This window comes from Paraburkholderia sartisoli (assembly GCF_900107685.1).
GTDB lineage: Bacteria > Pseudomonadota > Gammaproteobacteria > Burkholderiales > Burkholderiaceae > Paraburkholderia > Paraburkholderia sartisoli.
Genome location: NZ_FNRQ01000011.1, coordinates 57672 through 115342, shown reverse-complemented (window position 1 = coordinate 115342; position 57671 = coordinate 57672). Strand labels below are relative to the sequence as shown.

General features: G+C 63.4%; 57 protein-coding genes (2 of these 57 cut by a window edge). 23 read left to right on the top strand and 34 right to left on the bottom strand.

The features are described 5' to 3' along the window. From BLV45_RS24880 to BLV45_RS27670, 6 genes are all read left to right on the top strand, one after another. Positions 1–85 carry the 3' end of a hypothetical protein gene (locus tag BLV45_RS24880; RefSeq protein WP_090537629.1) on the top strand. Its footprint begins 116 nt before the window's first position, so only the last 85 of its 201 coding nucleotides appear in the window; the start codon falls outside the window, past its left edge; the stop codon is at positions 83–85. A gap of 66 nt (positions 86–151) precedes the next feature. Further along, positions 152–799 carry a uracil-DNA glycosylase family protein gene (locus BLV45_RS24875; RefSeq protein ID WP_090537627.1) on the top strand — a complete coding sequence of 216 codons (648 nt, stop codon included), beginning with the start codon at positions 152–154 and terminating at the stop codon, positions 797–799. 12 nt (positions 800–811) lie between these two features. Then, positions 812–1198: a DUF488 domain-containing protein gene (locus tag BLV45_RS24870; protein ID WP_090537625.1), complete on the top strand. Its 387-nt coding sequence runs from the start codon at positions 812–814 to the stop codon at positions 1196–1198. Positions 1199–1419: 221 nt separating this feature from the next. Further along, positions 1420–1605, top strand: coding sequence for a hypothetical protein (locus BLV45_RS24865; RefSeq protein ID WP_090537624.1), 186 nt, complete (start codon positions 1420–1422; stop codon positions 1603–1605). 71 nt (positions 1606–1676) lie between these two features. Next, positions 1677–2111, top strand: coding sequence for a universal stress protein (locus BLV45_RS24860; RefSeq protein ID WP_090537623.1), 435 nt, complete (start codon positions 1677–1679; stop codon positions 2109–2111). A gap of 39 nt (positions 2112–2150) precedes the next feature. Further along, complete coding sequence (locus tag BLV45_RS27670; RefSeq protein ID WP_176954244.1) at positions 2151–2309, top strand: hypothetical protein; 159 nt, start codon at positions 2151–2153, stop codon at positions 2307–2309. A gap of 110 nt (positions 2310–2419) precedes the next feature. Here the strand turns inward: BLV45_RS27670 and BLV45_RS24855 are convergent, their stop codons facing one another. Next, positions 2420–2737 carry a DUF1840 domain-containing protein gene (locus BLV45_RS24855; protein WP_090537619.1) on the bottom strand — a complete coding sequence of 106 codons (318 nt, stop codon included), beginning with the start codon at positions 2735–2737 and terminating at the stop codon, positions 2420–2422. 585 nt (positions 2738–3322) lie between these two features. Here BLV45_RS24855 and BLV45_RS24850 point away from each other — a divergent pair. The 4 genes from BLV45_RS24850 to cysM all read left to right on the top strand — a co-directional run bounded on the left by BLV45_RS24850 (position 3323) and on the right by cysM (position 7840). After that, complete coding sequence (locus tag BLV45_RS24850) at positions 3323–3736, top strand: MarR family winged helix-turn-helix transcriptional regulator (protein WP_090537617.1); 414 nt, start codon at positions 3323–3325, stop codon at positions 3734–3736. Between the two features lie 6 nt (positions 3737–3742). Continuing rightward, positions 3743–5533, top strand: coding sequence for a chloride channel protein (locus BLV45_RS24845; RefSeq protein WP_090537615.1), 1791 nt, complete (start codon positions 3743–3745; stop codon positions 5531–5533). A gap of 850 nt (positions 5534–6383) precedes the next feature. Continuing rightward, positions 6384–6866 carry a universal stress protein gene (locus tag BLV45_RS24835; RefSeq protein ID WP_090537614.1) on the top strand — a complete coding sequence of 161 codons (483 nt, stop codon included), beginning with the start codon at positions 6384–6386 and terminating at the stop codon, positions 6864–6866. 71 nt (positions 6867–6937) lie between these two features. Next, positions 6938–7840, top strand: a complete 903-nt coding sequence (cysM, locus tag BLV45_RS24830; RefSeq protein ID WP_090537613.1) for a cysteine synthase CysM — start codon at positions 6938–6940, stop codon at positions 7838–7840. Between the two features lie 34 nt (positions 7841–7874). Here the strand turns inward: cysM and BLV45_RS27310 are convergent, their stop codons facing one another. Further along, positions 7875–8228: a hypothetical protein gene (locus BLV45_RS27310; protein ID WP_143130472.1), complete on the bottom strand. Its 354-nt coding sequence runs from the start codon at positions 8226–8228 to the stop codon at positions 7875–7877. 78 nt (positions 8229–8306) lie between these two features. Here BLV45_RS27310 and BLV45_RS27665 point away from each other — a divergent pair, with 78 nt between their 5' ends. Then, the gene (locus tag BLV45_RS27665; RefSeq protein ID WP_176954243.1) at positions 8307–8585 is read left to right on the top strand and encodes a hypothetical protein; all 279 of its coding nucleotides are present in this window, start codon (positions 8307–8309) and stop codon (positions 8583–8585) included. A 222-nt stretch (positions 8586–8807) separates the two neighbouring features. Here the strand turns inward: BLV45_RS27665 and BLV45_RS24820 are convergent, their stop codons facing one another. The 4 genes from BLV45_RS24820 to BLV45_RS24805 form a co-directional block, all read right to left on the bottom strand. Then, positions 8808–9035: a hypothetical protein gene (locus BLV45_RS24820; protein ID WP_090537611.1), complete on the bottom strand. Its 228-nt coding sequence runs from the start codon at positions 9033–9035 to the stop codon at positions 8808–8810. 254 nt (positions 9036–9289) lie between these two features. Continuing rightward, a complete protein-coding gene (locus tag BLV45_RS24815) occupies positions 9290–9493 on the bottom strand; it encodes a cold-shock protein (protein WP_090537609.1) in 204 nt (67 codons plus the stop codon). Positions 9494–9849: 356 nt separating this feature from the next. Further along, positions 9850–10335, bottom strand: a complete 486-nt coding sequence (locus BLV45_RS24810; RefSeq protein WP_090537607.1) for an SRPBCC family protein — start codon at positions 10333–10335, stop codon at positions 9850–9852. Positions 10336–10450: 115 nt separating this feature from the next. Next, the gene (locus BLV45_RS24805; protein ID WP_090537605.1) at positions 10451–11332 is read right to left on the bottom strand and encodes an NAD(P)H-binding protein; all 882 of its coding nucleotides are present in this window, start codon (positions 11330–11332) and stop codon (positions 10451–10453) included. Positions 11333–11764: 432 nt separating this feature from the next. Between BLV45_RS24805 and BLV45_RS24800 the strand changes: the two genes are divergently transcribed. Beyond that, a complete protein-coding gene (locus BLV45_RS24800) occupies positions 11765–12712 on the top strand; it encodes a glycosyltransferase family 2 protein (RefSeq protein WP_090537604.1) in 948 nt (315 codons plus the stop codon). A 65-nt stretch (positions 12713–12777) separates the two neighbouring features. Here the strand turns inward: BLV45_RS24800 and BLV45_RS24795 are convergent, their stop codons facing one another. The 17 genes from BLV45_RS24795 to BLV45_RS24710 form a co-directional block, all read right to left on the bottom strand. Beyond that, the gene (locus tag BLV45_RS24795; protein WP_090537602.1) at positions 12778–13665 is read right to left on the bottom strand and encodes an ABC transporter permease; all 888 of its coding nucleotides are present in this window, start codon (positions 13663–13665) and stop codon (positions 12778–12780) included. Beyond that, the gene (locus BLV45_RS24790; RefSeq protein WP_090537600.1) at positions 13662–14489 is read right to left on the bottom strand and encodes an ABC transporter ATP-binding protein; all 828 of its coding nucleotides are present in this window, start codon (positions 14487–14489) and stop codon (positions 13662–13664) included. The genes BLV45_RS24795 and BLV45_RS24790 overlap by 4 nt, the downstream gene beginning before the upstream one ends. Positions 14490–14678: 189 nt before the next feature. Further along, positions 14679–15752 carry an ABC transporter substrate-binding protein gene (locus BLV45_RS24785; protein WP_090537598.1) on the bottom strand — a complete coding sequence of 358 codons (1074 nt, stop codon included), beginning with the start codon at positions 15750–15752 and terminating at the stop codon, positions 14679–14681. A 52-nt stretch (positions 15753–15804) separates the two neighbouring features. Continuing rightward, positions 15805–16695 carry a TauD/TfdA dioxygenase family protein gene (locus tag BLV45_RS24780; protein WP_090537669.1) on the bottom strand — a complete coding sequence of 297 codons (891 nt, stop codon included), beginning with the start codon at positions 16693–16695 and terminating at the stop codon, positions 15805–15807. A gap of 319 nt (positions 16696–17014) precedes the next feature. Beyond that, positions 17015–18310: an MFS family transporter gene (locus BLV45_RS24775; RefSeq protein WP_090537596.1), complete on the bottom strand. Its 1296-nt coding sequence runs from the start codon at positions 18308–18310 to the stop codon at positions 17015–17017. A gap of 923 nt (positions 18311–19233) precedes the next feature. After that, on the bottom strand, positions 19234–20913 hold the full coding sequence (locus BLV45_RS24770; protein WP_090537594.1) for a SpoVR family protein: 1680 nt from the start codon (positions 20911–20913) through the stop codon (positions 19234–19236). Next, complete coding sequence (locus BLV45_RS24765; RefSeq protein WP_090537592.1) at positions 20910–22181, bottom strand: YeaH/YhbH family protein; 1272 nt, start codon at positions 22179–22181, stop codon at positions 20910–20912. Before BLV45_RS24765 ends, BLV45_RS24770 begins: the two co-directional genes overlap by 4 nt. Positions 22182–22307: 126 nt before the next feature. After that, positions 22308–24230 (bottom strand): PrkA family serine protein kinase, encoded by a 1923-nt coding sequence (locus tag BLV45_RS24760; RefSeq protein WP_090537590.1) that lies wholly within the window; start codon positions 24228–24230, stop codon positions 22308–22310. A gap of 632 nt (positions 24231–24862) precedes the next feature. After that, positions 24863–25624: a 2-keto-4-pentenoate hydratase gene (locus BLV45_RS24750; RefSeq protein WP_090537589.1), complete on the bottom strand. Its 762-nt coding sequence runs from the start codon at positions 25622–25624 to the stop codon at positions 24863–24865. A 273-nt stretch (positions 25625–25897) separates the two neighbouring features. Then, positions 25898–27667, bottom strand: coding sequence for a methyl-accepting chemotaxis protein (locus tag BLV45_RS24745; protein WP_090537588.1), 1770 nt, complete (start codon positions 27665–27667; stop codon positions 25898–25900). A gap of 254 nt (positions 27668–27921) precedes the next feature. After that, positions 27922–28848 carry a ribokinase gene (gene rbsK / locus BLV45_RS24740; RefSeq protein WP_090537586.1) on the bottom strand — a complete coding sequence of 309 codons (927 nt, stop codon included), beginning with the start codon at positions 28846–28848 and terminating at the stop codon, positions 27922–27924. A gap of 53 nt (positions 28849–28901) precedes the next feature. Then, positions 28902–29951, bottom strand: a complete 1050-nt coding sequence (locus tag BLV45_RS24735) for a LacI family DNA-binding transcriptional regulator (protein ID WP_090537584.1) — start codon at positions 29949–29951, stop codon at positions 28902–28904. 167 nt (positions 29952–30118) lie between these two features. Then, positions 30119–31138: an ABC transporter permease gene (locus BLV45_RS24730; RefSeq protein ID WP_090537582.1), complete on the bottom strand. Its 1020-nt coding sequence runs from the start codon at positions 31136–31138 to the stop codon at positions 30119–30121. Continuing rightward, complete coding sequence (locus BLV45_RS24725) at positions 31138–32730, bottom strand: sugar ABC transporter ATP-binding protein (RefSeq protein ID WP_090537579.1); 1593 nt, start codon at positions 32728–32730, stop codon at positions 31138–31140. The genes BLV45_RS24730 and BLV45_RS24725 overlap by 1 nt, the downstream gene beginning before the upstream one ends. Before the next feature lie 344 nt (positions 32731–33074). Next, on the bottom strand, positions 33075–34031 hold the full coding sequence (locus BLV45_RS24720; RefSeq protein ID WP_090537577.1) for a sugar ABC transporter substrate-binding protein: 957 nt from the start codon (positions 34029–34031) through the stop codon (positions 33075–33077). A 332-nt stretch (positions 34032–34363) separates the two neighbouring features. Further along, a complete protein-coding gene (gene corA, locus BLV45_RS24715) occupies positions 34364–35341 on the bottom strand; it encodes a magnesium/cobalt transporter CorA (protein WP_090537575.1) in 978 nt (325 codons plus the stop codon). 163 nt (positions 35342–35504) lie between these two features. Beyond that, the gene (locus BLV45_RS24710; protein WP_090537573.1) at positions 35505–35948 is read right to left on the bottom strand and encodes a hypothetical protein; all 444 of its coding nucleotides are present in this window, start codon (positions 35946–35948) and stop codon (positions 35505–35507) included. A gap of 412 nt (positions 35949–36360) precedes the next feature. Here BLV45_RS24710 and BLV45_RS24705 point away from each other — a divergent pair, with 412 nt between their 5' ends. Further along, positions 36361–36990, top strand: a complete 630-nt coding sequence (locus BLV45_RS24705; RefSeq protein WP_090537571.1) for an AAA family ATPase — start codon at positions 36361–36363, stop codon at positions 36988–36990. Between the two features lie 58 nt (positions 36991–37048). Here BLV45_RS24705 and BLV45_RS24700 read toward each other — a convergent pair whose 3' ends face one another. Both BLV45_RS24700 and BLV45_RS24695 read right to left on the bottom strand, forming a co-directional pair. Continuing rightward, the gene (locus tag BLV45_RS24700; protein ID WP_090537569.1) at positions 37049–38149 is read right to left on the bottom strand and encodes a saccharopine dehydrogenase family protein; all 1101 of its coding nucleotides are present in this window, start codon (positions 38147–38149) and stop codon (positions 37049–37051) included. A 227-nt stretch (positions 38150–38376) separates the two neighbouring features. Beyond that, positions 38377–38841, bottom strand: a complete 465-nt coding sequence (locus BLV45_RS24695) for an Lrp/AsnC family transcriptional regulator (RefSeq protein ID WP_090537667.1) — start codon at positions 38839–38841, stop codon at positions 38377–38379. 297 nt (positions 38842–39138) lie between these two features. Here BLV45_RS24695 and BLV45_RS24690 point away from each other — a divergent pair, with 297 nt between their 5' ends. Then, complete coding sequence (locus tag BLV45_RS24690; RefSeq protein ID WP_090537568.1) at positions 39139–39660, top strand: Spy/CpxP family protein refolding chaperone; 522 nt, start codon at positions 39139–39141, stop codon at positions 39658–39660. 200 nt (positions 39661–39860) lie between these two features. Next, positions 39861–40298, top strand: a complete 438-nt coding sequence (locus BLV45_RS24685; protein ID WP_090537566.1) for a PGDYG domain-containing protein — start codon at positions 39861–39863, stop codon at positions 40296–40298. A gap of 35 nt (positions 40299–40333) precedes the next feature. Here the strand turns inward: BLV45_RS24685 and BLV45_RS24680 are convergent, their stop codons facing one another. The 8 genes from BLV45_RS24680 to BLV45_RS24645 all read right to left on the bottom strand — a co-directional run bounded on the left by BLV45_RS24680 (position 40334) and on the right by BLV45_RS24645 (position 47899). Then, a complete protein-coding gene (locus tag BLV45_RS24680) occupies positions 40334–40699 on the bottom strand; it encodes a DUF3022 domain-containing protein (protein ID WP_090537564.1) in 366 nt (121 codons plus the stop codon). Between the two features lie 2 nt (positions 40700–40701). Beyond that, complete coding sequence (locus BLV45_RS24675; protein ID WP_090537562.1) at positions 40702–41532, bottom strand: YhfC family intramembrane metalloprotease; 831 nt, start codon at positions 41530–41532, stop codon at positions 40702–40704. Positions 41533–41592: 60 nt separating this feature from the next. Further along, positions 41593–42639 (bottom strand): LacI family DNA-binding transcriptional regulator, encoded by a 1047-nt coding sequence (locus tag BLV45_RS24670; protein ID WP_090537560.1) that lies wholly within the window; start codon positions 42637–42639, stop codon positions 41593–41595. After that, entirely contained in the window at positions 42636–43613 is a 978-nt protein-coding gene (locus BLV45_RS24665; RefSeq protein ID WP_090537558.1) for a 2-hydroxyacid dehydrogenase, read from the bottom strand. Before BLV45_RS24665 ends, BLV45_RS24670 begins: the two co-directional genes overlap by 4 nt. A gap of 4 nt (positions 43614–43617) precedes the next feature. Beyond that, positions 43618–44904 (bottom strand): MFS transporter, encoded by a 1287-nt coding sequence (locus tag BLV45_RS24660; protein WP_090537556.1) that lies wholly within the window; start codon positions 44902–44904, stop codon positions 43618–43620. Between the two features lie 57 nt (positions 44905–44961). Continuing rightward, entirely contained in the window at positions 44962–45963 is a 1002-nt protein-coding gene (locus BLV45_RS24655) for a sugar kinase (protein ID WP_090537554.1), read from the bottom strand. 104 nt (positions 45964–46067) lie between these two features. Beyond that, positions 46068–46832: a sugar phosphate isomerase/epimerase family protein gene (locus BLV45_RS24650; protein WP_090537552.1), complete on the bottom strand. Its 765-nt coding sequence runs from the start codon at positions 46830–46832 to the stop codon at positions 46068–46070. A 161-nt stretch (positions 46833–46993) separates the two neighbouring features. Continuing rightward, positions 46994–47899: a LysR family transcriptional regulator gene (locus BLV45_RS24645; protein ID WP_090537550.1), complete on the bottom strand. Its 906-nt coding sequence runs from the start codon at positions 47897–47899 to the stop codon at positions 46994–46996. 117 nt (positions 47900–48016) lie between these two features. On the opposite strand from BLV45_RS24645, the gene BLV45_RS24640 reads away from it, so the two are divergent. The 6 genes from BLV45_RS24640 (at position 48017) to BLV45_RS24615 (ending at position 54334) form a co-directional block, all read left to right on the top strand. After that, entirely contained in the window at positions 48017–49108 is a 1092-nt protein-coding gene (locus BLV45_RS24640) for a YeiH family protein (protein ID WP_090537548.1), read from the top strand. A gap of 240 nt (positions 49109–49348) precedes the next feature. Then, positions 49349–50086, top strand: a complete 738-nt coding sequence (locus tag BLV45_RS24635; protein WP_090537546.1) for a glutathione S-transferase — start codon at positions 49349–49351, stop codon at positions 50084–50086. 76 nt (positions 50087–50162) lie between these two features. After that, on the top strand, positions 50163–51896 hold the full coding sequence (locus tag BLV45_RS24630; protein ID WP_090537544.1) for a ClcB-like voltage-gated chloride channel protein: 1734 nt from the start codon (positions 50163–50165) through the stop codon (positions 51894–51896). A gap of 171 nt (positions 51897–52067) precedes the next feature. After that, positions 52068–53405 (top strand): C45 family autoproteolytic acyltransferase/hydolase, encoded by a 1338-nt coding sequence (locus BLV45_RS24625; RefSeq protein ID WP_090537542.1) that lies wholly within the window; start codon positions 52068–52070, stop codon positions 53403–53405. A gap of 309 nt (positions 53406–53714) precedes the next feature. Further along, a complete protein-coding gene (locus BLV45_RS24620) occupies positions 53715–53987 on the top strand; it encodes a hypothetical protein (RefSeq protein ID WP_090537540.1) in 273 nt (90 codons plus the stop codon). 116 nt (positions 53988–54103) lie between these two features. Beyond that, positions 54104–54334, top strand: a complete 231-nt coding sequence (locus tag BLV45_RS24615; protein ID WP_090537538.1) for a DUF2795 domain-containing protein — start codon at positions 54104–54106, stop codon at positions 54332–54334. Between the two features lie 70 nt (positions 54335–54404). Here the strand turns inward: BLV45_RS24615 and BLV45_RS24610 are convergent, their stop codons facing one another. Next, complete coding sequence (locus BLV45_RS24610) at positions 54405–55034, bottom strand: TetR/AcrR family transcriptional regulator (protein ID WP_090537536.1); 630 nt, start codon at positions 55032–55034, stop codon at positions 54405–54407. Between the two features lie 260 nt (positions 55035–55294). Here BLV45_RS24610 and BLV45_RS24605 point away from each other — a divergent pair, with 260 nt between their 5' ends. Then, entirely contained in the window at positions 55295–56401 is a 1107-nt protein-coding gene (locus BLV45_RS24605) for an efflux RND transporter periplasmic adaptor subunit (RefSeq protein ID WP_245753536.1), read from the top strand. Next, a protein-coding gene (locus BLV45_RS24600) for an efflux RND transporter permease subunit (RefSeq protein WP_245753525.1) crosses the window boundary here: on the top strand, positions 56398–57671 show its 5' end (the start). 1897 nt of this gene lie beyond the right edge of the window; the window shows 1274 of its 3171 coding nt (coding positions 1–1274); its start codon is at positions 56398–56400; the stop codon falls past the right edge of the window. The genes BLV45_RS24605 and BLV45_RS24600 overlap by 4 nt, the downstream gene beginning before the upstream one ends.

Below are 57671 nucleotides of genomic sequence, written 5' to 3'. Positions count from 1 at the left end.
GACAGTGGACTCATGGCTGCTGGCGGAAGAATTCCTGATCGCATTCGAAGAAGCTGGGTACGATGTGCGGATAACCGAAGGCTAGCGGTGTCGGGAATTGCTGGTCGGCGGAGCAAACATCACGACGACCTGAACATAAAGTGACCGGAAAGTGGCCAGACATAAGCGTTCCTCTTCTTCCCTCGAAACCCTTCTGACCGAGGTGCGGGCCTGTCGGGTATGTGCGCCCTACCTGCCGCTCGGCCCTCGTCCTATCGTCCGCGCCGGAGCAGACGCACGTATCCTCATCGTCGGTCAGGCGCCGGGCGCCCGCGTGCATGAATCGGGGATTCCATGGGACGATGCAAGCGGCAATCGCCTGCGTAAATGGCTCGGCGTCGACGTCGCCACATTCCTCGACGAGTCCCAGTTCGCCATTATTCCGATGGGATTCTGCTATCCAGGGCGAGGCAATGGCGGCGATAAACCACCGCGCCGCGAATGTGCGCAATTGTGGCTCGACAGCCTGCTTGAAGAGCTGCCTGAGATCCAGCTAACCTTGCTGATCGGGCAGTATTCTCAACGTCATTTTCTGGGCAACAACCGCAAGCCGTCGCTCACCGAGACAGTCAGGGCCTGGCGAGAATACGCACCCGCCTTCATCCCGTTGCCACACCCGTCGCCGCGCAACCAGGCGTGGTTTCAACGACACCCCTGGTTCGAAAGCGAGGTGCTTCCGATGCTGCGTGAACGGGTCGGGCAGCTCGTGACGCATACCCCTGAGGCGGGACGGGTAACACGCATCGAAACGCTTTCCTGAACGGAGCAAGGCATGCCGCACGCGAATCGGAAAAAGTCGAAAATCTTCGTCAAACGGGCCTATGAAAATGCCACGCCCGAAGACGGCTATCGTGTACTCGTCGACCGCCTCTGGCCTCGGGGGCTTAGCAAGACGACGCTTGAACTCGATCAGTGGGAGCGCGACCTCGCGCCAAGCACGGAACTGCGCACATGGTTTGGGCACGATCCAACGCGATGGGACGTCTTTCAGCAACGCTACCGAAGCGAACTTGCGAGTGAAGAAATGCAGGAACGCATGCGGCACCTCCTGGCTGAAGCGAACGGCCGGACAATCACGCTCGTTTATGGCGCGAAGGACGAGGAGCATAACCAGGCAATCGTTCTTCAGGGGGTGTTGTCGGGGCTGATTGGGGGATGACCCTGGCGAAGCCCTCGTAAAAGCCCAACGGGTGAGGCGCGCCTCGCCTCCCGCCCGCCGTTTCCGCGCCCCGTCCTTGTGTCACCCATCCACGTCTTTCGCGTTGACTACTCCTGATCCACCTGCCCACATATATCACATTACGATATATAATCAAATACAAGCCCTCGCCGTTTCGCGCGCGTGAGGCACCCAGTTCGTTACGACACGAGGGAGGCATCGTGATCATTAACAACGACTTTGAAATCGGCTATCTGCTGGTTGCATTCGCACTGCTGGGCATCATTCTCACCTGCAGCCTGTTTAGTGTGCTGCATCTCGACCGGTGGCATCCCAGACTCATCGGCGCGACGCTCGGCGCACTGCTCGGCTTCGTCCTGATCGAAGCGGTGCCGATGTTTACCTGAACCGGTCGACGGCAAAAACCATTCGAGCGCGCAATCCAGAAGGCGCCGCGAAACCTGGCAAAGGACTGACGATGGCCCCGTTCAACCGGATCCTGCTCTGCTACGACGGCACGCCGGAAGGGCAGCGTGCGCTGCGCTGCGGTGCAGCACTCGCGCAGCAGCTCAAGGCTGAAACCCATCTGCTGTCGATTCTCGATTGCTCATACTGGTCGAGCGGATTCGACGTTCTGTCCGCGATGAAATTCGAAGTCGATGAGCAGGCGGCGCGCGAGACGCTGGACGAGGGCATCGACCGTCTGCATGCATGGGGCGTCGTCGCAACGGGCCACTATTCGACAGGAAACGCGGTCGACCAGATTTCCCGCCTGGCCAATTCATTGAAGGTCGACCTGATCGTCATTGGACATCACCCGCATGGTTTTTTTGCGCGCTGGTGGACGGGAGAAAACCACGCGCTGCTGCTTGACCGCGTGTCGTGTGGTGTCCTGTTCGAGGTCACCGGATGAAGCCATGCGCGATCGAAGCAGAACTGAACGGAGGCTACGATGATGGATCTTCTGGTGCAGGTGGTTGTTGCGGCAGCCATACTCGTGATGGTGGTGCTGGCGGTCATCGCGCAGGATCGCAGAACCAGTGTGCGTGAGCGGAATCTGCCAGGTGCGTCCCACCATCACTGGTGGAACCGGACCCGTAACGGACATTGATGTGGACGATGCCCCGGCATGTTGCCGACAACGGCGAGGGAGCGTAGCGATCTGATATTCCGCGACGTGCCGGGTTCGCCACGGCATCCACTCATGCTGCAACGCGACGTCTACAGCGTCCAGACGATGTTGGCATTGTGTTCGCGGGCTTCACGCATCATGTCGAGAAACGGCCACGCAGGCTGCGAAAATCCACTGCCGGATTCCTGACCGCGCTCATGACAGAACTGCAGCGATTCGAGGGCAAGCTCCGCTTTATTGTCATCCGAGATAGCCGATTCAAGACGCCTGATTGCACGAGGCAGTTCGTCATACAGAATGACGCCACGCGAATCGAGCCGTTTGCCAACGAGACCCAGCAGATACTGGGCGAGCTCCCTGAGCATCACGACATCCGGCGTGACGGGCGATTGGAACGTGATCAGCATGATGCCTCCTCGATTTGATCTTATTCACGATCGCACCAGAAAGCCGTTGGGCAAAGCGGGCGAGGCACGTCTCAATGATGCAGACGGAAAGTCCTCGGGCTCTACCCACGGCGATGCCGTCGTGGAAGTGAAGCCACACATCTTTCACGCTGTGATGCGTCACGCTCCGGGCCGACAGATAGCGGTCCGTAGTGACGACAGTCAGGGCCTTCACGATGACCGGCTTTGCGCATTGGAGCGGAGCACGGCTTCCCCATGGGCACGCGCGATCCGGGCAAATCATCCTTGTAGTTTCACCCGGACTGCTCCTGCTCAAGGTTCAGTCATGAGAAGGCCTGCTTTCATTTTATATCACAGCGTGATCTATTTTGGCTAAAAAGAGCCTCTGTCCAAGCTCCTTGCAACAGCCGCGGAACCGTTCTGACTTCGTGATCAGTCCGGTTCTGCTGTGCCGCGACAGCCCAGGCCACGTTTTATATCACGACGAAATTGACCTGACCACCGCCTCCGCCGCAGGTTGAATACAGGCGTAAATATCATAACGTGATATAATTCAGGTTTCACCTGTTTCCCGACGGAGCTCCGATGAAAACCCTCGCTCGCAGCTTGACCAAGGCAGACTTCGAGCAACTGTCCGAGTTTCGCTACCAGATGCGGCGCTTCGAGCGGTTTTCTGAGCAGGCCACACAGAACGAGAACATCACGCCGTTGCAGTATCTGCTGCTCCTGCACATCAAGGGCTATCCGGAGCGCGACTGGGCGACCGTCGGCGAGCTTGCGGAACGGTTCCAGACGCAGCATCACGGCGTGGTCGCGCTTGTGTCCCGCTGTGAGGCGCTCGATCTCGTCCGCCGGAAGACCAGTGAGACAGACCGTCGGCAAGTCGAGGTTCATTTGCTGAAAGCGGGCGAGCAGGTGCTTGCCCGTCTAGCCGAGATGCACCGTGTCGAACTGAAGTCGCTAGACGGTGCCTTTAACGTCCCCCAGATCAATTTTTGAATCACCATGAGTCTTGACACCCATAAGCGCGATTTTTCCATCAATGCGCGGCTTCCCGGTATTTCCACGCTGGCAGCGGGCATCGGCGCGCTCAGCACGTTCGCGGCGTTCTTGCTGCTGGGCCTGATTCACCTGTTCACCAACCTGTTTTTCTTCCAGGAATTTTCGTTTGCGGACCGCTCTCCGGCCCTCAACACGCTCGGTGCATGGGTCATCGTGATTCCGGCGGTGGGCGGCCTGATCGTCGGCTTGATGGCGCGCTACGGCTCCGACAAAATCCGCGGCCACGGCATTCCCGAAGCCATCGAGGCGATCCTGTTCGGCAAGAGCCGCATGTCGCCGAAAGTCGCGATCCTGAAGCCCCTGTCGTCCGGCATCGTGATCGGCAGCGGCGGGCCGTTCGGCGCGGAAGGCCCGATCATCATGACCGGTGGCGCGCTGGGCTCGCTGATCGCGCAGTGCGTGAAGGTCACGTCCGCTGAACGCAAGACGCTGCTGGTCGCCGGCGCCGCAGCTGGCATGACGGCAGTCTTCGGCACGCCGCTGGCCGCGGTATTGCTGGCGGTCGAACTGCTGCTGTTCGAATGGCGCCCGCGCAGTTTTTTGCCAGTCGCCCTTGCGTGCGCAGTCGCAGGTTTCGCGCGTGCGGCATTCTTCGGCACGGGAGCGCTGTTTCCGCTTGAGACCGCGTCTCCCGGCGCGCTGTCACTGCTGTCCTGCATCATCGCGGGTCTGGTGTCGGGCGCGCTGGCGACCGGTCTTTCCACGGCGCTGTACAAGACCGAAGACCTGTTCGGCAAGCTGCCCGTTCACTGGATGTGGTGGCCCGCGCTCGGCGGTATCGTCATTGGTATCGGCGGCTTTCTCGAACCTCGCGCGCTGGGCGTCGGCTATGACGTGATCGGCGACCTGCTGCACCAGCACATTGCCATCCAGATCGCGCTGGCGATCCTGATCGTGAAGGCGGTCATCTGGGTCGTGGCGCTGGGCTCGGGCACCTCGGGCGGCGTCCTGGCTCCCCTGCTCATGCTGGGCGCCGGACTCGGCGTCGTACTTGCCCACGTGCTGCCGGGAGGCGAACCGGCGCTGTGGCCGCTCGTGTGCATGGCAGCCACGCTCGGCGCCACCCTTGGCGCACCGCTGACGGCGATTGCGTTCGCATTCGGTCTCACGCACGATAGCAACGCCCTTTTGCCATTGCTCGCCGCGACGCTGATCGCGCACGGGTTTGCCACGGTCGTCATGAAGCGCTCCATCATGACCGAGAAAATCGCGCGTCGCGGATATCACATCTATCGGGAGTACGGCGTCGATCCGCTCGAGCGTCAACATGTCGACGAGGTGATGTCACGTGCGGTCGAGACAATCGATGGTGATATGTCCGTGCGTGAAGCGCTCGCAACGTACTTCGGCACGACGCAGAAGCATCGCGCCTATCCGGTCGTGCGCGAGGGCGTGCTGGCCGGTGTGGCTGATCGCGCGGCACTGGAAAAGATTCGCGACGCTCAGACCGACGCGACGCTCGACCTGCGTCTCGCCGACGCGTTGCGGCACCATGCCCCCGCGTTTGCGTTGCCCGGCGAAACCTGCCGGCTCGTCGCGACGCGGCTTGCAGTGCATGGTCTCGAACGCTTGCCCGTGGTCGCGGATGCCGGGACGTTACAACTCGTCGGTATCGTTTCGCGCAGCGATCTGGTCAAGCCGTCTCTTGTGCACTTCGACGAAGAGCACAAGAAAGAACGCTTCCAGCGCCTGCGCGTCCACACCGGCAAGCGGCACTTCCCGCCGGTTCGATAAGCAGCTTGCCGTTCCCCGTGCCCCTTCGGGGGCACGGCTGTCGCTCGTGCTGATTCAGCACCGTTTCCCACGAAGAATATCGCCGCACGTCGCGAAGCCATGTCGCGCGTCTCATGGCTCTTCAGCAATCGTTTCAAAGACACGCGCCTCACGGACCGTAGCCGGGAACCCGGCGCGCACACGCGACATCCAACACTGTATCCACGATCGAACGGGTCGCCGGTCGCGTGCGCAGCGGGCGGCCGCCAATCCACTACCACGGGTAGCTGACGAGGATGACCACGACACCTGCATACCGGCGATATAAATCGACCGCCCTTCCCGCCATCCCCCGCTGTGCCTGGGTAATACTGGGCGCCCTCTGCGTGCTCGCAAGCCCGGGCGCGCAGGCACGGGCGATCAAGATCGTCTCGGGTACCTATGGTACGAACTGCGGAGCACCACGCGGCAACGCGACTCATGACCTCGCCCGCCAATGCGACGGCCTGCAGACTTGCCGGTACGTGCTGCGCGAGGCAATCACGGGCGTCCGTTCCATGAGCTGCCACAAGGACTTTCGAGCCGAATGGCGATGCACCGACACCGAATTCCACAGCGCCGCGCTGGGACCTGAAGCGGGACCGGACAGTACCCTCGTACTGGGTTGCATCGAAGAAACCGGCCCTGGCAAATAGACGCCTGAACTCCTCAGATTCTCTGGACAGCGCGCATATATATCACAAAGTGATATATAATGATTTTGACGCTGTGTGCTTCCTGTGGCTCGGTAGCGGCACGCGCGAGCGGTGACCATTCAGTCGCGGCCCGGCTACTGGATAGTGGCGCGTCTCGAATCGGAGCGAATAACGATATGTCTGCGTTCGGACGCATCCTGTTGTGCTATGACGCAACCCGCGAAGGACGGCGGGCGTTGCGCCATGGCGCCGCACTGGCAGAACAGGTCAAGGCGGAAACGCACCTGCTGGCCGTTCTGAACAGCTCGTCATGGACACAGGGGGCTGAGATTGCATCGACCGTGCCGCTCGACGCTCTCGAGCAGTCTGCGAGAGAAATCCTTCGCGATGGAATCGAGAAGCTCGCAGCGCGTGGAGTCATCGCAACGGCCCATTTCGCGATTGGCGATCCGCTGGACCGGATTCCGTTTTTTGCCAATGAGTTGAAAGCCGACCTGATTGTCGTCGGGCATCGCCGGAGCGGTCGGGTCAGGCGATGGTGGAGTGGCAAGAACGACGGATTGCTGCTCGACAGGGTTTCCTGCGCCGTGCTGGTCGCCATGGAGCCGGAAGACGTGGATATACAAGAGCCGGCAGAGGTGTTCTCCGCACGCGCGTAAGGGCGGCGTGAAAAGCGCGCCACCAGACGACTCGACAGCCGTCGTTTTCACATCGTGCCAATACTTCGAACATGACTTACAGAACCATTGAAAGCGTCATTGGCAACACGTCGCTCGTCGAACTCGTTCGTCTTCCTGATGAAACGATCCGGGCGCGCAACAACGTCATCCTCGGCAAGCTGGAGGGCAACAACCCTGCGGGTTCAGTCAAGGATCGCGCCGCGCTGTCGATGATCAAGGGAGCTGAGCAGCGCGGACGCATACGGCCCGGCGACGTACTGATCGAAGCGACCAGTGGCAACACCGGCATTGCGCTCGCGATGGTGGCCGCTCTGCGCGGCTACCGGATGGTGCTGCTCATGCCGGAGGATGTTTCCGTGGAACGGTGTCGTAGCATGGCTGCGTATGGCGCCGAAATAATCCTGACGCCGGCCAAGGGCGGCATGGAGTGTGCGCGGGACATCGCCGGGCAGATGGAACAGGAAGGCCGGGGAATCGTCCTCGATCAGTTCTCCAATCCCGATAACCCGCTTGCCCACTACGAAGGGACCGGTCCCGAGATCTGGCGTGAAACGCAGGGACGCGTCACGCATTTCGTTTCGGCGATGGGAACCACCGGCACCATCATGGGCGTGAGCCGGTTTCTGAAAGAGCAGCGTTCCGCCGTGCAGATCATTGGAGCCCAGCCTGAAGAAGGTTCACGCATTCCGGGCATACGCAAATGGTCCGACGGGTATCTGCCGGCATTCTTTGAACCCACGCGGATCGACCGGACCGAGTCGGTGAATCAGGCGACAGCCGAAGCGACGGCTCGTCGCCTTGCCACGCTAGAGGGGATTTTTTGCGGGATTTCAGCGGGTGGCGCGTGTGCCGTCGCGATGCGCATCGCCCGGGAGGTTGAGAACGCAACGATTGTGTTCGTCATTTGTGACCGGGGCGATCGTTACCTGTCAACAGGCGTGTTTCCAGCGTGACGGACTTGAGCGAAGCCTCAGGAGATGGAGCCGATCATGAGCGCCGACGAGGCCTGGGTATGGCTGATTGCATTGGTGGCGGTGTGGTGCGTCCTCGGCGTCGCGCTGGCTGAACTTCTCCGCGAGGTCGACCCCGAACCTGTTCCGCGTCCACACACAACAGGATCGCCGGATCGGCGAGATAACGCTTCTCCAGCTGTGGCCCGGAAAAGCGTCGCAAGCCGGCAACCGCCAGCACTTCCATGGCGTAGATGTATCCGGTGGCCAAAGACACGTCGCAGAACGCTTCACGCAAACCTGTTCTGCCGGCGATAAACCCGATTATCGCAAGCTGTTCGTCGTCCCTGACGATCACGTCGTGCAGCACCGTCGCCTTGTTCGACGCCATGGGGTTCACCGCTGGTTGCGGTGAATAGAACCCTCAGCGTGCGCTGACGCGCCTCAGAGCCGGATCAACGGCGCCTGGTTGAAGCTGGGCGACCTGGCGAGTCAGATTCGCCAGGTCGCGCGCGACTGCGCCGCACCAGATCGTGTGCTGCTGACCCGGGCGACGGTTGACTGCGTCGCTGCAGTTATTGCGCACGTCGTGCGTGTCGCTTGCGACGCGCTGATTGCGCGTCCGCGCCGCACGGTCCATTTCCCGCTGAAGCCAGTTCCCGAATCCCACAATCGACATAACCGCTACGGCCAGAAACGCAAACTCAATTTTCCGCAAACGCATCGTTGTTCCGGTTTTTCTTTTTGATCAAGTGATTACCGCAGGCTGGCGCACATTTCCACAGCGAGCGAGATGATATCAATGAGCGAGCAGGCGCGCTCGATATCTGGTTCCGCGCGCGGGATGCGTGCCGCACCGCGTTTGCGACTGCCTCGACTTTGAGTTTGACGTTTTCGTGTGACCAAAGCACCGCGGATCACAGTACACGTGCATGCGGCACCGACCGGTTCGCCTGACAGGAAGAACGCTTTAGAGCATGCGGTACCAGATCCGGATGCCCGAATACCAGTGACTGACGCTCGTGTCGTCGCCGGTGCCGAACGTCGACAGGCTTTCGATGTTCACGACGTCGATGCTTTCCTCGGCAATCCATGCATTCGCACGATCAACCAGCGCTGCCGCGTTTTCGTACACGTGTCCCTTGATGAGATGGCGTTGCACCACCTGCCGTTCGAAATCCTTGAAAGCGATTTTCATTGTCGAAGTCTCCTGTATCCGGGTCGTGTTGTGTGCCTCGGGATATCAGTCTATCAACCAAACGAAGCGAACGGAAACGCACGAAGCGGCCGCACAAACGAAACTGCCGCCCGGTAAGGGGCGGCAGCGAACGGCAACCTTAAAGATTGTCGTTAGATCCCGTCAGCCGTGTACCCTCGACGGGCACACTGTTGCGGGGCCGTTCAGGTCTTGACAGGCCTGGGACAGCGATTCAGTGCAACTTTTAAAGCGACTTAAAGCGGCGTGATGTTCGCTGCTTGCATGCCCTTCGGGCCGCGCTTCGTTTCGTAGCTGACCTTCTGGTTTTCAGCCAGCGTCTTGAAGCCATCGCCCTTCACTTCCGAGAAGTGTGCGAAAAGATCTTCACCACCTGCGTCCGGCGTAATGAAGCCAAAGCCTTTGCTGTCGTTGAACCACTTGACGGTACCGGTTTCCATAACCCACCTTGCGTAAAAAATAAAAAATGATCCGCCCCATAAGGAGCGACTGAGAAGAGTCAAGGAGTGAGAGGACAACGAATACCGCTAAAGAGGCGACACATTGATGATCAGCAATCGACCTACTTGAACTTCGGCTCTCACAGTACGCTGTGTGGGTCTTCGAAGCAAGGTTTATTAAGTAACGTTTTGTTGGTCAGGCCCACAGCGGCCACCACAAAGGGTTACGGGCTACCCGCTGACCAAGGCCGCCCACTGATCCAGACGAAAACACGTGACACGTCAGTCCCTTTATGTGTGGCGGGATTTCAAAGGCAGCGAATATCCCTTCCGGCTTCGCCTCGAACGGCAACGCCTCACGTCTCTTCGATACTGAGCAGCCGTGCGTTTAAAAGACGTGCAAGCGATTCGCCGCCCTCGCGCATCACCACATCGTGATTCCAGCGAAAAAACGGACGCGCGATGGGGGCGAGCAGATTCATCCATGGGCGGCTCGTATGGATCTGCCAGTCGTAACGCACGATGGTTGCATCGCCGTCGTTTGAAAATTGCCACCGGCCTGTGCCCCGCACGTCGCCGGTCGCCTCGCCTTCGAGCGCGATCAGCGGATCGACGTGCGTCACGTGCATGTCGAAGACGATCCGGTACGGCAACACGCCTTTCCACGTATAGCGATGAACGGCGCCGATGCCCTCGTCCGTTCCCGACGCGATTTCAACCACGCGCTCGACGTTCTTCCACCACCGCGGCCAGTGCGATGCATCGCGAACGGCAGCCCAGACCGCGGGCAACGGCGCTTCGATTCGCCACGTCGTCGAAAAGCGGTATTGCGCTGTGTGCATGATTTCTCCTGCAATCACGTTGCCATTCCCGATTGCATCCGCCGGGTTTTACGCACCATATTGCCCGATTCCATCACTACACGACCAGGTAAAAGCAGCGTCACAGCGCACCGGTTCAGGTACATGTCGCCGCGGGCGCTCGGCCGATCAGGCCGCGCAACACCGTCTCGACTGTCACGGCACCTTTCATCGTTTCGGCCTCTGACGCCTCGAACCTGATCCAGCCTTCGTTGAAACCGTCGAGCATCTGGATGCGCGGCGCGGGATTCCGCATGCCTTGCGCGCGAAACAGCGACTCCCACGTATCGCGCGGTACGGCTTGCGCCCGCACGTCCCGACCCAGCAGATGACCGAACGCGGCGGCAAGGTCATCAGGGCTCACGCGGCGCGGACCTTCGAGTTCCACCACACGACGCCCAACCCATGTTTCGCCCAGCAACTGTGCCGCGACACGACCGATATCGGCGGTTGCGACCATGGGCACCGCACGCTCCAGCGGCTGTAAAAAGCCTGGCACGATGCCGGTCGTGCTGGCGGGCTCGACATCCCACATCGCGTTCTCGATGAACCACGCGGCTCGCAAAAACGCGACAGGCATCGACAGCGTGCCGAGTTCCTGCTCCATGATTCGCAGTTGCTGCAACAGGTTGGCCTCTTCTGCCTGGGCACCGATCGTCGACAGGCACACGACCTTTCGCGGCCGGGCGGCTTCCAGCGCTTCCCGCAAAGCCGCGATAATCCGACGCGATTCCGGAAAGCCCGGCGACGGATCGAAATTCGGCGGCAACAGAACAAATACACCTTCAGCGCCAGCGAACGCGCGGGTCAACGCCTGCGCGTCTTCCATGTTCGCGAGCGCCACTTCACACCCTGCCCCGGCCCAGGCAGCGCCCTTCTTCGCGTCACGCACTACCGCGCGAACGTCGTGCTGCTGTGCCAGAAGTTGCCGTGCCACAACTCCTCCAACCTGCCCGGTGATTCCGGTAATCGCGAACATTGCGCTCTCTCAGTGAATTGCGGCCCACGCCGCACAGGAAAGCATTCTGGTCACGACACCCTGTTTCATCCAGCGCATGCATGTCATTTGATTGATGCTGTCACGTCATGCATGCATTCAAGGCTGAAAAGAACCTGCGAGCGGTGTTTTTGCCCATTTCACAGGCATCTCCCAGACGCCAACATGAATGAACCCGGCTCGTCTCAAGCAACAAGGTCCGCTGCCCCGCCTGCAGGACAAGTCAGCAAACGTTGTGCCGCACGCGCCCACGGGCTGGGCGATTGCGGCTAATCCGGGAGTTTTGGCTGATTTATTGAGGATTTTTTTCGACTTTTTTTGGGCTACCCTGGTGTTCCATGGTGAGCAGTTCGTCATGGGAGCGAGCTGTATTGACCCTTCACGAACACAGGCTCACGAACCAGGGCGAACCAGATGACGACGCAAACGAAGGTCTCCATTTGTCTGCCGACCTGCAACCGTCCAGATCTCATTGTCGAGTGCATCGAGTCGTGCCTCGCGCAGACACACACGAACATCGAGATCCTGATCGGCGACGATTCAAAGGACGACCGCACGCAAAGGATGATCGCGACGCGCTATCAGCACGAACCCCGCATCCATTACGTGAGGAATACACCTTCGCTTGGACAGGCGCGCAATGTGTCGAGCCTCTTTGCGCGAGCAAACGGCAGCAAGATCCTGCTGATTCACGACGACGACTATCTTGCCGTCGATGGCGTCGAGCGACTGGTTTCGCTCTGGCAGCGCCATCCGGATCTCGACGTGGCGTTCGCGAACCAGTACGAGGTTGATCAGGCCGGGCGTGTCGATCGCGAAGCCAGCGACCGCCTGAACGCCGACTATTACCGCACGAAAAGCGCTGAAGGAATGCAACAGCAGCCGGGGCGCACGGGCCTCATCCAGATGTTCCCGAACAATGGCTGGATGGCGAATGCCGATCTCGTGCGTCGCATCAGCTACAAGGAGCGGTACGGCATGTGCTGCGACTACGTATTTGGCGTCGAACTCTGTCTTGCTGCGAAGCAGGTGTATTACCTCAACGAATACGTGTCGTTCTATCGCAAGACCGACCTCTCCATTTCGACGACAACCAAACGTTCGACAAGCGCGGCTTCGGTTTCGGCGTATGCGTTCATCGAAAAGCTGCGTCTTGAGCGTCAGCTTGAACCGGCGCGCAAGCTCGCACTGCGACGTATCGTGCCGATCGTCGTTTCGGTCTATTCGCGTAACCACGATCCGGTGAAGGGACTGCGTATTGCGGCAAAGAACCTGTTCGCCTATAACTACGGCTTCAGCATGCGGCTTTACTATCACCTCATGATGATTTCGCGTTCGATGCTCACGCTCAAACCGCGTTGATCCGTCGGGATCGCAAGGCTACACGCGCGGCGGGCAACGTGTCGCGCTCAAAACACTCACACGGGTCAATGCTGCACACCCCAACGTCGCACCGTCACGCGTTCCAGCGTGTCGAATACAAGATGCTCGACGAGGAGACCAATTGCAATCACCGCAGCGAGCCCGGCGAACACGCGGTCGGTATAGAGCTCGTTGCGGTTCTGAAAGATGTACCAGCCGAGGCCGCCATTTCCGCTGCTGGCACCGAATACGAGTTCCGCGGCGATCAGCGTGCGCCACGCAAAGGCCCAGCTCACGCGCAAGCCCGCAAGAATCGAAGGCAACGCCGCAGGCACGAGAATCAGCGTCACGTGGCGCAAGCCGCTCAATCCGTAATTGCGTCCCGTCATGCGCAGCGTTTCAGGTACGGCCTGAAAACCTGAATACGTATTGAGCGCAAGCGGCCACAGCACGGCATGTACGAGCACGAACAGCAGGCTGCCTGTGCCAAGGCCAAACCACAGCAGCGCAAGCGGCAGCAGCGCGATAGACGGCAACGGGTTGAACATCGCGGTGAGCATCGAAAGCAGATCACGGCCCACACGCGTCGACACCGCCAGCGAAGTCAGCAGAAACGCGAACACCACACCCAGCAGATAGCCGCGCAGCAGAACCGACAGCGACACCGCCGTCTTCTGCAGCAGCTCGCCCGACAGGATGCCCTGAACGAACGCGCTCAACGTCGCGCCAAACCCCGGCAGCAGCAGATCGTTGTTCAGCACGCGCGCCGCGACCTCCCACGCCGCGAGCAGCACCAGCGCGATCAGCGTCTTGCGCAGCCACGCCTGCGCCATCAATCTATGCGCCACTGGCAACGGCGCTTCGACGACGACGTCGCCTGGCAACCCGGGCGAACGCTCATATTCAGGCCGCACGGGCGGCAACCACGACGTGCTGGAAGTGGGCGTACTCATTGGGCGGGCTCCGTCTCTTCGAACAGCAGTCGATGAATGTGCGCGACGCTGCGCTGAAAATCGATGCGCCCGAAGCTGTCGTGTGAGTATTGATGGCTGTTGAGTTCCGCGCGCACGCGCCCTGGATGCGGAGAGAGCAGCAGGATCCGGTTGCCGACCACGAGCGCCTCCTCGATCGAATGCGTGACGAACAGCAGCGTAAAACGCGTCTCTTCCCACAGGCGCAGCAGTTCTTCCTGCATCTTGCGTCGTGTAAGGGCATCGAGCGCGGCGAACGGTTCGTCCATCAGCAGCACGCGCGGCTCCATCGCGAGCGCACGCGCAATCGCGACGCGCTGTTTCATGCCGCCGGATAACGTATGCGGGTAAGCGTCGACGAACGCAGCAAGGCCCACCTTCTCCAGATAGTGCAACGCACGTTCTTTCGCTTCCGCGCGTCCGAGCTTCTTTGCCGTGCGCAGCGGAAACATCACGTTTTGCAGCACCGTCTTCCATGGCGGCAGCTGGTCGAACTCCTGAAACACGACGATGCGGTCCGCGCCCGGACCGCGCACCGGTTCGCCATCGAGCGAGATCGAGCCCGAGCGCGGCGCGATGAACCCCGCCACAGCCTTGAGCAACGTCGATTTCCCGCAACCGGAAGGCCCGAGCAGCACGAAACGATCGCCGCCGTAGACGTCGAAACTCACATTGTGCGTCGCGCGCACGATGCGTTCGCGGGTGTGGTATTCGAGGTTGACGTTATTCACGGCGAGCAGCCGCTCGCTGACGGCAGGCACCTCGCCAGCTGCGTCCGGAAAAAGGATGGAAGGATTGGCTACCATCACGCGGCTCCTTGCGCAAAGGCTGTATCGAATGATTCAGGCGTCGTGGCGTTCACGAGTGGGTACCGTAAGTGCAAACCAGCACGATACGGTTCACGTACACGCGGACCAACCAATGATTGTGCATATCCAATACAGCCTGACGCATAAGCACCGGTTTCACTGCAATGACGCACGTCGGCGCGCGAACTAGCTTCCGCCCGCTGTGGCCGGATCGTCGAAGAAATAATCCTTCCACGATTTCGGCTCGTTCCGGATCGCGCCGATGCGATACATGAACTGCGCGAGCGCCAGCGTGTTCTGCGGTGCGACCTTGAACTGCACCTGCGGATTGCGGATGATCGACAGCAGCAGAGCGCGATCGATCTTCGAATGATTCACGCGGATATAGGCATCGGCGGCCGCTTCGGGATTGGCGCTCACGTAATGCGCGGCGTCGACGAGCGCGTCGACGAATGCGTGATACGTCTTCGGATTGTCGTTGCGGAATTTTTCCGTCGTATAAAGCACGGTTGCCGAGCTCGGGCCGCCCAACACGTCGTACGAATTGAGCACGATGTGCGCCTTCGGATTGCCGGCCAGTTCCTGCTCCTGGAACGGCGGATTGCCAAAGTGGCCGGTGATTTCCGTGCCACCCGCGATGATCGCGGCCGCTGCGTCCGGATGCGGTACCGTCTGTGTCAGCTTGTCGAGCCGGCTGAAATCCTTTTCGCCCCAGCGCTGCGCGGCGGCGACCTGCAACATCCGTGATTGCACGGAGACCGATACCGCCGGCAACGCGATGCGATCCTTCTCCGTGAAGTCCGCGATTGTCTTCACGTCCGGATTGTTCGACACGAGGTAATACGGGAAATTGCCAAGCGACGCGACGCCCTTCACGTTCTGGCGGCCATGCGTGCGGTCCCAGATCGTCAGCAACGGACCGACCCCGGCGCCCGCGATATCGACCGAACCGGACAGCAGCGCATCGTTGACCGCCGAGCCGCCGGAAAGCTGTACCCAGTCGACCTTGATGTCGATGCCGGCCTTGTGCCCTTCTTTCTCGATCAGTTGCTGGTCGCGTGCGACGTTCAGCAGCAGATAGACGATACCGAACTGTTCAGCGATACGGATCTGTCCTTCGGCATGCGCCGGCGTGGCCACGCCAATGCCCGCGGCAAAAACCGCGAGCGCCACGAACGCAGCGGCGAAGCGACGCACAAAGCGGCGCACGAAGCGCGCGCGTTTAAACGGCCGGGATCCGGCCGGACGAATTGAATGCATGGGGAAGCCTCAGGGTACGTGAACCGGTGCGTCGGAGCGGGCGCGGACGCCGTTAGAACGGCACATCGCCTTCGATGGTCGTGCGATACATCTTGCGGCGCAGATGATCGGGAGTGCCGGCGGCAAGATGCATCAGCGAGCGGTTGTCCCAGAACACCAGATCGTGTTGTGCCCAGACGTGCCGGTAGAGGTGCTCCGGCCGCACGCTGTGCGCGAAGAGCGCGTCAAGCAGTTCGCGGCTTTCGTCGTCGGGGAGGCCATCGATGTGCGTGGTGAAATGCTCGCTGACAAAGAGCGCCTTGCGGCCCGTTTCGGGATGCGTGCGCACGACTGGCTGCAAAACGGGTTTCACCTGCGCGACCTGTTCCGCCGAAAGATTCGGCCGCCACGGGCTGCGCTGCTGCAGTTCCGCGTATTTCGCGAGATAGGTGTGCTGCGCGAGCCGCCCTTCGACTGCGTTGCGCAGATGGGTGGGCAGCGTGTCCCACGCGAGATGCATGTTGGCGAAGAGCGTGTCACCGCCTTCGGCCGGCAATTCCTGCGCATGCAGAAGCGACCCGAGACTGGGTTTTTCCTTGTACGACAGGTCGGAATGCCAGAAATGGCCAGCATCGCCGAGCCCGACTGGCTTGCCGTCTTCGACGATGTTCGACACCACCAGCACTTCGGGATAACCGGCCAGCTGGAACTGGTGCAGCACGTGAATCTGTAGCGGCCCGAAGCGGCGGCTGAACGCGATGTGCTGATCGGGCGTGATGCGCTGATCGCGGAACACCAGCACGTGATGATCGAGATGCGCGCGATGAATGCGTGCGAAGTCGTCCGCGCCGAGCGGCAGGCTCAGGTCGAGACCGCGTACTTCAGCGCCGGCGGGCGCATCGAACGCGCGGATTTCGAGGGGCTGCGATGGCGCGGATCCGGTTGAGCGGGTGTTGGTTTCGATGCCGGCTTCGGCTCGATAAGGGCCCTGATGCGCGGAGCGATGAACGGCTTCATGAGCCGGTCCATGGTCGGAAGTAGCGAATGTCACGCGAAACTCTTCATCAGATTGTCGGATGAGCAAGCGTCGAAGGACGCGCTTTCAAACCGTCAATCTACGGATGTAGCCGATCGTGGGCAACGAAGCAAATCCGATACGTTTATCTGCTGGAGCGATAAGCGCCGCGCTGGCCTGGAAATGCCTGTCGCGGGACGTCAATAGAAAACGGCGGCGCCGGACATACCGGAGCCGCCGTTCTGACGCGCCGTGACGCGTGTGCTACTTACGGTTCGTTACGCAGATACCCTTCCTTGCTCGGGTCGCGCATGCGCAACGACACGAGGCCTGCGATCGCGCAAAGGGCGGTGACGTACCAGTAGAACATCGGTTCGCTGCCGGCCTGCTTGAGCCACAGTGCGACGTATTCCGCCGAGCCGCCGAAAATCGCGTTGGCGAGCGCATACGAGAGTCCCACACCCAGGGCGCGCACTTCCGCCGGGAACATTTCAGCCTTGATCAGGCCGCTGATCGACGTATAGAAGCTCACGATGGCGAGCGCCACCACGATCAGGCCGAATGCCGCGTACGGGCTCGTGATGTCCTTCAGCGTATGGAGCAGCGGCACCGTACCGATGGTGGCGAAAAGGCCGAACAGGATCATCGACGTGCGACGGCCGATACGGTCCGACAGTGCGCCGAAGAGCGGCTGCATGATCATGTAGACGAAGAGCGCGGCCGTCATCACGTTGCTGGCCGTTTTTGCCTGCATGCCTGCTGTGTTGACGAGGTACTTCTGCATGTAGGTGGTGAACGTGTAGAAAATCAGCGAGCCGCCGGCCGTGAAGCCGAGCACCGTTGCAAACGCGCCCTTGTGCGCCCACAGCCCGCGCAGCGTACCGGCTTCCTTGCGATGACGCATTTCGGCCGTCGTGGTTTCGTCGAGCGATTTACGCAGATAGAGTGCGACGAGTGCCACGAGCGCGCCGACGACGAACGGAATACGCCAGCCCCACGCCTTCAGTTCCGCGGTGGAGAGGGTTTGTTGCAGGATCACGAGCACCAGCAGCGCGCAGAGTTGCCCGCCGATCAGCGTGACGTACTGGAACGACGCGAAGAAGCCGCGACGGCCCTTGAGGGCGACTTCACTCATGTAGGTCGCGCTCGTGCCGTATTCACCGCCGACCGACAGCCCCTGGAACAGGCGCGCGACGAGCAGAAGCGCGGGCGCGAGCGCGCCGATCTGTGCATAGGTGGGCAGCACGGCGATCACGAGCGAGCCGCCGCACATCATGAACACCGAGACCATCATCGCGGTGCGGCGGCCTTTCTTGTCGGCGAGGCGGCCGAAGAACCAGCCACCGATCGGGCGCATCAGGAAGCCTGCTGCGAAGACACCTGCGGTGTTGAGGAGCTGCGTTGTCGTGTTGCCACTTGGGAAGAACGCTGGCGCGAAATACAGCGCGCAGAACGAGTACACGTAGAAGTCGAACCATTCGACGAGATTGCCTGACGAGGCACCGACGATGGCGAAGATGCGGCGACGGGTGTCGTGAGGCTGGAGGGTGGAGAGGTCGATCATCGGGTTTGCTTTTCCTTTCAGTGCTCTTTGGTTTTTTCTGGTCTGGGACTGTTTTTTTTGTTTGGCCTGCGGCCGGAATTTTACCGGATGTAAGGTTTTGGTTAAGAGATTTGTCGGCTTTTTGTTGGTATTTTTTGCTGCCGCGTTGGCCCCTGCGCGGGGCGGTATGCCGGGTTTTTCGTGCCGAAGCTCGTGTTTCCTTGGCCTTTCCTTGCATTCATGTCGGTCTATTAGCGTTGCCCCTGTGCGGGGCGGCACCTACTTTTCTTTGTCCCCCAAGGGGACTTCCTTCGGGGCGTCTTCCAAAGAAAAGTAGGCAAAAGAAAGGCGCCTCGAAAACTCACTTGTTCAAGGTGCGTCATCCCCGGGGAATGGCAACCCATGAAGTGTCGCCCTCGCGCTTCAGGCGGCATCGGTCCCCGCGCGATTTCGTCCCACGCGCGTTCAGTGCCTGTGACAAGGCGCTCATCCATCCCGCTTCGCGCGTCGCGCACGCGGACGGGTTCACCCGATGAGGGCGAACGAAACACGCCGGTCTACAAGGACCCTTCGTACCGGTTTATGCGCGGCTCGCGGGCAGGGGGTGATGCGCGGCAATCCCGCGTCACCGATCGGCGACGCACGCAGTGCGGAGCCGGGTGGATGACGGCTTTGTCACGGGAGGTACTGTGCGAGGGACGGTCCTGCGCGGGGACCAATGGAAGTTGACCTGTGAGGGCAACACTTCATGGGTTGCCATTCCCCACTGAAGATGCATCTTAAAAGAAATGAGCTGTCGAAGCGCCTTTCTTTTGCCTACTTTTCTTTGGAAGACGCCCCGAAGGAAGTCCCCTTGGGGGACAAAGAAAAGTAGGTGCCGCCCCGCACAGGGGCGACGCTAATAGACCGACATGAATTCAAGGAAAGGCCAAAAAAACAAAACATCAAGCCCTGACCAAGGGCGCCACATACCGACATTCATACCGCTTCCTCACCGTCCCACTCTCATCGACGCTTTCGAGAAACACATCAAACTGCCAGAGGCGAGCCATATGCTTTAAAACCTCTTCACTATCGCCAGACAGATGCCGGTTGTCGCTCATAAAATGCCGAAGCGTCAAACTCCGGTCGCCGCGTGTATTCACCGACCACACCTGAATATTCGGCTCACGATGATGCATGTCGTACTGCCGCGACAGCGCCTGCCTCACGTACTGATACCCGCTCTCATCGTGAATCGCCGAAACCTCGAGCGCGTCCCGCATGTCGTCATCGAGTACTGAAAAAAGCCGCATTTCACGAATCAGATGCGGCGACAGATACTGCGCGACAAAACTCTCGTCCTTGAAGTTGCGCATCGCGTAATGCAGCGACTCCAGCCACGGGCTGCCGGCCAGTTCAGGAAACCACTGCCGGTCTTCATCAGTCGGCGACTCGCAGATGCGCCGTATGTCGCTCATCATCGAAAAACCCAGTGCGTACGGATTGATGCCGCTGTAATACGGCTTCGTCACCGGCGGCTGGTACACGACGTTGCTGTGCGAATGGAGAAACTCCATCATGAAGCCGTCTTCCAGCTTGCCCTGGTTATAGAGCGTGTTGAGCAACGTGTAATGCCAGAACGTCGCCCATCCCTCGTTCATCACCTGCGTCTGCCGCTGCGGATAGAAATACTGCCCCACCTTGCGCACGATCCGGATCACTTCCCGTTCCCATGGCTCAAGCAACGGCGAATTCTTTTCCGCGAAATACAGCAGGTTTTCCTGCGGCTCGGGCGGATAGCGATCTTCCGTCTCTTCAGGCAACGCCTCCTTCTTCGAAGGCAACGTGCGCCACAGTTCATTCACCTGCGATTGCAGGTACGCCTCGCGCTCGCGACGCGCCACCGATTCCTTCGCCAGCGACAGCTTCTGCGGTCGCTTGTAACGGTCCACGCCGTAGTTCATCAACGCATGGCACGAGTCGAGTAGCTCCTCCACGCGATCAAGCCCAAAGCGTTCCTCGCATTCGGCAATGTAGTTTTTCGCGTAGACAAGGTAGTCGATGATCGCGTGGGCATCCGTCCAGAGCCGGAACAGATAGTTGCCCTTGAAAAACGAGTTGTGTCCGTACGCCGCGTGCGCGATGACAAGCGCCTGCATCGTCATCGTGTTCTCTTCCATCAGATACGCGATGCACGGATTCGAGTTGATGACGATCTCGTACGCAAGCCCCATCTGCCCGCGACGGTAGCTCTTCTCAGTGGAAAGATAATGCTTGCCGAACGACCAGTGCCGGTAATTGACCGGCATGCCGACGGACGCGTACGCGTCCATCATCTGTTCGGAACTGATGAGTTCGAGCTGGATAGGATACGTGTCGAGCCCATACTGCTCTGCAACATGGGAAATGTGCGTATCGTATTCTTCGATGAGCTCGAAGGTCCAGTCGGACGGGCACGGCAGAGGCCGTCTATCGGCAACGTTCATACGGACTTCCCTTTGCCCTTCCTCGGGCACCGCGGTTTGCCCAGGTGCTGCTGCTGCCCCGCCCGGCCCGGCGCTACCAGAATCCTTCTCCTTCGCGCCCTTGCCGCGCTCTGGCTTGTAGCCGCGCGATTCATTGTGCAGATGTCGTGTAGTCATGAGGACGCCACCTGCTTTTCGAACAGTTCCCGGAAGACCGGGTAGATATCCGCTGCCGTTTCCACTTTCTTCATCGCCATCTGCGGCGCGCTCTGCGCGAGCTGCGCATATTCGAGCCACAGGTTCTGCTCTTCAGGTGTGACCTGAATATACGCAAAATAGCGCACCTTGGTCAGAATGTCATCCGCCAGCATCTTGCGGCACTTCGGCGAATCGTCAGTCCAGTTGTCGCCATCCGATGCCTGAGCACCGTAAATATTCCATTCACTCGGCGAATACCGGTCCTCCATGACTTTCGTCATCAGCTCGAGCGCGCTCGACACCACCGTGCCGCCGCTCTCCGTCGAGTGGAAGAACGTGTCTTCGTCGACTTCCTCGGCGCGCGTGTGATGACGGATGAACACCACTTCGATCCGCTCGTAGTTGCGCTTGAGAAAGAGATACAACAGGATGAAAAAGCGCTTGGCGAGATCCTTGCGCTGCTCGTCCATCGAACCGGACACATCCATCAGACAGAACATCACCGCCTGGCTCGACGGCTCTGGCTGCTTCACGCGGTTCACATAACGCAGGTCGAACGGATCGATGAACGGAATGCGCCAGATACGGCCGCGCAGATGATGGATTTCCTCTTCGAGCAGCTTGATCTCGTCGCGACGGTCAGCCGGATCGGCCTTCATCTCCTCGAGCCGCTTTTCGAGTTCGTGCAGTTCGTTGACGAGCGGTGCGCCGAGCGCGATACGTCGTCCAAGCGCGCTGCGCAACGAGCGTACGACGTCGATGTTGTTCGGCGTGCCTTCGGCCGCCCAGCCCGCGCGAATGCTCTTCCATGTGGGCACGGCGAGCAGGTGTGTCTTCACGAGACGCGGCAGTTCGAGATCGTCGAAGAAGTACTGCATGAATTCTTCGCGGCTCAGCTCGAATACGAAGTCATCCTGCCCTTCGCCTTCGTTGCTCGCGTTGCTTCCGCCGCCCCCACCGCCTCCGCCGCCCGGGCGAGGAATCCTGTCGCCGCGGATGTAGTCGGCGTTGCCAGGGTGCACCATTTCACGCTTGCCGCCCGGGCCGTGCCGGAACGAGGGCTCCGCGATGTCCTTGCGCGGAATCGTGATGCTCTGCGTGTTCTGGATGTCCTTGATGCTGCGGTCGCGCACCGCTTCCGATACGGCGCGACGAATATAGTTTTTTACGCGACGCAGAAAACGTTCGCGATTTGCAATGCTCTTGTTCTTGCCTGCCAGCCTGCGGTCGATGATTTGATGAAGCACGCCCGGTCTCCCGCTCGAATTTCTGAAGCGCGAGACGCAAGTTGCGCATGCAACCTCATGTCCATGCGGCTTGCGCCTCGCAAGGTGCCCGCGCCGTTGCGCGACGCGGGCGGTACGCCTCGTGTGTCATGACGACTTGCGCACGCGCAGATACCAGTCGCACAGGAGCCGTACCTGCTTCGGCGTGTATCCCTTCGCGACCATCCGGTTGACGAAGTCCTCGTGCTTGCGCTGCTCCTCCGCCGATCCTTTCGCATTGAACGAGATGACCGGCAGCAGTTCTTCCGTGTTCGAGAACATCTTCTTTTCGATCACGACGCGCAGTTTCTCGTAGCTGATCCACGCGGGATTTTTCCCCGCATTCGCAGCACGCGCGCGCAGCACGAAATTGACGATCTCGTTGCGAAAGTCCTTCGGGTTGCTGATACCCGCGGGCTTTTCGATCTTCTCGAGTTCGGCGTTGAGCGCCGCGCGATCGAAGCTCTCGCCTGTGTCATGGTCGCGGAACTCCTGATCCTGAATCCAGAAGTCCGCATACGTCACGTAGCGGTCGAAGATGTTCTGCCCGTACTCGGAATACGACTCCAGATAAGCGGTCTGGATTTCCTTGCCGATGAACTCCGCGTAGCGCGAGGCCAGCACGTCCTTCACGAACGACAGATACTTCTGCTCCGTTTCCGGCGGGAACTGCTCGCGTTCGATCTGCTGTTCGAGCACGTACATCAGATGCACCGGATTGGCGGCGATTTCCGTCGAGTCGAAGTTGAACACGCGCGAGAGAATCTTGAACGCGAAACGGGTCGACACACCCGTCATGCCCTCGTCGACGCCCGCGAAATCACGGTACTCCTGGAACGACTTGGCTTTCGGATCGGTGTCCTTCAGGTTTTCGCCGTCGTACACCTGCATCTTCGAAAAGAGGCTCGAGTTTTCCGGCTCGTGCAGACGCGTCAGCACGGAGAACTGCGACATCATCTTCAACGTGCCCGGCGCACATACCGCGTTCGCCAGCGACGAATTGCGGATCAGCTTTTCGTAGATCTTCATTTCCTCGCCGTAGCGCAGGCAGTACGGCACCTTCACGACGAAGATACGATCGAGCAGCGCTTCGTTGTTGCGGTTGTTGCGGAACGCCTTCCATTCCGACTCATTCGAGTGGGCGAGGATGATGCCGTCGAACGGGATCGCGCCGAAGCCTTCCGTGCCCTTGAAGTTACCTTCCTGCGTGGCGGTGAGCAGCGGGTGCAGCACCTTGATCGGCGCCTTGAACATTTCGACGAATTCAAGCAGGCCCTGGTTCGCGAGACACAGGCCGCCGGAATAGCTGTAGGCGTCGGCGTCGTCCTGTGCATACTGTTCGAGCTTGCGAATGTCGACCTTGCCGACGAGCGAGGAAATATCCTGATTGTTTTCGTCGCCCGGTTCGGTCTTTGCAATGCCGATCTGCCGGAGAATCGACGGGAAGCGGCGCACAACGCGGAACTTGCGGATGTCACCGTTGTATTCGTGAAGGCGTTTGACCGCCCACGGGCTGAGAATGGTTTTGAGGTAGCGGCGTGGAATTCCGTACTGTTCTTCGAGGATCGGACCGTCCTCGTCGTAATCGAAGAGCCCGAGCGGCGACTCGTTCACGGGCGACCCCTTGATCGCATAGAACGGCACGCGTTCGGCCAGCTGCTTCAGGCGTTCCGCGATCGACGACTTGCCGCCGCCGACCGGCCCAAGCAGATACAGGATCTGCTTCTTTTCCTCGAGCCCCTGGGCCGAGTGCCGGAAATACGCGACCACCTGCTCGATCACGTCTTCCATACCGTAGAACTCACGGAACGCGGGGTATACCTTGATCACCTTGTTCGCGAAGATGCGCGACGTACGCGGATCGTTGCGCGTGTCGATCTGCTCGGGTTCCCCGATAGCCGTCAACATGCGTTCGCCCGCGGTGGCGTACGCGGCGGGATTGTCTTTGCAGAGCGCGAGATACTCCTCGAGCGAGAGTTCATCCTCCCGGGTTTTCTCGAAGCGGGCCGCGAAACTGCCGTAGATATCCATGCTACCTCCTCGCCGAAGTCTAGACCGATGTCGTGCGCGGCGCGCTAATCGGAAACAACATCGCTCGAATTCATCCTAAACCCTTTTAAATTTTTTTTCACGAACTACGTTACGAAAATCGGCTCGCAAACGCGTCGTTACATTCATCTCCTGGAAAAGCCATTTCGGGTCACCTACAATCTTCCGCCACGCGTCGATGTCGTGCGCGCCCCAACGCAGCATTCGAAGCGGCACTATCGCTGACATTCGCGCTGCCGGTACAGCAAAAACGTTTCTCGATCAGACAATCGCAAACACATGATGGTTCTGATGTCTGCGCACGCACATTACGTGCGCGACGCGTGTGCGCGACCACGCTCACCCGTGATGCATCGTGTCCGTGCTTCACCCATCCACGCCGCTGACGCCGCTTCTTTCCCTCAACGCGCGAGCGGAGTGGATGGTGTACATAAACGGGTTTACGGCAGCAACAGGCACGCGCTGCAACTTGATGCAGCGCCTGTTACTGTTTCGCATGACGGAGTGTGTAACAGCGAGGGGCAAGCGGACGCGTATTGCAGCGCATCGCGAGACGGGGCGGCTTCGTGCTCCCCGGTTATGCTCAAGACACCTTTAAGGCCCCCTTAGGAACCTTATGTCAGCACGATATCCACTTCACCGAGGCCGTAAATGTGTCCATGCACGGTGCCCGGCTCCTCGATGCGGTGGGCGCCGACGTACGTGCCGGTGGTGATGGTCCACTCGGGTTCGATTGCGATACCCATAGCGGCGCAATGGTTAACGAACCAGACGAGCAGTTCACGCGGATCGCCAGCCGGATTACCGGTTGCCCCGGACACGAGCGACGTGCCGTTGAAGGTCAGGTCCAGTTCAGGCGAAACGAAGTCGAACGTGCGCGCGAAGCCCGCGTAAGACACGGCTGGCCCCGTGATGAGCGCGCCGTTGTTCTGCGCGTCGGCCAGTTGCGCGAGCGGGGCGACCTCGGGCCATTCCGCGAAGCGGCTGTCGACGATCTCGATGGCGGGCAGCACGGCCCCTACGCGCGCGAGCACCTCGTCGCGCGCATAGGCGAGGTTGCGCGGCTCGATCGGTTCGGCGAAGCGAAAGGCGACCTCCAGCTCCAGCAACACGCGAAAGAACCCGCTATGGGCGATGCTCGCGGGCGAGGCGATCACGCAGGGCGCCGGAATCGGCGCCCCCGAGGCGGCCGCGCCTGGGCTCTTTGCACCGATTTTCCAGCCGCCCGTGGTGGTGCCCAGTCCGGCGATGACAGCCTGCTGGATCGCGTAGGCGCTGGCCGCATCGGGTGGCAGGCTGTCCAGCGGTACCCGTTCGAGCGGGCGATGCTGCTGGCGCGCTTTCACGAGGCGTGTGGCGAGGTCGTATTGGGTCATACAGGATCCCTTCCAGCCAGGCTATCGCACCTGAATGTGATTGACGACGTATTCACTGCGTTGGAGTGGCATGATGCCCTGGACGGGCTCACCCATTCATGCCGCGAGAGCAACCTTCGCGCCCGACAATGTACCGGAAGCGCGTCGATCCTGGGTCACGTCATTATTCCGAATGGCGAAAAAAAGACCGTGATTACCAGCGCAAGCCAGCAACCACGGTCGTTCGATGGACCCTGCATGTGGCGCCGCCACGCTGCGGGGGTGCCGTGTTCTTCAGAAGGTTTCCCAGTCCTTGTCGCTGCCTGCCGCGGCCATGGCCGGAGCGCGCGGCGCCGCGACAGGTGCCGCTGCAGGCGCCGGTGCGGCGCTGGCGGGCCTCGCCGGCGCCATCGACGCCACTGATGCCATCTTGCGGGCCTGCACCGCCGTCGCCTGATGCGCCGGCTTGCGTGCCGCCGCCGTGACGCCCGCGAGGCCCGAGACGCCCGCGCTGGCCGGACCATCTTCCAGATGAAATACCGCGACGGCCGTACGCAGCTTGCCCGCCTGATCTTCCAGCGACTGCGCCGCGGCCGCTGCTTCCTCGACGAGCGCCGCGTTCTGCTGGGTCGCCTCGTCCATCTGCGTCACGGCCCGTGCGACCTGGTCGATGCCGCCGCTCTGCTCTTCCGAGGCCGCGGCAATTTCGCCCATGATGTCGGTCACGCGCTGCACCGCACCGATGATCTCGGTCATCGTGCGGCCCGCCTCGTCCACGAGCGCCGAGCCCGACTGAACGCGTTCCACCGACGTGTCGATCAGCGCCTTGATCTCCTTGGCCGCCGCCGACGAGCGTTGCGCGAGGCTGCGCACCTCGCCCGCCACGACCGCGAACCCGCGGCCTTCCTCGCCGGCACGGGCCGCTTCGACGGCCGCGTTCAGCGCCAGGATGTTGGTCTGGAACGCGATCCCTTCGATGATCGAGATGATGTCGGCGATCTTCGTCGAGCTCTGGTTGATGTCGCCCATCGTGTCGACGACCTGCCCCACCACGGCATTGCCCTTGTTCGCGATCTCCGATGCATTGGCGGCCAGCGCGCTCGCCTGGCGGGCATTGTCGGCGTTCTGCTTGACGGTGCCCGTGAGCTCTTCCATGCTCGCCGCCGTTTCCTGCAGCGCGGAAGCCTGCTCTTCCGTACGCGAGGACAGGTCGATGTTGCCGGCGGCGATCTGGCGCGTCGCCGTGGCGATCGATTCGCTGCCCGTGCGCACCGAGCGCACGGTCTCGATCAGGCTGCGCTGCATCCGGCCGACGCCTTCGAGCAGCAGGCCCATTTCGTCGCGCGAGCGCACCACGATCGGGCGACGCAGGTCGCCGGCGGCGATCGCGTCGAAGTGCCCGATGGCGTCGGCAAGCGGACGGGCAATCGCGCCGCGCAGCGTGAAGTACGAAAAGAGCGCTGCCAGCAAACCGGCGACAATCGCCACCGCGGTCACGATGCGAAACGTCGCGAAGCTCGACTGCGCGGCGTCGTAGCCCTCTTTCGCCTGCTTGAACTGGAGCTTGCCGAGCGTCTCGTCGGCTGCCGACAGTTCGACGTGCGCTGCCTGCAACTGTTTGGCCAGATCGAGAAGCTTTGCCTGGTCGCCGGCCGTGACCGCCGCGGCGAACGCGTCCGCGACCTGATATTCGGCCGCGCGCTTGACGACGACATCCTGCGCGAGGCGGTTGTCTTCAGGCCCGCGCGGCAGTTCCATGTACTTCTTCCACGCCTCTTCAGACATCGAGCGCATCAGACGCGCGCGCTCGAGGGTCTTGAGCGCGTCCGGCGTGCCGATCTGGAAGGCGGCACGGTCGAGCGCGAGGCGCTCCCGCGCGACGTACAGCTCAGCGGTGCCGATGTTCTTCGCGCTCGGCATCTGGTCGGTGAACGTGCTGCGATATGCGTCGTTCGCCTGGCTCATGCCGGAAAGACCGAGCAGGCCGATGGCGATCAACAGCGCGGCGAGGAACGCCATCGTCAAACCAATGCGCGTCTTGATGGTGATGCCCTTGTTCAACATGCTTCTTCCCGTGTGCCATCGGATGAGAATTCGCATGCGTGGTATCTGGATCCGCCGCGCACACGTTTGCTCCGGCGTAGATACCGTCGCTTGGACGTGTTTACGGCACGCCTGAACAGGACTTGAAGTTTTTATCTCGTCTGATTCATGTTGCGGCGCATCGAGGTACATATTACAAAACGCCATCATCCAGATGGCCGTTTGTCAGCCGGCAGATCAGACGTTGGCCGGCGCGCCGCTGAAGGACGGTCCGGTTAGCCCGTCACTTCCGCGCGATGCGGAATCGAAGGCTGCGCACCTTCGCGCGTGACCGAGAGCGCCGCGGCCCGCTGCGCGAACCGGATGGCCGCGTCGACCGGCGCACCAGCCGCGAGCTGCGCCGCGAGGCCGCCGATGAACGTGTCGCCCGCCGCTGTCGTATCGACGGCTTTCACCTTCGGCGCGGCGTAGTGCGCGGATTCACCACTTTCCAGCGCGACGTGGACGCCCTGCGCACCCAGCGTAACGAGCACGTTGCGCGCGCCCGCCTCGCGCAGCGCCGCCGCGGCCACGGCGGCTTCCTCGGGCGTGCCGGCCGGCAGGCCGGTCAGGGTCGCCGCCTCGAGTTCGTTCGGAATCAGGTAATCGACGAGCGGAAGCCAGTCGGCCGGCAAGGGGCCGACCGCCGGCGCCGGATTCAGGATGACGGTCCTGCCCATGCGCCGCGCGGTCGCAAGCGCCGCCCTGACGGTCTCGGGAGGCGTTTCCAGCTGGCACACGACGACATCCGCGGCGGCCAGCGCCGCTTCGTGGCGCGCGATGCTCGCGGGTGTGACTTCGCCGTTGCTGCCGGCCACGATCACGATCGCGTTCTGGCTGCCGTCGTCGACGATGATGAGCGCGACGCCCGTGGACGTGACATCGCTGGTTTCGAGCGCCGCGCAGTCGATGCCTTCGGCTTCGAGGCCGGCGCGCAACTGTGCGCCGTTCGCGTCGGCGCCGACGCACCCGATCATCGCGACCTGCGCGCCGAGCCGCGCAGCGGCGACGGCCTGATTGCCGCCCTTGCCGCCCGCGACCTGCGCGAACGCGTGTCCGGCGAGCGTCTCGCCCGGGCGCGGCAGGCGCGGCGCACGCGCGACGAGATCCATGTTCAGGCTGCCCACCACGGCAACCCGGCCGCGCGTTGCTTCTGTTGCCACTTCTCTCTCCCTCAGTCTTTCAGAATCGCGATGCCGCGCGGCAACCCGTGTGCTCAGGGCTTGCCCGCGTGGCTGCCGGCCGCGGCGTGACGGCGCGATGCGCTCATGAACGCCGAAGTCGACTCGCGGATGATCAGCCGCGGCGCCACGACGCGCCGGCGGGTGGGCGCGTCGGCGGCGCCCGTGATGCGTTCGAGCAGCGTCTGCGCGGCCATGTCGCCGAGCGCGCGCACCGATTGTCCGACCGTCGACAGCGCCGGATACGTGAAGCGTCCCAGTTCGATGTCGTCGAAGCCGATGATCGAGCAGTCGCGCGGCACGCTGATGCCGCGCTCGGCCGCGGCGCGCAGCGCGCCGATGCCCATCATGTCGTTGCCCGCGAAAATCGCGCTCGGGGCCACCGTGTTGAACAGCTGGCTCGCGGCGCGATGGCCGCCCATCCCCGAAAAATCGCTTTCGACGATCGCGCCCGCCGGAATTTCGATGCCGCGCTCCGTCATCGCGCGAATGAAGCCGTGTACGCGCATCGCGCTCACCGCCGTTTCGACGGGGCCCGTGATGCAGCCGACCCGCGCATGGCCGAGTTCGAGCAGATGCCGCGTCGCCAGATAGGCGCCCTTTTCATGGTCGATCTGAACCAGGTCGGCGTTGAGCCCCTCGACGTTGCGATCGACGATCACGAGCGGCTCGCGCGCGTCGGCAAGACTCTGCGCGAGCACGGAGTCGTCGCCGGCCGAGGCGATGATCAGCCCGTCGATGCGCTTTTCCTGCAGCACGCGCAGGTAGTTGCGCTGCTTCGCGGGATCGTCGTCGGAATTGCAGAAGAACACGCAGTAGCCGTTGCGCGCGCAACCGTCCTCGACGCCGCGCGCAAGCTCCGCGAAATACGGATTCGTGCTGTTCGGCACCACGAGACCGATCGTCGCGGTGGCGCGCGCCTTCAGCGAACGCGCGACCGCCGACGGCACATAGTGCAGCTGGCTGATCGCGCGCTCCACCTTCGCGCGCACGTCGGCCGACACCGGCCGCGAATTGTTGACCACATGCGACACCGTCGTAAACGACACGCCGGCCACGGCCGCCACATCCTTGATCGTCGCCATAACCCGTTCCTCTCCTGCTCGTTCTTGTCGCTGACCGGTCTGTCACGCAATGCGTTCACGCATACCCGCCGGCTTTCTCAATCGATGACTGGCCCCAGTTTCATTTTGCTTCGACTGCCACTGCCTTTGTCACTACAGCTGTTGCTATCCCCGCCTGCAACCTCGCGTCACGCCTTGCGTTTGCGGCGGCTGCGATACGTGTCGAGCACGACCGCGACCACGATCACCGACCCGGTGATGATGCGCTTGGTCGGCTCGTTCGCGCCGATCTGCGCGAGTCCGGCTGCCAGCACCGAGATGATCAACACGCCGAAAAACGTGCTGATCACCGAGCCGCGCCCGCCCATCAGGCTCGTTCCGCCGATCACCACGGCGGCGATCACCTGCAGTTCGAGCCCGACGCCCGCGTTCGGATCCGCCGCCTCGAGCCGCGAGATCTGGAACAGCGCAGCCAGCCCCGACAGCGCGCCCATCAGCGCGAACACAATGACCTTGTAAGGCCGCGGATTGACACCCGCGAGCCGCACCGCCTCCTCGTTCGTGCCGATGCCGACCAGGTAGCGGCCAAACACGGTACGCGTGAGCACGAACTGCGCGACGATCATCACCGCCACCGCGATCAGGAACGCCGGCGAGATGCCGACGGCGATCGGGTTCGACAGAAAGTCGAAGGCATCGCCGATGTAGGCCGTGCGCGAGTTCGTCATCTGGTACGCGAGGCCGCGCGCGGCTTCCAGCACGCCCAGCGATACGATAAACGACGGAATTCGCCAGCCAACCGTGACCGCGCCCGTGACCGTGCCCGTCAGCGCGGCGGCCGCGAGGCCGATCAGCGCCGCGGGAAACGCGCCCCAGCCCCATTTCAGCGCGGCCACGCTCACCACCGAGGCGCCGAGCGCCAGCACCGAGCCCACCGACAGGTCGATCCCGGCGATGATCAGCACGAACGTCATGCCAACCGACATCACGACGAGATCGGGAATCTGGTTGGCGATCGTGACGAACGTCTCGTACGTCAGGAAATGCGCGCTCAGCACCGAGAAGAGCGCGATCATCGCCAGCAGCGCGCCGGCGAGACCCAGGTAATTCGACAGGCCGAGGCGCGTCCCGGCTGGCTTGCCGGCCGGCACCGGCGCCGACGGATCATCCGGCGGCGCGGCGTCTGGCTGGTTCGTCAGATTTGTCATCACATACTCCCTGCTTCATTCGTTTCGGGTGCGTGGAGCAGCGCCTCGCGACTCCGGTAACCGGCGAACGCCGCTGCGAGCAGCGCGTCCTGCGACCAGTCGTCCCGGTTGAAAATCCCGGTCATCCGTCCCGCCGACATCACGCCGATCCGGTCGCAGATCAGCATCAGCTCGCGCAGGTCGCTCGACACCACGACGAGCGCCCGGCCCTCGCGCGCAAGCGCGCCCATCAGGCCGTAGATATCGAACTTCGCGCCGACGTCGATGCCGCGGGTCGGTTCGTCGAACAGCAGCACCTTGCAGTCGCGCGCGAGCCAGCGGCCGATCACCACCTTCTGCTGGTTGCCGCCCGACAGCTCGCCGACCGGTTGCGCGGGCCCGGCGCTGCGAATCCGCATCGCCTGGATCTGCTTCATCGCGAGCGCGTTTTCGCGTTTCGCGTCGACCACGCCATGACGCGCGACGCTGCCGACGTTGCCCAGCGACACGTTCGCGGCGATCGGCAGCGGCAGCAGCAGGCCTTCGCCCTTGCGGTCCTCGGTGATGAGCGCGATGCCCTCGCGCACCGCGTCGGACGGCGTCGCGATCCGCACCGGCAGCGGCGCCGCGCCCGGCGTGGGCGCGAGCGATACCGTGCCGTGATCCTTCACGTCGGCGCCGTAAATCAGCCGCATCAGTTCCGTGCGGCCCGCGCCGATCAGCCCGCTCACGCCGAAAATCTCGCCGGCGCGCACCTCGAACGACACGTCGCGCACGACGTCGCCGCGGCCCATGCCTTCCACCTTCAGAAGCGGCGCGCCGATGTTTCGCACGCCGAGATCGATGCGCTCGCCGATCTCGCGGCCCACCATCAGCGTGACGATCTGGTCGCTCGTCAGGTTCGCCATCCGGTCCACGTGTACCAGCCTGCCGTCGCGCAGGATCGCGATCTGTTCAGCGACACGCGCCAGCTCCTCGAGCCGGTGCGAGATGTAGACGAGCGCCACGCCGCGCGCTTTCAGCCGTGCGATCTGCTCGAACAGCAGGTCGACTTCGCGCGAGGTCAGCATCGCGGTCGGTTCGTCGAGAATCAGCACGCGGCAATCGCCGATCAGGTTGCGCGCGATCTCGACCATCTGCTGGTGCCCGATGCCGAGTTCGCCGACGAGCGTGTCCGGATCGATCGCATCGAGCCCGACCTGCGCCATCGCCTCGCGCGCGTTTTCGCGCAGCCTGCGGCGGTCGATCCAGCCGAGGCGCAGCAACCCGCTTTGCGGCAGGCGGTTCAGGAACAGGTTTTCCGCCACCGAGAGCGTCGGCAGCAGGTTCAGCTCCTGCATCACCATCCGTACGCCAAGTGCCTCCGCCGCGCTCCGGCTGACGGGCGCGTACGCGCTGCCGCCGAGGCGCATCGTGCCGGTCGTCGGATCGACCAGTCCGCCGATGATTTTCGACAGCGTGCTCTTGCCGGCACCGTTCTCGCCGGTGAGCGCCAGCACCTCGCCTGCATGCAGGTCGAGGTCGACACTGGCGAGCACCGGTTCGACATACGTCTTGCCGATGCCGGTGACGGATAAAATGGCCGGCTGGGCTTCGTGAGCAGTCAGATCCATCGCAATCCTGTTCTTGCAGCGTCCACGCCGGCTTTCGTGCCGGTTTTCGCGTCATACCCTGCCGCGAAACGAAGGCCAGTGGCCGGCTGCCGGGGTCATGGTTACAGGGCTTTCGGCCTTGCAGGCGGGCCGGAAGCCGTGCTTCAGGCGCAGACCCGCTCGCGTGACCGAACCATGCGGCGCCCCTTCCGGCATGGATGGGTACGCGCGGTGCCGCTGGCTGTCGCCATGACGTCTATCTTTGCAATAACGGCAGCGGCGCGCCTTTCTTGAGCGTACGTTGAAAAGCGGCGCCGGCTCACGGTTCCCCGTGGAGCCAGGCGCCGTCGCCGCTTTCCTGCGATTTACTTCGTGACGAGGTCGACCGGCGTTTCAACCACGCCGGACAGCTCCGACTGCTTCTTGTGCTCGCTGAGCGCCTTCAGCGCGGTGTCGATGCCGAACACGGCCTGCTTTGCCGCGTACTGGTCGGCGGTGGCGAGCACGCGGCCGTCCTTCAGCATCGGCTTGATCGCGTTGATGTCGTCATAGCCGACCACATAGACCTTGCCCTGCTTGCCCGCCGCACGCACCGCCGACACGGCGCCGATCGCCATGTTGTCGTTGCCGGCCAGCAGCGCCTTGATGTTCGGATGCTCGCTCAGCATCGCCGAGGCGACCGCGTTGCCCTTGTCGATTTCCCATTCGCCCGACTGCACGGACACGACCTTCGCGCCGACCGTCTGCATCGCGTCCTTGAAGCCCGCTGTGCGTTGCTGCGCGTTGGTGGTCGTCGACACGCCTTCGATGATCCCGACTTCGTCACCGGCCTTCAGCTTCTTCGCGAGAAAGTCGCCGACCTTCTGCGCGCCCTTGCGGTTATCCGGGCCGACGAACGGCACGTTGAGGTCCTTCGACTTCAGCACGTCCGGATCGAGCCGGTTGTCGATGTTCACGACAATGATGCCGGCGTCGACGGCCTTCTTCACGACCGGTACGAGCGCCTTCGAATCAGCCGGTGCGAGCACGATCGCATCCACCTTCGACACGATCATCTGCTCGACGATGCGGATCTGGTTCGCGGTATCGGTCTCGTCCTTGATGCCGTTCGTGATCAGGTCGAAGTTGTTGGGATTGTGTTTCTGGTAGTCCTTCGCGCCGGTTTCCATGGTGAGGAAGAACTCGTTGGCGAGGGACTTCATGACGAGCGCGACCTTCGGCTTGTGGGCCGCCTGCGCGTATGCGCCTGACATCGGCAGAACGGCGGCGGCGGTGAGCACGACAGTGGCCGCCAGGACGCGGCGACGAATGCGGTGGTTCATGCGTATCTCCTGTTGTTGGCTCCGTGCGAGCCGTATTTGTGATTGTGCGCAAACGTTTGCGAGGCCTATTCTCAACGCAGCCTGCCGGAGATGTCAACGGCAGGCGGTGCTGCAGCGCACACGTCCCGCAGCGCGCGTGCCGCATGCAACCCATGGGGTCGCCGTGGTATGCCACGAGGCTACGTTCTGACGAGATATCCCGTCCGGTGCATGGTTGTACGCCGGCGGGCCGCTTATGCTGGCCCTTTATTGCGTGCGGTGCAAGCACGAAGCGCACGACAATGACGCCGGTCATGGTCGCGAGCTGCGCTGCGGGTGCAACGCGACCGCGTTCACAGCCAGTTGGCTTTCTTGAAGCGCCAGTACAGGAACCCGTCGAGCAGCGCCATCACCGCCACGCACGCTGGATAGCCGTATTGCCAGTGCAGCTCGGGGATCTCCTGGAAATTCATCCCGTAGATACCGGCGATCATCGTGGGCACCGCGAAAAGCGCGGCGAACGAACCAAGGCGTTTGGTCACTTCGTTCTCGGCGAGCGAGATCATGCCGAGATTGACCTGCACGGCGGTGACGATCATGTCGCGACGGCCTTCGATCGTGCGCACGATCCGGTCGAGGTGGTCGTAGACGTCGCGAAAGTACGCCTGCATGCCCTGGCAGATCGCCGGAATACGCCCGCCCGTCAACTGGCCGATGCCTTCGAGAAGCGGCGCGATGTGATGTTCGAGCAGCACGAGACGGCGCTTCAACGCATACAGGTCCTCGATGATCGCGCGCGACGCGGCGAGGGTGTGCTTGCCGAAGATGCGGTCCTCGATCTCCTCGATTTCGGCGCCGATCTTTTCGAGAACCGGAAAGTAACGGTCGACGAGGTTGTCGGCGAGCGCGTACAGCACGAACGCCGAACCTTCCTTGAGCAGATTCGGCTCGCGCTCGCAGCGCGCGCGCACTTCCTGGAAGCCGAGGCGGCTCCGGTTGCGCACCGAGAGCACATAGTTCGGACCGACGAATACGTCCATTTCGCCGATCAGCAGCTCGCCCTCCTCGTCCATTTCGATGGTGTGCATCACCGCGAACAGCGAGTCGCCGTATTCCTCGATTTTCGGGCGCTGATGGCCGTTGCGGACGTCTTCGATCGCCAGTTCATGCAGGCCGAACTCGTGCTTCATCACGTCGAGCTCGCCGGGGCCCGGATCCTTCAATGCGACCCAGACGAAGCATTCGGGCTTGGCCACATAAACGCTGATGTCGTCGACCTCGATGTCGGCCAGTTTCCGGCCGTCCTGGTATGCAGCACAGTTGATCAGCATCGTTTCATTACCTTGATAACAGCGGCCGACGGGCCGCGGCCGCACATGCGCGCGGCGGGTCCGGATACGGCGAAGGGGGCGGCCATCATGTTACGGACTATTCGCGTGAAACGCGCGTCGAAGTTGCATCGTGCCGACAGGTGGCGGCCCTCGTCACGTCCCGTCACTTCGGCACGCGCCGCAACTGGATGCGATGATCCGGGTTGAACGTGACACTCGCGTGGTTCGTGTAGCGGTCCGTGACCATGAACTGCATCTCGACGACGGGATCGAATTGCGTCGACACGGCGATCCGGTGCATGCCCGGGCTGAGATAGAAGATCACGCGCTCGCCGTTCATCAGATCGGTGACCTGCTCGCCGTCGACATACACGAGCGCGTCGCGAAAGCGGATCACGACGTCGCCCGAGCGCTCGCGCCGGACGTCGACCGCGATCTTGCCGGCTTCGGGCTGCGTGTAGCCAGGCTTGACGATGCGCGCGACAGGCACGTCCTTATACGGAACGGGCCCGGCCGGCTCCGAGGCGCAGCCTGCCAGCGCGGCCGCGCATGCCACGAGCGTGGCGCTCACGGCGAACTTCCATGCAACCGGCAAACGCAACGGCATGTCGGTCTCCCCTGTTTTCGTTTCGTGGTCAGGTAATCGCAAGCGGCCATGTGCGGCGCCTGCTCTGCGCCATTCGATCGACGTCCATGATACCTGCGGGGCCTGTGTTTCAGGCAACCCCCGGGTGATCCTGGGCGACCCCGTCGGGGGAACGGTCGGCGTTCGGGCCTCTTGCGCGGCCTGCGCTTCCTGGTCATGATCGCTTCATGCCCGCCGGACGCGTCGCGCGTCAGGCAGCCCTGCCGACTGCAATAACTTGCATGGGACATGCGACCATCTTGAGACGAGCAATGTCACGCGTAATGGAAGTCCGACTGCCAGGGTGTGTGGGTGCGAACAATCGCGTCAAGCGTGATGAGGCGTTCGCGCGCGACAGTGACAGCCGCGACCTCGCCGGCAAGGACATGCGTTTGTGACCCATCTGGTTTTTTTCTGCGGCCACGCGGGCACGGGCAAGACGACGCTCGCGAAGCGCCTGATCCGGCCGCTGGCGCACGCCACGGGCACGGCCTTCTGTCTGCTCGACAAGGACACGCTTTACGGCGCGTATAGCGCAGCCGCGATCGGCGCGCTGACCGGGGATCCGAACGACCGCGACAGTCCGCTCTTTCTCCAGCATCTGCGCGACCCCGAGTACCGCGGGCTCATCGACACCGCGCGCGAAAATCTGGAACAGGGAATCAGCGCGCTCGTGATCGGGCCGCTGTCGCGCGAGATTCGCGCCCGGCTGCTGTTCGATCGCGCGTGGCTCGGCGTGGCGGACGACGTCGAGATTCGTGTCGTGTGGATTTATACGTCGGAAGAGACTGCGCATCAGCGCATCGTCGCGCGAAACAATCCAAACGATGCGTACAAGCTCGCGCACTGGGACGAGTACCGGCAACGCCGGTTCGTCCCGAATGCCGGGCTGTGCCAGGAACTGCTGATGTTCGACAACACGGCGCCGCAGCCCGCCGACTACGACGCGCTGCTCGCGCGCATCGCCGGCGGCCCTTCGCAGGACGACGCGCCGGCTGTCATCCTGCCGCCCGTGCCGGCCTGAACTGCGTCAGCGCGCCGGCATTCGGCACACCCGGCCGGCACTGCGTGGACCGTCCCGTCTAGACGGTCGCCGCCGATTTGTGCAACGCCTCGCCTTCGTAGAGTTGCCCAAAGCGATTGCCGAGAAAATCCTGCAGCGACACCTGCTCCTGACGCACAAAGCCCTTTTGCGGCAGCTTCTTTTCGCGGAACAGGTCGAGCACCGCGCACATCGCACCGGCCGTCGTGATCTGGATCGCGCTCATCGGCACGCCGCAGACCGTCTTCGCGAAGATCTTGCGCGTGAAGACTTCCTGCACCAGCTGGCCGTCGCGCGTGCCCGTCACGGTGATGAAGATCAGCACGACGTCCTGTGCCGTCGCCGGCACCGAACGGCGCATGATCGACTTCAGCGTGTCGCGGTCGGTCGCAAGACGCAGGTCTTCGAGCAGGAACTGCATCAGGTCGCGATGCCCCGGGTAACGCACCGACTTGTAGTCGAGCGTCTCGACGCGCCCCGACAGCGTTTCGCACAGCGTGCCGAGGCCGCCGGACGTGTTGAACGCTTCGTATTCGGTGCCGTCGAGCGAGAAATGCTCGAGACCTTCGAGCGGCTGAACCCATTGCGTGCGGGAGTCGCGAATCGCTTCACACGGCTGGCAATACTCGTTGATGAGGCCGTCGACGCTCCACGTCAGGTTGTACTTCAACGCGTTGGTCGGAAACTCGGGCAGCGCGCCGACGCGCATCTTGACGTCGCGGATTTCCGTGAAGCGGTTCGCCAGCTCGTGCGCGGCGATGCCGATAAAGCCCGGCGCGAGGCCGCATTGCGGCATGAACGCGTGGTCGGCATCGTCGGCGATCGCGCGGATCGCGTGCGTCGCGCGCACGTCCTCGGTCAGGTCGAAATAGTGGACGCCCGCACCCTTCGCCGCGGTCGCGACGTTCACGGCGAGGTAGTACGGCAGCGCGTTGACGAGCGCATCGAAGCCCTGCACGGCCGCGCGCAGGGCGGCGGCGTCGCCGGAATCGACGCGATGGGTCGGGATGCCCTGCGCGGCGAGCTTGTCGAGCGCGTGCTGATCGCGGTCGAACGCGACGACTTCGTAGTCGCCGGTTTCGCGCAGCATATGGGCGATGGTGTGACCGATAAGACCCGCGCCAACGATGGCAACTTTCATGTGCGTCTCCTTGTTCTGTGTGTGAGCCGTGCTGGTGACCGATGGCGGTCAAGGCGCGCTGCAACTGAAGCAGCACGCGATGCGCCGAACCCTTGCTACACAGTTTATGGAGACGCGCGTACGAATGACAGACGCAAAATGATGCGTTATGACGTTCGTTTTCGTCTAAATGACGAAAAAATAATCCAGTCCGACGAAATCAGCATGACAACCCTGCGCGCGGAGCGCTAGCCTCCTTCCGTGCCCCGGTCGATCTTGCGCGCGAGGATGATCGACGTCGTCGTCCGCTCGACGCCTTCGAGGCCGCCAATCTGGTCGAGCAGATCGTTGAGCCGGTCCGGCGAACCGGCGCGCAGCCACGCGACGTAATCGAACTCGCCGCTCACCGCGCACAGCAGTTGCACCTCGGGCATGCGCCCGAGCCGCTTCTGCACGTCCTGGCCGTATTTCGGCGCGATGATGATGCCGACGTACGCGGAGATGCTCGCGTCGAGCACATCCTGGCCAAGCCGCACGCTGTAGCCTGCGATCACGTTGGTCTTTTCGAGCCGCGCGATCCGCGCGATCACGGTCGTACGCGCGACGCCGAGCTGGCGCGCGAGATTCGCCACGCTTTCGCGGGCGTTCTCCTGCAAGAGGGCGACGAGGTTTCGGTCAAGGTCGTCGAGCTGGTCGAGGCGCGGTGGTCTCATCGATGGCGGTCTGTCACGTTGAAGGAGTGCATCGGCGCCGGGCAGGCACCACGGGATGCACGGATTATCGCCTGCCATCGCGCCGTATCGTGCAAAGCACCCGCGAAATGACGCTCTCCCTGTCGACGAATCTGTTCACCGGCTATTTCCGGTTCGTTTCGGTTGTAAGGAGTTGTGGCAAAGCGGGCGGATGACACGGATATCGTGATACTAATAGCGCCCACGGTGAAGCGCGCAGAGAAGGCCCGTGGGGCACACGGCGCTTCGGCCCGACACGAACGGACATCAGGAGCCTCGATGAAAAAAACTCTCGTTATTCTCGCCTCCACGCTGGCGATGAGCGGCGCATTTGCACAAACCGCGGCACCGGCAGGCGCTGCCCCGGCATCCGCATCGGCGGCGGCACCCGCGCCGGCCTCGGGCGCGGCGCATTACGAACAGCGCGTCGAACAGCGCATCACGTATCTGCACACGCAGCTGAAAATCACGCCGGAGCAGGAACCGCAGTGGAAGGCGTTCGCCGACGTCATGCGCACCAACGGAGCAACGATGGCCGGCCTGTATGAGCAACGCATGGCGAATTCGAACCAGTCCGCGCTCGACGACATGAAGCAGTATTCGGCGATCGCCACCGCGCACGCGGACGGCACGAAGAAACTGCTGGACGCGTTCGAGCCGCTCTACACGAGCTTTTCGCCGGATCAGAAGAAACTGGCTGATACGACGTTCCATCATCCGTCGCGTGCGGAAGGACATCACAAGCACGGCGGCAAGGGCAAGAAAAAGGCCGCGCCGGCAGACGAAACCGTCAAACCGTAAGGTTGCGCGTCTGACGGTATCCGTCAGGCTGGCCTCGATCGCCACGACAACGCCCGCGTTTTACCGCGGGCGTTGTCGTTTCTGGCGTGTGGTCGAAGCGCCGGGACCGAAGCGGCAAGGATGCGCGCGGACTGCTTTCGCGCTACCCTTGCGGCCTTGCAACCCGCGCATCCTCACCTGCCTCACGGCGACCTGAAGTCATGATCGAACTGAAGAACATCGACCTGCGCACCGATCCAGCCGCGCAACGCTACATCAAGGACGAAACCGTCACCGTCGAATTCGCGCCAGGCGACGGTGAGCTGATGAGCCTCGAAGGCCCGAACCGTTACACGCACGGCGACGCGCTGATCACCGGTTCAACGGGCGACCGGTGGGTCGTATCGCGCGAACGCTTCGATGCGAAATACCTGCCCGCCGATGCATCCCGCGCACACGGCGATGCCGGCCCGTACCGCAACCGGCCGGCCGTCGTGCTGGCAAAACAGATGGATGCACCGTTCTCGATGGCGCGCTCGGCGGCAGGCGGCGATGTGCTGCACGGCACCGCCGGCGACTGGATCATGCAATATGCGCCGAGCGACTACGGCGTTGTTCAGGCCGCCCGCTTCGCGAAGGTTTACCGCCGCGCCGGTTAAAGCCAACCAGAACGGCAACGCCAGCGCTCAGCCCGTCATGCGAACTCTTCGTCGAGATCGACCGTGATCTCACGCGGCACGGTCTCGCCGTTTGCGTACATTTCCTCGAGCGAACCGAGCGTCGCTTCCACGTACGCCCGCAAGACCGCGAAGCTGCGGTCCCGCAGACGCGCCGGCGTCGCACGAAAGCGCGCGAGCGCGGCCGGCGCGATCACGACGCTCATCGTGATGCGCCGCGCGGTCGAACCGAAGCGCATCGCGACCCAGAGGACCGTCAGCACCGGCGTGCCGTCGTCGGCGGGACGCTCGATGAACTGGGTCTGCTCGGGGAACAGGTCACTGATGACGCGCGCCAGTTGCTCGAAATCGGGACTGGCGCACTCGTATTGATAAGCTTCCATCGTTACTGCCCGAAGGTTTCAGTGGATTGAACAGGATGCGCCGGGCGGCGGAACAGCCTGACCAGCATGGTCGCCACGCCGAGCGCCACGACCACGTAGACGCCGTCCACCGCGACAAGCGGGAGCAGGTGCGCCTGAAACAGCGCGGCCGGCAGATCGACCGCCGCGTGCGCGACGATCGCGAGCGGCAGGATCGCCTTCCACCCTGCCCGCACGCCGCGCCACATCAGCACCGACAACGCGATCTGGAACACGAGCGCCGCCATGCGTTCGACCGCGAAAATGCCGGCCGTCGCGGGCGACAGGCTCGCGAGCACCAGATGGATGCGCATCATCGATTCGGGCGGCACGTTCGACAGATGCGACGCGAGTTCACCGCGGTTTTCGAAGACGGCGAACACGATCCACTGAATCTGCACCAGCACGCCAACGAGCCACGCCTCGGCGCCGCCGTGACCGATCCCGTACGACAGCGCGGTGCCATTCGTCCCCGCCGACGGCGAGCCTTTCTTCAACGCACGCTTGAGCAGCAGGCGCATCGCGATGAAGCGCCCGGTTTCCTCGCAGATGCCGGCAGCGAACGCGCCGTAGATCACGAACATCACTGGATTCGACAGCAGCGCCGCCGTGGTTTCGTTCTGCTGCAGCACGTACGCGTTCAGTGCGCGCTCGATCACCATCGCGAAGAACGCGAAGGCGGCGATGCCGGCAATCGCGTCGCGGCGGTCGAGCGCAAGCGGCGTGCGACAGCGGCGGTACAGCAGGATCGGCAAAGCGGCGACGAAGAGCGTCGCGAGCGCGAGACATGTGAGGGTGAGCGGTGCTACGACCATGGGCTTCCTTGCGATAACCGGCGCGCACCCGCTGCGCGCCGCAGACCGCATGATCGCAGATCAGCGCCCGGTTGACCCGCGCACGATCAGTTCGCCCGCCAGCAGGCAGTTCCGCGCGGCCTCGGTCGCGCCGTCGATACGCTGGCTCAGGAACTCGAGCGCACGGTAGCCGATGTCGTAGGTCGGCTGGCGGATCGTCGAGATGCCGGCGAGTTCGGCCCAATCCGGATCATCGAAGGAAAGCAGCGCGACGCGCTCCTGCCAGTGCGCGCCGTAGCGTGCCTTCAGGTGCAGCGCGATCCGCAGCGCCACCGGCGCATTCGCCGTGAACCACGCGATGCGCCGTCCTGCCGCGGCGGCGGCATCGACGGCATGGTCGAGCGCGGCGAGCGCGCGCTGGACAGCGACTTCATCGCCGAGATCGAGCACGACCGTCAGGCCGTGCGCGCCGCTCGCTTCGCGCATCACGTCGCCGAACGCCGCCTCGCGCTGACGGCGCGAACTGATGTTGTCGAACGGCTGCACGATGAAGCAGATTTCATCGAAGCCGCGTTCCAGCAGATGGCGTGTGCCCAGTTGCGCGGCCGCCGTGTTGTCGAGACCCACCATGTCGGCCTCGAGCCCGTCGACGCTGCGGTCGACCAGCACGGCCGGAATGCCGCCACCGCCGAGTGGCCGCAGCATTTCCTCGCCCACGCCGAGCGCGTTGACGATCACGCCTTCCACGCGATAGGTGGTCAGCAGCGCGAGAAAGCGCCGCTCCATTTCGACTTCGTTCGCCGCATGGCAGATCATCGGCATATAGCCGAGCGCGTGGCACGCGGCTTCGACGCCCTGCAGCACCTCGACGGTATACGGATTGGTGAGATCGGCGACCAGCATGCCGATCAGCCGGTTGCGCCCGCGCTTGAGACCGCGCGCCATCTGGTTCGGCTGATAGTCGAGGCGTGCGATCGCAGCTTCGATACGTGCGCGCAGCGCCGGCGACAGCACGTTGATCTCGCCGTTCAGGTAGCGCGAGATGCTGGTCTTGCCGGTGCCGGCTTCGCGCGCGACGTCGTTGATCGTGGCGCGGCGCGGTGCCGTCGTGCGAACGGGGGTGCTCATGCGCCCAGCACTTCGCGGTTGACGATGTTGGTGCGCAACGTGCCCAACGTACCGTCGAGCGCGGCGACGAGGTTTTCCGCCGCGCAGCGCGCCATCGCATGGCGCGTCTCGTGCGTCGCCGAGCCGATGTGCGGCAGCGCGACGACGTTCTTCATCGACAACAGCGGCGAATCCGCCGCGACCGGCTCCTGTTCGAAGACGTCGAGACCGGCGCCGTGAATCGTGCCGGCCTTGAGCGCGTCGATGAGCGCGGCTTCGTCGACGGTCTGGCCGCGCGACGCGTTGATGAGAATTGCGCTCTTTTTCATCGTCTTGAGTTCGGCCGCGCCGATCAGGTGATGCGTTTCCTTCGTGAGCGGCACCTGCAGACAGACGAAGTCGGATTGCGCGAGCAGTTCGGCGAGTTCGACGCGCACGGCGCCGTACGCCTCTTCAGCGTGCTGGTTCGCGCTGCGGTTCGTGTAGAGCACGCGCATGTTGAAGCCGAGCGCCGCGCGGCGCGCCACGGCGCCGCCGATGCGGCCCAGCCCGACGATGCCGAGCGTCTTGCCCTGCACGTCGACGCCGAAGTGCGCGGCGCCAATGCTGCGTTTCCACTCGCCGGCCTTCACGTAATCAGCCAGTTCGACGACGCGCCGCGCCGACGCCAGGATCAGCGCGAACACCGTATCGGCCGTGGATTCGGTCAGCACGTCGGGCGTGTTCGCGAGCAGGATGCCGCGGCGCGTGAGATCCGCGACGTCGAAGGTGTCGAAGCCGACCGAAATCGTCGCCAGCGCTTTCAGCCGGGTTGCGCCTTCGAGCATCGCCGGCGTGATCCGGACGCTCGCGCCGATCGCGCCGTCGGCGTCTTTCAGCGCGGCGACGAATGCGTCGTGCTGCGCGGCGTCGGCTTCGACCACGTCCGCGTGTTCGCGCAGATACGCGATGACATCGGCGGGCAACGGCTTGTACGCGACAATTTTCTTTTTCATCGACTCATTTTCCTTGCAGGGGTGCAGCAAGCCCGTGTCCAGCCTGCGCGGATTGCGGCTTGACGGCGAGCGTCAAGATAACGGCGGCGACGAGCGCCACGCTCATGAACGCATACGACGCCGCGGGCGTTCCGGTCGCGCCGTTCAGGTAGCCGACCACATACGAACCGACGAACGAACCGAGCGCGCCCATGCTGTTGATCAACGCCATCGCGCCACCCGCGACGTTCTTCGGCAGCAGTTCCGGCACGATCGCGAAGAACGGGCCATACGGCGCGTACATCGCGGCGCCCGCGACCACGAGCAGCGCGTACGAGATCCAGAAGTGCGTCGAGCCGAGCGCATACGAAGCCGCGAACGCGACCGCGCCGATCAGCAGGAACGGCCACACGAACGCCTTGCGCGCGTTGAGTTTATCCGAAGCCCACGAGGCCGCGAGCATCGCGATCGTCGCGGCCAGATACGGCAGCGCCGACAGCCAGCCGGTTTCGACCATGCCGAACGTCGAGCCGTTCTTCAGGATCGACGGAAGCCACAGCACGAATCCATAGACCCCGATGCTCCAGCAGAAATACTGCGCGCACAGCTTGATCACCGCCGGCGTGCGAAACGCCTCGCCGTAGTTGCGCACCGGCTTGATCGCGGCCTGCTCGGCGCGCAGCGTGTCGTCGAGGTCCTTCTTTTCCTGCGGCGTGAGCCACGACACCTGTGCCGGCCTGTCCTGCACGATGAACCACCAGATCACCGCCCAGACGATCGCCGGCACGCCTTCGGCGATGAACATGTGACGCCAGCCGAACGAATGCACGAGATAGCCCGACACGACCGACATCCACAGCACCGTCACCGGATTGCCGAGGATCAGGAACGTGTTGGCGCGCGAGCGTTCGCTCCTGCTGAACCAGTTGCTGATGAAGATGAGCATCGCGGGCATCACGGCGGCTTCGACGATGCCGAGCATGAAGCGGATCACCATCAGCGAAGGAATGTTGCTGACCATGCCGGTGAGCGCGGCGCAGCCGCCCCACAGGATCAGGCTCCAGAACACGAGCTTCTTGACGCTGCGCCGCTCGGCGTAGATCGCGCCCGGGATCTGGAAGAAAAAGTAGCCGAGAAAGAACAGCGCGCCGATCAGCGACGACAGGCCCTTGCTGATGCCCAGATCCTGATTGATGCCGGCAGCGGACGCGAAGCCGTAGTTCGCGCGGTCGAGGTACGCGAGACTGTAGGTGATGAAAACGATCGGCATGATCGTCCACCAGCGGCGCATCGCAAGCGATGAAGTGGTCATGGGTGTCTCCTTGATCCCCGGTGAAATGGATTGGCGTGTCGCGCCTTGATGCACGTTCTAGTGCAGCGTCTCTGACACCGTGCGTGCTGATTCTCTTGTTGTCGCCGGCGGGCGGGCGCTTTCGAGCGCGTCGAGTTCGGCGCGCGTCGGCAACCCTTCCGAATCGCCGCTCACCTGGATCACGAGCCCGCCGATGCGGTTGCCGCGCGCGACGGCCTCCGGCATCGCGCGCCCTTCCAGCAGCGCGCTGATCACGCCCACCGCGAAGCCGTCGCCCGCGCCCACCGTGTCGACGACGTTCGGCACCGGTTCGGATGCGATCACGCCCGCGTCGTCGGCGGTGCGCAGATATGCCCCCTGCGCGCCGAGCTTGACGATGACGCCGCGCGCGCCCTGGTCGAGATAGAAGCGCGCGATGTCTTCGGGCTGCGTGTAGCCGGTCAGAATCTCGCCTTCACCGATACCGGGCAGCACCCAGTCGGCCTGCGCGGCGAGCGCGTTCAGCGTGGCGACCATCGTCTCGCGCGAAGGCCATAGCGTCGGGCGCAGGTTCGGATCGAACGAAATCGTCTTGCCGGCCGCGCGCATTTCCTTCGCCATATGAAAAGCCAGTTCGCGTGACGAAACCGACAGCGCGGGCGCGACACCCGTCAGATGCAGGTGGCGTGCCTGCAGCACGTAACCGGCCACGTAGTCGTTGACCGACAGATGGCTGGCCGCCGAACCCCTGCGAAAATATTCGATGGCCGGGTCGCTGCCGTCGTCGTTTTTCGACTTGAGCTGGAAGCCGGTCGGATAGCGCGCGTCGGTCGTGACGCAGCCGGCGTCGATGCCCTCCTTCGCCAGCGTGTCGCGCACGTACTGGCCGAACGAATCGGCGCCGACCCTGCTCATCCAGCCCACCTTGAAGCCAAGCCGCGACAGGCCGATCGCGACATTCAGATCGGCGCCGGCGATGCGCCGGGTAAAACGGGAGACGCCGGAGAGCGGGCCGGTTTCGGCCGCGACGAACATCGCCATTGCCTCGCCACAGGTGATGACATCGAGTGCCGGTTTCATTGAAAAGTCCTTGCTGTGCTGTACATTCCGGCCGAACAGCGCGGTGAAGCGCCAGCGTGGCCTTGTGTGAAATCGCGAAGTTTTACGACGCCGCCATCGGGCCGTTATGCGGCCGCGAGCCACGCGACATGGCGCGAGGCGTCGGCCTGAAGGCGAGCGGTGTCGAACGGAAATTCGATGCCGCGCGGCACGTGGTGCGGCAGAAGCGGCAGGACGGCCGCGCAGACGGGATCGTCGGCGGCGGGCGCGACCGCGAAGCGTCGTGCGCCCTCGCCCGTCACCGCCTTGCAGTGGATGTATTCGACGTGTGGCGCGAGCTGCCGTGCGGCTTCGAGCGGCGCTTCGCCGGGCCACTGCCAGTTGCCGATGTCGAAGGTCATGCCGAGCACGTCCGGATAGCCTTCGCGCTTGAGGGCCGCGAACAGCCCGACGAACTGCGCGAGCCGGCCGCCTTCCTTCATCTGCCCGTTTTCGACGACGAGACGGATATTCGCGCCGCGCAGGCATGCGGCGATCGCGGCGCCGCCCGCTTCGTGCGCGAAACCGCCAAGCTGCAGCTTCACAAAGCGCGCGCCGAGCGCCTCGCCTTCGGCGAGCGCGACGCGCAGCGCGTCCAGGTCGAGCGCGCCTTCGGCGGTGTACAGCGCTTGCGGCGTCGACCAGACCGACCACATGCCGAGTGCGTCGATCGCCTCGCCAAGCTTGTTGAGCGCGTCAGGCGCGGCGTCTTCTTCGGCGTTGAACAGTTCGCGCCGCACTTCGAAGGCGGACGCGCCGGCCGTCGCCGCCGAAGCCAGCCACGCCCGATGGCCGTCACGCCGGATGGCGTCGGCGCCGAATGCGCTCGCTACGATCACGATGTCGGGCATGTCGATTGACCTCTATTCGGCGGTTCCGTGATGATGGAACCGGTTCCAAAACGGATTTTGAAAAAAGCGCCTGCGCGCTTCGTTGGTGAAATACTGCGCTTCGCAACTGCCCGGCGCCATAGTGGAAATCCCCTGGAACCGGTTCCGAAGCCCGAGGGCAGTCAGTCGACGCCGGAAAGGCACAACGCCAGAAAACGCTCCGCGACGCGCGACGGCGCGCTCGCGTGCGGGATCAGGATCGAGAAATGGCGGGTCAGCGGCTCGGGCGCGAGGGAAAAGAGCCGCAGCACGTTGTCGTCGTGGCGCATCGACATCGCCGACACGAAACCGATGCCCATCCCTGCCCGCACGGCCTCCTTGACGCCCTCCACGCCCGCGATCTCCAGCGCGACGCGCATCGGCACCGCGGCACGCGCGAACGCGCGCTCGACCATCTGCCGCACGCCCGAGCCCGTTTCGCGCAGCACCAGCGCGTACGCGCCGAGGTCGGCGAGCGTCACGTGACGCTCCGGCGCCGGCACATCGTCGCGCGCTGCCGCGAGCGGATGCGTGCGCGGCATGATCGCGACGATCTCGTCCTCGCGCCATGGATGCACGGCGGTGTCGGGCGGCAGACCGGAGCCGACCGGCCCTTCGACCATCGCGATATCGACCGACGCCAGCGAGGCAACGATATCCGACGTATTGCCGTCGGCCGTATGCAGCGTGACGTCGGGATAGCGCCGGTGAAACGCGGCGATCAGATACGGCAGCAGATAGCTCGCCGGCGTCGTGCTGGCGCCAATGCGCAGCGTGCCGCGTTCCATGCCGCGTAGCGCGTCGCGATACGCATGCGCCTGCTGCCAGGTGTCGCGCAGCCGGGCCGCATAGCTCGCCAGCTGCTCGCCCGCCGGGGTGAGGCGCACGCCGCGCCCGTCCCGCTGATACAGCGCCTCGCCGAACTCATCCTGCAATTGCCGTAGCTGGCCGGACACCGCCGGTTGCGACAGATGCAGCGCGAGCGCGGCCCGGCTGATGTTCCGGTGCTCGGCGACGACAGCGAACGTTATCAGTTGGTCAGGGGTCATGGTGATGAAATATCAGTTCAGCCGATATTTTACGTTGCAAATGACGATTTTTCATATCGATATATCTAAATTAGGATTAGGCCATCGCATCGAACTCGCTCATTGACAGCACATATCATGTCCACGGCCTCCCCCTCCGCTTCCGCTTCAACGCTGGCCCACAAGGCGCCGTCCACGCGCGGCCAGCTCAACGGCATTCTCTTTGTCGCGCTGTTCGCGGCGGCGGTCACCCGCATTTCGTCGCTGCCGTTCATCGCCGGGCTCGGCATGAGCCCGCTGATCATCGGCATCGTCGCGGGTGCGCTCTACGGCAATGCGCTGCGCGACGGCATGCCGGAAAGCTGGGCGGCGGGCGTCAACTTTTCGGCGCGCAAGCTGTTGCGTATCGCGGTGGCGTTCTTCGGTCTGCGCGTGAGTCTTCAGGAAATCGCGCAGGTCGGGCTGCCGGGGCTGGTTGAATCGGTCCTGATCGTCGTCAGCACGCTCGCGATCGGTACGTGGGCCGGCATGAAGCTGATGAAGCTCGATCGCGACACCGCGATGCTGACCGCCGCCGGCAGCGCGATCTGCGGTGCGGCCGCCGTGCTCGCGTTCGAATCCACGCTGCAGTCGAAGCCGCATCAAAGCGCGATGGCCGTGGGCAGCGTGGTGCTGTTCGGCACGCTCTCGATGTTCCTCTATCCGGTGCTCTACCATGCGGGCTGGCTGCATCTCGATACACGCGGCGTCGGCCTCTTCTTCGGCGGCACGATTCACGAGGTAGCGCAGGTGGTCGGCGCGGCAAGCAACGTCAGCCCGGAAGCGACGCACATCGCGACGATCGTCAAGATGACCCGCGTGATGCTGCTGGTGCCGGTGCTGCTCTCGCTGGGCGTATGGCTCAACCGGTCGGCCCGCGGCGCGGCTGCATCGAAGGGCGCAGCCGGCACGACGACGCGCAAGCTCGCGGTACCCTGGTTCGCGCTCGGCTTCCTCGCGCTCGTGGTCGTCAACTCGATGCACGTGCTGCCGCAAGCCGCGACCCACACGCTGAACACGCTCGACACCTTCGCGCTGACGATGGCCATGACCGCCCTCGGCATCGAAACGCGCATCTCGCAGGTCAGGCAGGCCGGCCCGCGTGCGCTGACGACCGGACTGATCCTGTATGTCTGGCTGATTGGCGGTGGGTTGGGGATCACATGGGCCGTCGAGCGCTTCTTCGGTTGATACGCCCCGCCTCGCCGACCCGATCGGCAGCCCCGCCTCGTGCGGGGCTTTTTGCGTTTGTGCGCCCGCAAGCGCCGCGCGTAATACGCGTGATTCGCGCCGCATCGTGTCGGTCCGTGCATGACGCCAACCGCGGGCCCCGGTCCGGTTTTTTGTCCGCGTTTCACCCAACGCGGCGCGCCGGCACGGCATACTTCCTGCTCGCGCAGTCGAACTCTCACTCCGGACGAGGATCGATCGATGGCTTATGAACTCTTTTACTGGGACGGCCTGCAAGGCCGCGGCGAATTCGTGCGGCTGGCACTGGAAGAAGCCGGCGCCCCCTATATCGAAGTGACCCGCGCGCCGGACAAGGACGGCTTCGGCACCGGCGCGATGATGGACGTGATGAAAAGCCGGAGCGAACCGCATCCGCCGTTCGCGCCACCGTTCCTGAAAGATGGCGATCTCGTCGTCTCGCAGACCGCCAATATCCTCATGTATCTCGGCCCGACACTCGGGCTCGCGCCGCGGGACGAGAACCTGCGCTACGTCGCGAACGGCCTGCAGCTCACGATCGCCGACATGGTCGCCGAAGCGCACGACACGCATCATCCGCTCGCGAGCGGCCTGTACTACGAAGACCAGAAAGACGCCGCCAAAGTGCGTGCGCACGACTTCATCGACAACCGCATTCCGAAGTACATGAAGTACTTCGAGCGGGTGCTGAAGCAGAACCCCGATGGCGATGCATATCTTGTCGGCAACGCGCTGACGTACGTCGATCTGTCGATGTTCCAGCTGATCGACGGCCTCCACTACGCGTTTCCGCTTGCGATGAAGCATTTCGGCGAGCACTATCCGCGTCTCGCGGCCTTGCACGACGCGATCATCGCGCGGCCGAAACTCGCCGCGTATCTCGAATCGGACCGGCGCATCGCGCATAACGAGGCGTGCATTTTCCGGCATTACCCCGAACTCGACAAGGCCGTGCGTTGAACGCGGCTGTGTCGACGCAACCCGCGATGCCGTGCCGGCACGCGCCGTCCAACCCTGATTCCTGTCCGTTTCTTCCGTGCTTTCATTTCTGCTGAAGCTGCGCACGCGCGCCCAAAAACTGTTTCGCCTGTCCGACGCTCACACGGTGCTGGTGTGGTCGGTGATCGTCGGGGTTGCCGGTGCGTTCGCGACGGTCGCCTTTCGTGAAGGCATCGCGCTCCTTCAGCGCGCCATTTCCGGCAGCAACGGCGGCATCGTCGACATGGCGCGGCGTCTGCCGTGGACCGTGCGGATCTGGCTGCCCGCCGCGGGCGGCCTGATCGCCGGCTTCTTTCTGTTGATCGCGCGGCGCGGCGTCGACAAAAAAGGGCATACCGACTACATGGAAGCCGTCGCGATCGGCGACGGCGTCGTGCCGGTGCGGCCGAGCCTGTGGCGCAGCGTGTCGTCGCTCTTCACGATCGCGAGCGGCGGGTCGATTGGACGCGAAGGACCGATGGTGCAGCTCGCGGCGCTATGCGCGTCGCTGATCGGCCGCTGGGTGCATTTCGACCCGCCGCGTCTGCGGCTGCTGGTGGCGTGCGGGGCGGCGGCGGGCATCACGTCCGCCTATAACGCGCCGATCGCCGGCGCGTTTTTCGTGACCGAGATCGTGCTCGGTTCGATCGCGATGGAAAGCTTCGGGCCGGTCGTGGTCGCCTCGGTCGTCGCGAACATCACGATGCGTGAATTCGCCGGCTACAAGCCGCCGTACGAAATGCCGGTGTTCCCGCCGGTGACGGGCGTCGAGGTGCTGCTCTTCGTCGCGCTCGGCCTGCTGTGCGGGGCGGCCGCGCCGCAGTTCCTGCGTCTGCTTGGCGTCTCGAAGGCGACCTTCCGGCGCCTGTCGTTGCCGCTGCCCGTCACGCTCGCGCTCGGCGGTCTCGTCGTCGGCATCATCTCCGTGTGGTCGCCGGACGTGTGGGGCAACGGCTATAGCGTCGTGAACTCGATCCTGCATTCGCAGTGGACCTGGACGGCGCTCGTCGGCGTGCTCGTGTTCAAGCTCGTGGCAACCGCGGCGACGGCGGGCTCGGGCGCGGTCGGCGGGATCTTCACGCCGACGCTCTTCGTCGGCGCCGTGCTGGGGTCGCTGTTCGGCCAGGGCATGCACGCGTTGTGGCCGCACGGCACGTCGGCGCCGTTCGCGTATGCGATGGTGGGCATGGGCGCGTTCCTCGCGGGCGCGACGCAGGCGCCGCTGATGGCGATCCTGATGATCTTCGAGATGACGCTCTCCTACCAGGTCGTGCTGCCGCTGATGCTCTCGTGCGTGGTGGCGTACTTCGTGTCGCGGGCGATCGGCAAGACCTCGATGTACGAGATCACGTTGATGCGCAACCGCGACGAACAGGAACGCATGCGCCTGCGCGCAACGCAGATGCGCGAGCTGATCAAGCCGGCTGAAACCATCGTGCCGCTCACGGCGACCGTGCAGGACATGACGCGCGTGTTCCTCGAATATCCGGTGAAGTATCTGTATGTGATCGACGACGCCGGGTGCTTCCTCGGCGTCGTCGCACTGAAGGACATCACGTCCGACCTGCTCGACAAACACGACACCTCGGCGCGCACCGCCGCGCACTACCTGCAGCCGCATTTCGACGTGCTGACGCCCGACATGCAGCTTGGCGACGCGCTGCAGCATTTCATGGCGTTTCAGGGCGAGCGGCTGCCGGTGATCGAGAGCACCGCATGTCCGACGCTCGCGGGCGTCGTCTACAAGACGTCGCTGCTCGACGCGTATTTCCGGATGAATCCCACGCGCTGACGCGGGCTCGCGCGAAAGTCGATGGCGCGCAACCGGTAGCAAAGCGTGGCATATTTTCTAGAATGGAAAGGAGCCACGCGGCGCGCCGGTTTTCGATTGCCTTCCATCGATCGTTCGTTCAGGCGCGCGCCGCGCGGATAAACGTGAGCGCCGTTTCGACCCGGAGCGAAGATGAGCGACCCGTCAGGCGATGCTGTCCGCCGCGATCGAGCCGGCTGGATTTTCCTGCACATCGAGGGCGAGCCGTACGATCGCGGTGAGCAGCACGGCCAGCTTCTCGCGGCCGAGATCCGGCATGCGATCGACACTGCCCGCTACCTCGCGAAGTGGGACACCGGCGAAGACTTCGACACGTTCGTCAACGCCGCCGTGGCGCAGTTCGCGCCGCGCCTCGACACCGAATTCGCCGACGAAATCCAGGGCATCGCCGACGGCGCGAAGCTGCCGTTCGCCGACGTGCTGGCATGGAACGGCTACATGGACCTGCTGCAAAGCTGGTGGCCGGCTCACGTGGCGCAGCAGCAGCCCCGCCTTGGCCTGAAACCCTGGCGCGGGCGGCGCGGCCATCATTGCAGCGCGTTCATCGCCACCGGCGACGCCACGCGCGACGGTCGCATCGTGATGGCGCACAACTCGTGGGACCGCTACGCCGCCGGCGACGCCTTCAACGTCGTGTTCGACATCGTGCCGGATACTGGACACCGGATCCTGATGCAGGGTCTGCCCGGCTGCATCTCGAGCCTGACTGATTTCTGGGTCACGTCCGCGGGCCTGATGGTGACCGAAACGACGATCTCCAGCTTCGCCGGCTACAACGTCGCCGGCGCGCCCGAGTTCTACCGTTCGCGCCGCGCGACCCAGTACGCGAACAGCATCGGCGAATGGTGCGAGATGTTCGCGGTCGCGAACAACGGCGGCTACGCGAACAGCTGGCTGCTCGGCGACGTCAAGACGGGCGAGATCGCGCGCTACGAACTCGGACTGCGGTTTTCCGGCTTCGAAAGCACGAAGAACGGCTTCTATAGCGGCTACAACACCGCGACCGACCTGAAGATCCGCAACCAGGAATGCGTCGGCGAAGGCGACGATTACACCGACGTGCGCAAGAACGGCGCGCGGCGCCTGCGCTTCATGCAACTGGCCGAACAGCATCGCGGCAAGATCGACATCGACGTCGCCAAAGCGATGATCGCCGATCATCACGACGTCTATCTCGACCGCAGCGACAACCCGTGCTCGCGAACGATCTGCGGACACCTCGAACTCGACGACCAGCGCTTCGGCAGCTCCGATCACGGCCCGTTCAACCCATGGGGGGCGAACGACGGCAAGGTCGTCGACAGCGAAATGGCGCGTGACATGGCGTTCTGGGCGCGCTGGGGTCACCCGTGCGGCCGGCCGTTCGACGCGCAGGCGTTCATGCAGCGCCATCCGCAATGGAACTGGCTGAACGGATACATGCGCGACCGGCCGTCCTGGCCGTGGACGCAGTTCGACGTGCTGCGCTAGCGCATTGCCGAGCCGGCTGCCCGTCAATCTGGCCCGCGCAATACCGGCGCGAAATCCCCGCGCTGCAACACGCATTCCGCACGGTCGTTCGTGACTGAGCGCCGGCCGTTTGTGAAGATTGCAAAAGTCTCCATCGGTTTTGCCCGGTTTTGTCGTTTTTGCTGCGGCGTGCGGACGAATTGCGTCCTAAGATGGTAGAAGGCGCCCCGTTTTCGCGGTTCGCGCCAGGCGGGTGTCAGGCGGCGGAATGCCGCCATGGCACAGCGCTTGCTGCAGCCTCTGTGCTGCAAGAGCAAAGGAGCTCGGGCGATGAAAATCTCGACGCTATTGACCATGGTGACGCTGTCGGCCTCGTGTTTCGCCGCGCCGGCTCACACCGCATATGAAAGCCCGGCGACAGGCAACACGGACGGCTCCGCGGCGGCGGCGCTTGCCGCCAACGCCGCGCCGGTCGCACCCGCGGCGCCGGACGTGGCCGCGATCAGCAACAGCAAGACGCAGCACTGGCAATTCATCGCGCTGCCGAAGTCGAACCACCCCGAGCGCGGCTTTGTCGCGAAGAACGAGCACCTGCAGACCTGAGCGCCGGTTGCACCGGATTGCCGCCTGCACGTGCGGGGAATGCGCGTGCTTGAGCATCACGGTTCGGGCGCCTCACGGCGCGTTGGGCACAGATGGTTAAAACAAGGACCCCGCGCATGACCGGCATCCCTATTCCCGACGAATCGCTCGATATGCAGATCACCGATATCCTGCGGACCATTTCCTGGCCGACGAACAAGGACGCGCTCGTCGACGCCGCGCGCGAGGCCGGCGCCAGCAATGAAGTGCTTTCGATGCTCGACGGCCTGCCTGAGCAGGACTACGCCGATGTCAATGCGGTGACGAAACTGATTGGCAGCAACTACGGACCCGGGCTCGGAGGCTGAGCCGTTCGAGCCTGAGCGCCGCTAACCCGACGGGCGCCCGAAAGCCGGAAGCAGCGTTGCCGGGTCAGGCTCAGCGCACCTCGTCAGCGCTCCTGCCGAACACCACCCGCGAGAAAAACTCCGAGAGCACCGTGTCGACCATCTGATCGGTGACGTGCTGCGGATCGGCCGTATAGAACGACTGCACCCCGTCGCACAAACCAAAAAGGCCGAGCGTCAGCGTTTCGGGCGGCAGCGACAGCGGCGTGCCGGCACGCACCGAAAACTCCTGGATGTACGCCGCCATCTGTTCGCGCTTCTCGCGCATGAAAGCGTTGAAGTTCGTGCGAAAGCGCGCGTCGCGCGCCGACAGCAGCTTGGCTTCCACCCACAACAGAAAGCACTTGTTGTCGAACGGCAGACGCCGGTAGAACGTCAGCACGCGCTTTTCCATCCCTTCGCGCGTCGACTCCCCTTCGAAGATGCTCTGCAGATCCGCCTGCATCTGCTCGTGGTCGCGCCGCAGCAGCTCGAGGAACACCTCGGGCTTGCTGTCGAAGTTCGAATAGAACGCGCCCCGCGTGTAACCCGCCGTATCGGCGATGTCCTCGACGCTCGTCGCGGCAAATCCTTTCTTCATGAACATGGCAAGCGCGGCGTCAAGCAGGCGCTCGCGCGTCTGGTCCCGGCTTTGCTCTCGTGTGAGGCGTTTTCGTTTCATCGGCGAAGTCTAGCATTCAGAATGAATAGATTCAGCTTTGCACTCAGATACAAGTGTGTATTAGAATCCAGACCATGATCTGAAGCAAGCGTCCCGCATCACCTGTTGATCTGCGTCCGCTGGCCCTGTCCGCCGCCCGTCGCACCCTGTTCGCTGTCCCTGTTCGCCACGTCAGTCCTGGGGTTATCGTGAATCGTCCTGGTTTTAGCGCGCCGGCTTCGCCGCGCAGGCAGTCCCACCAGCAGGCAGGCTTCGCGCCGTTGCGCACTGCTGCTCTCGTCTCCGTGTTGAGTGCCGTGACGGCGCTTGGCGCCTGTCACCGCAACGAGGTTGCCGCACCCACACCGCGCCCGGTCGTCGCGCAGGCGGTTCATCCGGACGGTCATCCCGTTTCCGCCGCGCTGCCCGGCGAAGTGCAGGCGCGTTACGCCACGCCGCTGTCGTTCCGGATCGCGGGCAAGATCATCGAGCGGCGCGTGAGGCTCGGCGACGTCGTGAAGAGCGGCCAGGTCGTCGCGCGCCTCGATCCGGCCGATGTGCAAAAGAACGCGGCAAGCGCAGGGGCGCAACTCGACGCCGCGAAGTCGCGCGCGGTCTACGCCAAACAGCAGGTCGACCGCGATCGCGCCCAGGCGCGCGAAAACCTCATCTCGCAGGCGCAACTCGAACAGACCGAAGATGCCTACACGTCGGCCATCGCGCAGCGCGATCAGGCCGGGCAGCAGGCCGCGCTCGCGCAGGACCAGCTGAAGTACGCCACGCTCACGGCCGATCACGCCGGCGTCATCACGGCGGAACAGGCCGACACGGGCCAGAACGTGTCGGCGGGTCAGGCCGTCTATAACCTCGCCTGGACAGGTGACGTCGACGTCGTCTGCGACGTGCCTGAAGGCGCGCTCGCTTCGCTCGCGGTCGGTCAGGTTGCGAAGGTCACGCTGTCCGCGCTGCCCGGCCGGACATTTTCGGCGCGCGTGCGCGAGCTGTCGCCCGCTGCCGATGCGCAAAGCCGCACGTATCGCGCGAAGCTCACGCTGGAAAACCCCGGTCCCGACGTGCGCCTTGGCATGACCGCCGACATCGCGCTCACGCAACCCGTGACGGCGGCAAGCGCGGCGAGTTCGTTCGTCGTGCCCGCCACCGCGCTGTTTCACGACGGCAACGCGCCCGCGCTGTGGATCGTGCGTGCCGGCGACGACAAGCTCGAACTGCGTCGCGTGCAGGTCTCGCGCTATAACGAACGCACGGTCGCCATTTCGCAGGGCTTGAAGGACGGCGAGCGCGTCGTGCTGCAAGGCGTTCATACCGTGACGGCCGGCGAGCAGGTTCGCGTGATCGCGCCGCTGCATCCCGAGGACTTCGCGTCATGACCGCGCCGCATTCGCAGGAAGACGCGCATCGCGACGCCCCGCAACCGGAAAACCATCGCCACGAGGAAGGCCGTTTCAACCTGTCCGCATGGGCGTTGCGGCATCAGGCGCTGGTCGTGTTCCTGATCGCGATGGCGACGGCATTCGGCATCCTCGCGTACACGCGGCTCGCGCAGTCGGAAGATCCGCCGTTCACGTTCCGCGTGATGGTGATCCGCACGTTCTGGCCCGGCGCGACCGCGCGCCAGGTGCAGGAGCAGGTGACCGACCGCATCGGCCGCAAGCTGCAGGAGACGCCGCAAATCGATTTCGTGCGCAGCTACTCGCGCCCGGGCGAATCGCTGATGTTCTTCTCGATGAAGGATTCGGCGCCGGTGAAGGACGTGCCGGCAACCTGGTATCAGGTGCGCAAGAAAGTCGGCGACATCGCCGCGACGCTGCCGCCAGGCATCCAGGGCCCGTTCTTCAACGACGAGTTCGGTGACGTCTATACGAACATCTACACGCTCGAGGGCGACGGCTTTTCGGCGGCGCAGCTGCACGACTACGCCGACGAGTTGCGCACCGTGCTGCTGCGGGTGCCGGGCGTCGGCAAGGTCGATTATTTCGGCGACCCTGACCAGCACATCTACATCGAGATCGCGAACACGCAACTGACGCGCCTCGGCGTCTCGCCGCAGCAACTGGCGCAGGCGATCAACGCGCAGAACGCGGTGTCTCCGGCCGGCACGCTGACCACCACCGACGACCGCGTCTTCGTGCGCCCGACTGGCCAGTTCAAGGACGTCCAGGCACTCGCCGACACGCTGATCCGCATCAACAACCGCTCGTTCCGGCTCGGCGATATCGCCACCATCAAGCGCGGCTACGACGATCCGGTCGCGACGCAGATGCGCTATGGAGGCAAGGCCGTGCTCGGCATCGGCGTGACGATGACGCCTGGCGGCGACGTGATCCGTCTCGGCAAGGCACTCGACGAAAAAGCCGCCATGCTGCGCGCGCATCTGCCGGTGGGGCTCAAGCTCGTCGAAGTGTCGAGCATGCCGCACGCGGTCGAGCATTCGGTGGACGATTTCCTCGAAGCCGTCGCCGAGGCCATCGGAATCGTGCTGGTGGTGAGCCTGATCTCGCTCGGCATGCGTACCGGCATGGTGGTCGTGATCTCGATTCCGGTCGTGCTCGCCGTCACCGCGCTGTGCATGTATCTGTTCGATATCGGCCTGCACAAGGTGTCGCTCGGCACGCTCGTGCTCGCGCTCGGGCTGCTTGT

Coding starts and splice junctions, on each gene's coding strand:
- BLV45_RS24870 (WP_090537625.1), top strand. CDS start 812: ATGCCGCACGCGAATCGGAAAAAGTCGAAAATCTTCGTCAAACGGGCC.
- BLV45_RS24860 (WP_090537623.1), top strand. CDS start 1,677: ATGGCCCCGTTCAACCGGATCCTGCTCTGCTACGACGGCACGCCGGAA.
- BLV45_RS27670 (WP_176954244.1), top strand. CDS start 2,151: ATGATGGATCTTCTGGTGCAGGTGGTTGTTGCGGCAGCCATACTCGTG.
- BLV45_RS24855 (WP_090537619.1), bottom strand. CDS start 2,737: ATGCTGATCACGTTCCAATCGCCCGTCACGCCGGATGTCGTGATGCTC.
- BLV45_RS24850 (WP_090537617.1), top strand. CDS start 3,323: ATGAAAACCCTCGCTCGCAGCTTGACCAAGGCAGACTTCGAGCAACTG.
- BLV45_RS24845 (WP_090537615.1), top strand. CDS start 3,743: ATGAGTCTTGACACCCATAAGCGCGATTTTTCCATCAATGCGCGGCTT.
- BLV45_RS24835 (WP_090537614.1), top strand. CDS start 6,384: ATGTCTGCGTTCGGACGCATCCTGTTGTGCTATGACGCAACCCGCGAA.
- cysM (WP_090537613.1), top strand. CDS start 6,938: ATGACTTACAGAACCATTGAAAGCGTCATTGGCAACACGTCGCTCGTC.
- BLV45_RS27310 (WP_143130472.1), bottom strand. CDS start 8,228: ATGGCGTCGAACAAGGCGACGGTGCTGCACGACGTGATCGTCAGGGAC.
- BLV45_RS24820 (WP_090537611.1), bottom strand. CDS start 9,035: ATGAAAATCGCTTTCAAGGATTTCGAACGGCAGGTGGTGCAACGCCAT.
- BLV45_RS24815 (WP_090537609.1), bottom strand. CDS start 9,493: ATGGAAACCGGTACCGTCAAGTGGTTCAACGACAGCAAAGGCTTTGGC.
- BLV45_RS24810 (WP_090537607.1), bottom strand. CDS start 10,335: ATGCACACAGCGCAATACCGCTTTTCGACGACGTGGCGAATCGAAGCG.
- BLV45_RS24805 (WP_090537605.1), bottom strand. CDS start 11,332: ATGTTCGCGATTACCGGAATCACCGGGCAGGTTGGAGGAGTTGTGGCA.
- BLV45_RS24800 (WP_090537604.1), top strand. CDS start 11,765: ATGACGACGCAAACGAAGGTCTCCATTTGTCTGCCGACCTGCAACCGT.
- BLV45_RS24795 (WP_090537602.1), bottom strand. CDS start 13,665: ATGAGTACGCCCACTTCCAGCACGTCGTGGTTGCCGCCCGTGCGGCCT.
- BLV45_RS24790 (WP_090537600.1), bottom strand. CDS start 14,489: ATGGTAGCCAATCCTTCCATCCTTTTTCCGGACGCAGCTGGCGAGGTG.
- BLV45_RS24785 (WP_090537598.1), bottom strand. CDS start 15,752: ATGCATTCAATTCGTCCGGCCGGATCCCGGCCGTTTAAACGCGCGCGC.
- BLV45_RS24775 (WP_090537596.1), bottom strand. CDS start 18,310: ATGATCGACCTCTCCACCCTCCAGCCTCACGACACCCGTCGCCGCATC.
- BLV45_RS24770 (WP_090537594.1), bottom strand. CDS start 20,913: ATGACTACACGACATCTGCACAATGAATCGCGCGGCTACAAGCCAGAG.
- BLV45_RS24760 (WP_090537590.1), bottom strand. CDS start 24,230: ATGGATATCTACGGCAGTTTCGCGGCCCGCTTCGAGAAAACCCGGGAG.
- BLV45_RS24750 (WP_090537589.1), bottom strand. CDS start 25,624: ATGACCCAATACGACCTCGCCACACGCCTCGTGAAAGCGCGCCAGCAG.
- BLV45_RS24745 (WP_090537588.1), bottom strand. CDS start 27,667: ATGTTGAACAAGGGCATCACCATCAAGACGCGCATTGGTTTGACGATG.
- BLV45_RS24735 (WP_090537584.1), bottom strand. CDS start 29,951: ATGGCGACGATCAAGGATGTGGCGGCCGTGGCCGGCGTGTCGTTTACG.
- BLV45_RS24730 (WP_090537582.1), bottom strand. CDS start 31,138: ATGACAAATCTGACGAACCAGCCAGACGCCGCGCCGCCGGATGATCCG.
- BLV45_RS24725 (WP_090537579.1), bottom strand. CDS start 32,730: ATGGATCTGACTGCTCACGAAGCCCAGCCGGCCATTTTATCCGTCACC.
- BLV45_RS24720 (WP_090537577.1), bottom strand. CDS start 34,031: ATGAACCACCGCATTCGTCGCCGCGTCCTGGCGGCCACTGTCGTGCTC.
- corA (WP_090537575.1), bottom strand. CDS start 35,341: ATGCTGATCAACTGTGCTGCATACCAGGACGGCCGGAAACTGGCCGAC.
- BLV45_RS24710 (WP_090537573.1), bottom strand. CDS start 35,948: ATGCCGTTGCGTTTGCCGGTTGCATGGAAGTTCGCCGTGAGCGCCACG.
- BLV45_RS24700 (WP_090537569.1), bottom strand. CDS start 38,149: ATGAAAGTTGCCATCGTTGGCGCGGGTCTTATCGGTCACACCATCGCC.
- BLV45_RS24695 (WP_090537667.1), bottom strand. CDS start 38,841: ATGAGACCACCGCGCCTCGACCAGCTCGACGACCTTGACCGAAACCTC.
- BLV45_RS24690 (WP_090537568.1), top strand. CDS start 39,139: ATGAAAAAAACTCTCGTTATTCTCGCCTCCACGCTGGCGATGAGCGGC.
- BLV45_RS24685 (WP_090537566.1), top strand. CDS start 39,861: ATGATCGAACTGAAGAACATCGACCTGCGCACCGATCCAGCCGCGCAA.
- BLV45_RS24680 (WP_090537564.1), bottom strand. CDS start 40,699: ATGGAAGCTTATCAATACGAGTGCGCCAGTCCCGATTTCGAGCAACTG.
- BLV45_RS24675 (WP_090537562.1), bottom strand. CDS start 41,532: ATGGTCGTAGCACCGCTCACCCTCACATGTCTCGCGCTCGCGACGCTC.
- BLV45_RS24670 (WP_090537560.1), bottom strand. CDS start 42,639: ATGAGCACCCCCGTTCGCACGACGGCACCGCGCCGCGCCACGATCAAC.
- BLV45_RS24665 (WP_090537558.1), bottom strand. CDS start 43,613: ATGAAAAAGAAAATTGTCGCGTACAAGCCGTTGCCCGCCGATGTCATC.
- BLV45_RS24660 (WP_090537556.1), bottom strand. CDS start 44,904: ATGACCACTTCATCGCTTGCGATGCGCCGCTGGTGGACGATCATGCCG.
- BLV45_RS24655 (WP_090537554.1), bottom strand. CDS start 45,963: ATGAAACCGGCACTCGATGTCATCACCTGTGGCGAGGCAATGGCGATG.
- BLV45_RS24650 (WP_090537552.1), bottom strand. CDS start 46,832: ATGCCCGACATCGTGATCGTAGCGAGCGCATTCGGCGCCGACGCCATC.
- BLV45_RS24645 (WP_090537550.1), bottom strand. CDS start 47,899: ATGACCCCTGACCAACTGATAACGTTCGCTGTCGTCGCCGAGCACCGG.
- BLV45_RS24640 (WP_090537548.1), top strand. CDS start 48,017: ATGTCCACGGCCTCCCCCTCCGCTTCCGCTTCAACGCTGGCCCACAAG.
- BLV45_RS24635 (WP_090537546.1), top strand. CDS start 49,349: ATGGCTTATGAACTCTTTTACTGGGACGGCCTGCAAGGCCGCGGCGAA.
- BLV45_RS24625 (WP_090537542.1), top strand. CDS start 52,068: ATGAGCGACCCGTCAGGCGATGCTGTCCGCCGCGATCGAGCCGGCTGG.
- BLV45_RS24620 (WP_090537540.1), top strand. CDS start 53,715: ATGAAAATCTCGACGCTATTGACCATGGTGACGCTGTCGGCCTCGTGT.
- BLV45_RS24615 (WP_090537538.1), top strand. CDS start 54,104: ATGACCGGCATCCCTATTCCCGACGAATCGCTCGATATGCAGATCACC.
- BLV45_RS24610 (WP_090537536.1), bottom strand. CDS start 55,034: ATGAAACGAAAACGCCTCACACGAGAGCAAAGCCGGGACCAGACGCGC.